A 57,172-nucleotide genomic window follows, 5' to 3' on the forward strand; every position below is an offset into this window, starting at 1 on the left:
CTCACACCCGGGGGGGGGCCGCGTGCGGGCCCCGCCACCTCACCCCCCCCCGTCCGGCATCACCCAACTGCCGGTACCGCATCCCGCTGGACCCCCAGCTAGCGGAAGCGCGGCGGGCAAGGCGACGGGCGCATCGGCCCTCCGTCCGGCCCACCCCCTGAATACCCCCCCCAACACAGAGGAAAGACACCATGACCTCATCGACGAGTTCAACTCAGAAGGCCTCCTGGGGCCGTCTGGGTGCCATCGTCGCCTCGCTTGCCCTGGCGGGCACGGCAGTGTTTGCCGCGTCAGCCAGCGCCGCCACCGACGTGCAGACGGTCGCGCTGCCCACCAAGGCACAGGCAACCGCAGACGGCGACAGCAACATCAACGGCTTCCGCAGCGTGGGCTACTTTGCCCAGTGGGGAATCTACGGCCGTAACTACCGCTTCAGTGACGTGCAGAACTCCGGCGCTGCCGCGAACCTGACGCACATCAACTACGCGTTCGGCAACATCAACAACCAGAGCCTCACGTGCTTCATGGCGAACAAGGCCCAGGGCTCTGGCCCCAACGGGTCGGATGGCGCTGGCGACGCGTACGCCGACTACGGCAAGTCCTTCTCTGCGGCTGAGTCCGTCTCGGGCGCCGCCGACAAGTGGGACCAGCCCCTCGCCGGTAACTTCAACCAGATCCTCCAGCTCAAGGAAAAGAACCCTGACCTGAAGGTCATGATCTCCCTCGGTGGTTGGACCTGGTCCAAGAACTTCTCCAAGGCCGCGGCGACCGACGCCTCGCGCGAGAAGTTCGTGTCCTCGTGCATCGACCTCTACATCAAGGGCAACCTCCCTGTGATGGAGGGACGCGGTGGTCCCGGTTCCGCCGCTGGCGTCTTTGACGGCATCGACATCGACTGGGAGTGGCCCGGATCGCACGCTGGTCTCGAGGGCAACTACGTCGACGAGGCTAACGACGCGAAGAACTTCCGCCTTCTGCTCGCGGAGTTCCGTGAGCAGCTCGATGCCTACGGCAAGCAGACCGGCGAGGACTACCTGCTGTCCGCCTTCCTCCCCGCGAGCCCCGCGGTGATCGAAGCCGGTGGCTGGAACGACCCGGCGATCTTCGAGTCGCTCGACTATGGCAACATCCAGGGCTACGACCTTCACGGTGCGTGGGACCCTAGCCTCACGGGTCACCAGGCCAACCTGTACGACGACCCCAACGACACGCGTCCTGCAGGCCAGCAGTTCTCGATCGACAAGGCCGTTAAGGCGTACCTGAACGCAGGCATTCCCGCCGAGCAGCTCGGCATGGGCCTCGCCCAGTACGGCCGCGGCTGGACTGGCGTCAGCTCCGCCGACGCATGGGGCAAGGCCTCGCAGGGTGCCACCGGCACCTGGGAGCGCGGCATTGAGGACTACACCAAGCTCAAGAACGTCGGAACGTCGTACTTCGACGCCGACATCGTCGCCTCGTGGCGTTACGACGGCAACAACTGGTGGTCGCTCGACGACGCGAAGTCGGTCTCCGCGAAGGCTGACTACATTCGCGCCAAGGGCCTCGGTGGAGGCATGTTCTGGGAGCTCGACGGCGACAAGGCCGGCGAACTGCCCGCAACGCTGATCTCGAAGCTCGGCACCGGTGCACGTGGCCCCGTGGGTGACGGCACCGTCCCGACCCCGGACCCGACTCCGACCGAGACGACCGAGCCCACGCCGGACCCGACTCCGACCGAGACGACCGAGCCGACCCCGGACCCGACTCCGACCGAGACGACCGAGCCCACGCCGGACCCGACTCCGACCGAAACCACGGACCCCGAGCCCGGCACCTGCACTGGCCAGGCCTGGACCGCTGCCCAGCACTACCCGGGTGGATCCGTGGTGACCTACGAGGGTCAGACCTGGAAGGCCAAGTGGTACGCGAACCCCGGTGACGCACCTGGTGCCACCGCCTGGGGTGCGTGGGAGCTCGTGGGTGACTGCTCGGGCGAGCCCGAGCCGGAGCCCGAGCCCACTGTCGAGCCCGGTCAGTGCTCCGCCGCGTGGAGCGCCACGACCGTGTACTGGGGCGGCGAGACCGTCTCGTACAACGGACACGCCTGGCTGTCCAAGTGGTACACCCAGGGTGTGAAGCCCGGCACGTCCTCTTGGGACGGCTGGGAGGACCTGGGCGCGTGCTAAGTCGCGCACTTGCGCGGACGCTCCCCGTTGCCCTCGCCACGAGCTTGCTCGTGGCGGGGTGCACGGGGAGCTTCCCCGCTCCCCAGAACCCCACCAACTCGGCCGAGCCCACGGTCGCACCCATGGCAGTGGGGCCGCTCGACGTTGTCCCCGAGACGTATTGGGCAGCTCCCACCAGTGACGGCGACATCACGACTGTCGCGGTGGGAGGATGCCCCGAAGGTCAGGCATGCCCTGGCTTCGTCGTTCTCAGCGGCGACGCGCTGCCTACGGACACTGGCGCTGCAGTGCTCGACGATGGCATCGCGTGCCCCGGTGGGGACGGGCTGACCCCTGCAGCAGCAACCCCCGTAGAAACGACCGATGCGACCATCGCCCGCGAACGCGCGAGCCTGACGATTTTCGAGGTGTCGTGCGTCGACGCCGAGGGAGCCGAGCAACTGGTCGTCGAACAACGTCAGTGGGTGAGCGACAGCGCCGAAGGAGCCGTAGTGGTCGTCGACCGCTGGGCACTTGACGGCCTCGACCGTGCCCTCGCAGAAGCGTCCTGGAACTCTCCGACGTAGTCCAGGCCCTTGTCGCCGCGCGAGGAACTTCCCCCGGTTTCTCGCGCGGCGGCCCTTGCGTTGGCGCCCCTCCTAGGCTTGGGGCATGCCTGCCACTCCTCGCGCTGTTTCCGACGCCGCCGAAGTGCGCGCCCTCCACGAGGCGCTGCTGGCCCCCCACTTTCCGCCGGCCGAACTCGTGACGCCCGATTCACTCGCCGCTGCCGTGACACACGGCCGCGCCCAAGTCCTCGTCATCGAGGAGGACGGCCCCGTTGCGATGGCCGTGGGGGAGTTCGCAGGCACCGTGGCGTTGCTGGCGTACCTTGTGGTCGATTCCCGGGCGCGTGCGGGCGGGTACGGTTCGCGCCTCCTGGACGCCGCGGTGCACCAGTGGCTGTCGCCTGAGGCGCAAGCGACGTGCCTGCTCGCTGAGATCGAGAGCCCGACCACGGCCGTGCACCATCCCGCCCATGGAGACCCGGCACGCCGCGCGGCTTTCTACGCCAAACAGGGCGCGCGCATGCTCGATGTTCCGTACTTCCAGCCCGCCCTCAACGGCGACGGTCAGCGGGTCAGCGACATGTTGTTGCTGCTGATCGCCTCACATGCGCCGGCTGGCGCCGACGACCGGCTGCATGCGGGCGGCGCGCTCGTCGCGTGGATGGAGGCCTACCTGCTGGGCACCGAAGGGGCCGTGAATGCCGACGATGCGCAAGCACAGGCGTTGCTCACGGCTCTCGCCGATCCCGACGGCATCCCCCTCCTCCCGGTGCCGATTGCGCAGTAGCCTCACGCGCATCGGCCGTATCCCATCGCCCCCCGCCCCTCGCCCCTCACCCCGGTTGATACCCGTCTCGACGTGTGTCGCGACCTCGGTGCGCGCTTGATACCCATGAGCGCGATGTTGCCTGACCGGCATCGCGGCGGGACTTCAGTGGTGATTGTCGGGTGCTCGCACGGCCGAGATGTCAAGACGGGTATCAGGCACGCAGCAACCTCGTAGATCCTGTCGAGATGGGTATCAACCGCGGGAGAGCGATCGCGGAGGGGAAGCGCGAGGAGGCCGTCGGGAGGTGAGCACTACCGTGCGACCGCTAGAATGTCCCGGCGGTGCGCATCGGCGCCGTGACCCCCTCACCGAAAAGAGTCCCTGACATGACTGTGCGCTCTGACCTGCGCAACGTCGCGATCGTCGCACACGTCGACCACGGCAAGACCACCCTCGTCGACGCAATGCTCGTGCAGGGCGGGGCGTACGGCGACCACGCCCACATCGAAGACCGTGCCATGGACTCCGGCGACCTCGAGCGCGAGAAGGGCATCACCATCCTCGCCAAGAACACCGCGATCCGTTACACGGGTGCCGCGGCGACCGAGGGCGGCGTCACGATCAACGTGATCGACACCCCCGGCCACGCTGACTTCGGTGGCGAGGTGGAGCGCGGGCTGTCGATGGTGGACGGCGTGGTGCTGCTCGTGGACGCGTCCGAGGGCCCGCTCCCGCAGACCCGCTTTGTGCTGCGTAAGGCGCTCGCTGCGAAGCTGCCCGTGATCATCGTGGTCAACAAGGTTGACCGTCCCGACGCTCGTATCGACGAGGTCGTCGAGGAGACCCACGACTTGCTGTTGGGCCTCGCGGCCGACCTGCACGACGAGGTCCCCGACCTCGACGTCGACGCGCTGCTCGAGGTGCCGGTGGTGTACGCGTCCGCGAAGGCGGGCCGCGCCTCGCTGAACCAGCCTGGCGACGGCGACCTACCCGACAGCGAGAACCTTGAGCCGCTGTTCCAGACCATCATGGAGCGCATTCCCGGCCCGAGCTACGACGAGGACGCCCCGCTGCAGGCGCACGTCACCAACCTCGACGCGAGCCCCTTCCTGGGCCGCCTGGCGCTGCTGCGCGTGTTCAACGGCACGCTGCGCAAGGGCCAGCAGGTCGCGTGGGCGCGCGCCGACGGCAGCATCCAGACCGTCAAGGTCACCGAGCTGTTGGAGACCAAGGGTCTTGAGCGCGTGCCGGCCGAGCAGGCCAACCCTGGCGACATCGTCGCGGTGGCTGGTATCGAAGACATCACCATCGGCGAGACCCTCACCGATCTCAATGACCCGCGTCCGTTGCCGCGCATCACGGTGGACGACCCCGCGATCTCGATGACCATCGGTATCAACACCTCGCCGCTGGCCGGCAGGGTGAAGGGTGCCAAGGTCACCGCGCGCCAGGTCAAGGACCGCCTTGAGCGGGAGCTCGTCGGTAACGTGTCGCTGCGCGTGCTGCCGACCGACCGCCCCGACGCGTGGGAGGTTCAGGGCCGTGGAGAGCTCGCGCTCGCGATCCTCGTCGAGCAGATGCGCCGCGAGGGCTACGAGCTCACTGTCGGCAAGCCCCAGGTCGTCACCCGCAAGGTCGACGGCAAGGTGCACGAGCCCATGGAGCACATGACGGTGGACGTTCCCGAGGAGCACCTGGGCGCCGTCACCCAGCTCATGGCCGCCCGCAAGGGCCGCATGGAGTCCATGTCGAACCACGGCACCGGATGGGTGCGCATGGAGTTCGTCGTGCCTGCTCGTGGCCTCATCGGCTTCCGTTCGACCTTCCTCACGGAGACCCGTGGCACCGGTATCGCCTCGTCGATCGCGCACGGTTACGCGCCGTGGGCTGGTCTCATCGAGTACCGCACCAATGGATCGCTGTGCGCGGACCGTGCCGGTGCTGTCACCTCGAACGCCCTGCTCACGCTGCAGGATCGCGGCACGTTCTTTGTCAAGCCCACGCAGGAGGTCTACGAGGGCATGGTCGTGGGCGAGAACGCCCGCGGCGAAGACATGGATGTCAACATCACCAAGGAGAAGAAGCTCAACAACATCCGGTCCTCGACCGGTGAGGAGCTTGAGCGTCTGACCCCTCCGCGCATCCTCACCCTGGAGGAGTCGCTCGAGTTCGCCCGCGAGGACGAGTGCGTGGAGGTCACCCCCAATGACATCCGCATTCGCAAGGTGATCCTGGACCAGACCGAGCGCGCCCGCGCCGTCTCGCGCGCCAAGAAGCTCGATTCCTGAGCCGACGCTGCTCGCCCCCGCCAGTCGAGGGGCGAGCAGCGTCCGCCCTGGTGCATGACCCGAGGCACGGCCCGGGTGTCTGACCCCCACCTGCACTAGCGCCTATTCTTGGACGCATGAAGGATGCTCTGGCCTACGCCGTACTCGCATGCGGCGGGGTCATCACCGCATCTGTGGGTGCCGTCGCGCACCGCGGATACCCGCCATTCGGGGTCCTCGCGTGCGTCGTGATGGTGGCGCTGGCAGCGGTATTTGCGCGTGCCTGGTTGGGCTACGGCGGACTCGGCGTCTTCGCAGGTACTTGGATGGTGGCCACGTTTGTGTGGTCCCTCGAGGGCCCTGGAGGCTCCGTGCTCATCGCGCAGGACGCACTCGGAGTGGCGTGGCTCGCGGGTGCGAGCATCGTGATCGTGGCGGCATCGGTGGTGCCGTCCAAGTGGCTGGTGGGGGAACATGGCACGGGGTAGGGACGCTGGACGACGCGCGGGCGACGAGGAACTGGCAAAGCGGCGCAATTCGCCTGCTCACCGCTCGCTTCGCAAGCGCGCACAACGAGCCGATGCGGCCCGCGCGGCTTCCGCACAGGGCAGCGCCGATGCGCTGGTTGAGCCCGACGAGGGTGCCTCGCCTGAGGTAGGCACCGGCTCAGCGCCCGATGTCGTCGAGGAGCGCGTACCGACCACGGAATTGCAAACGCCGATGTGGCTTTCCGAGCCTTCGGCCGATGCGCCGCTCGAGGACAGTGGCGACGATGCTGTCGCCGAACCCGACGACGACGGTCTGCCCGAATGGGCTCGCGACGGGGCGCCTGCGTATGTGCCGGTGTTCGACCCTGCCCCGCGCCCCTCAGAGGATGAGGACGACGTCAACGACGAGGACGAACACCTCGACCACGACGACGAGGGTGACCCGCGCGACGACAGTGGCGATCACACGGTCGCCCGTGCGAGCGTGCTCGGTGCGGCGGCGACCGGTACCGATGCTGTGGCGACGTGGGACCCGACTGATGGCACGGCCGATGCGGCCGATGGCGCTGGAGTCACCGCCGCTGGCGCGGCGGCCACGCCGGGCGAGGACGCGGCGACCGAGCCCGCACCCGCATCGGCCGCCGACCAGCCCACCGAAGTGATGCCCGCAGTCGTGGAACCGGTCGCGCCGGTCACGGTTACGCCAGCGTCGTCCGCTGCGGCGCCCACGAGCGAGGAGCAAGAAGTGCCCAAGCGTCGCGGCCGTACCTGGGCCGTTCTCACCCTCACGGTCGTCGCGGTCGGGGTGGCTTACGTCGGCGCGCAGGCGCTCTTGTCGGGTTCCGTTCCGCGTGAGACGGAGTCCTTGGGAGTGCAGGTCGGCGGCATGAGTGCTGCGGAGGCCGAAGGCGCCTTGAGCAGCCACGTCGACGACATCGCTGCGCAAGAGTTGACCCTGGAGGCAGGCGGGCAGTCGTATGTGACCACGGCGCAGGCCGCGGGCCTGGGGATTGATGTCGAAGGCACCGTCGCGCAGGTGACGGGCTTCACTCTCGAGCCGCAGCGGCTGTGGATGCACGTTGTCGGTGGCGGTGAGGTGGAGGCGCTGACCACTGTTGACCAGGCCGCGCTGGAGGCTGCACTGGCTGAGGCCAGCACCGCCATGGACGGCGACGCTGTCGATGCCACCGTTGCTCTCGATGAGGGCGCTATCGAGGTGGTACCCGGCCGGCCATCCGTGGAGATTGATCAGGAAGCCTCGGCCGATGTGGTCGCTCAGTCGTGGCCGGGGACCCTGACCGTGGCGCTCGTCGCCCAGGTCGAGGAGCCCTCCGTCACGGACGAGGACGCTCAGGTGTTCGCGGACGAGCTGGAGACACAGGTGCTCGCGGGACCGGTGACCCTCACTGGTGACGACGTCGAGACGCAGGTCGCGCCGGAGACGGTCGCCGCATACTCGTCGGTGATCTCGGGCCCCACCGGACTCGAGCTCGAGATCGACGGCGAGGGCCTCGCCGCGCAGCTCGTCACGGATGACCCGGCGCTCGCCACTGAAGGCGAAAACGCGTCGGTCACGTTCGACGACAACCACGAGATCGTGATCAACCGCGGACAGCCCGGCATCACCATCGACGGAGAGGTGCTCGCCGACGTCGTAGTGCAAGCGGCCTCGAGCCCGGACCGCACCGGTGAACTGCCCTATACGGCGGCCGACCCGGAGGTCAGCGCGGAGGACCTTGGACTCGACGACTTCAAGGAGATCGTCTCCGAGTTCGACACTCCGTTGACGGCTGAGCCCATCCGCACCCAGAACCTGCGGACGGCAGCGGCAGACGTGACCGGCACCATCATCCAACCCGGCGAGCAGTTCAACCTTCACGAGGTGCTGTCGCCCATCACGGCAGAGGAGGGGTACGGCGACGCTCACGTCATTGTCGACGGCGTGCTCACCAGCGGCCTGGGCGGGGGCCTGTCCCAGATGGCCACCACGACGTACAACGTCGGTTACTTTGCCGGCTACGAGCTGATTCAGCACCGCCCGCACTCCGTGTGGTTCACGCGTTACCCCGCTGGCCGGGAGTCGACGTTGTGGGGAACCACCATCAACGTCGTGTTCGAGAACAACACTCCGTATGCAGCGATCTTCAACAGCTACGTGTCGGGCGGGCGACTGCACGTCGAACTGTGGTCCACGCCGCACTTCACTGTCGAGACCAGCGCGAGCCCCAAGACGAACATCAAGGAGCCCGGCGTCAAGGAGGTCAGCGCGGCCAACTGCGAGGCGAAGAGTGCTGGCCAGAACGGCTTCACCATCACGAACACCCGCACCGTCTTCCTCGATGGCGAGCAGGTGGACAAGAACGTCGACACGTGGACCTACAAGGCCGATGACGCGATCAAGTGCGTCTCCGACGAGGACGACAGCGCGGACGAGTAGTCTTCACTTCCACGTCATCACGTGTGACGAGTGCCCGGAATGCGCCGCTATGATGGTGCGGTTCGCACGCCCTGAATCGGAGGAGATGAAGTGACGTACGTCATCGCCCTGCCTTGTGTCGATGTCAAGGACAAGGCCTGCGTCGACGAGTGTCCCGTCGACTGCATCTACGAGGGCGAGCGTTCGCTTTACATCCACCCCGACGAGTGTGTCGACTGTGGCGCGTGTGAGCCGGTGTGCCCGGTGGAGGCCATCTACTACGAGGACGACGTCCCCGACAAGTGGGCCGACTACTACAACGCGAACGTCGAGTTCTTCTCGGAGATCGGTTCGCCCGGTGGCGCCGCCAAGATGGGTCTGATCGAGCACGACCACGACCTCATCAAGTCGCTGCCGCCGAACCCCAACGGCTGATCCACGCGCATGGGACTGCACCCGCGCGCGCTACCTGACTTTCCCTGGGACTCGCTCGTGCCCTACCGCGAGCGCGCCGCCGCGCACCCCGGGGGAGTGGTCGACCTCTCCGTCGGTACGCCGGTGGATCCCACGCCCGCGCTCGTTCAGGACGCGCTGCGTTCGGCAGCCGATGCGCCCGGCTACCCCACGACGCATGGCACCCTCGCGCTGCGTGAGGCCGTGGTGGGGTGGTTCGAGCGCACTCGCTCCGTCACAGGGCTCAGCGCCGATGCGGTGCTCCCCACCGTAGGTTCCAAGGAGCTGGTGGCCTTCCTGCCCGCCCTGCTGGGGCTCGGAACCGGCGACGCCGTCGTGCACCCGGCCGCGGCGTACCCCACCTACGCGGTGGGCGCGACGCTGGCAGGCGCATCGGCCGTGGCAGCCGACGACGTGGCGGACTGGGAAGGGCGCGACGATGTGCGCCTGGTGTGGGTGAACTCGCCCTCGAACCCCACCGGCGCCGTCTTGAGCCGCGAACAGCTGCGCAGGGTCGTGGAGGCTGCCAGGCGCATCGGCGCTGTGGTGGCGTCAGACGAGTGCTACGCGGCGCTGCCGTGGAGCGAGCCGTTTGTCAGCGAGGGCGTGCCATCCATCCTTGACGCAGAGGTCTGCGGAGGGTCGCACGAGGGCCTGCTTGCGGTGTACTCGCTGTCCAAACAGAGTTCTCTTGCTGGCTACCGGGCGGCCTTCGTGGCTGGCGACAGCGCGCTGATCGCGCAGTTGCTCGAGGTGCGCAAGCACGCAGGGATGATCGTGCCTGCTCCGGTGCAGGCAGCCATGGCCGTCGCGCTTGGCGACGACGCGCACGTGGACGCTCAGCGGGAGCTCTATCGTGCGCGCCGGGAGGCGCTGCTGCCCGCGATCGAGGGCGCCGGATTCGTCGTTTCTGATTCGCAGGCCGGCCTGTACCTATGGGCCTCGCGTGACGAGGACTGCTGGGACACCCTAGAGTGGCTCGCGGACCGCGGCATCGTTGCCGCACCAGGATCGTTCTATGGCATCGCAGGGCAGCGCCATGTGCGGATCGCGCTCACGGCCACCGACGAGCGCATCCGTGAGGCGTGTCGAAGGATTTCCAACGACAGGTAAACTCGCTGCCAAGCGAACGCACAACGGCGCCGCGGCGCAGGGGAGAGGTTCCAAGGTATGACACGAGTGGTCGACGCCCGGCTCACGGTAGACGGCACCACGCGAGAGCTCCCGCTGGAACGGGCAACTGTCGGTAACGACGGAGTGTCAGTGTCGACGCTCCTGAGCGACACCGGACTCGTGACAGTGGACCCGGGCTTCATGAACACCGCATCGTGCGAGAGCGCGATCACCTACATCGACGGCGACGCGGGCATCCTGCGCTACCGCGGCTACCCCATCGAGCAGCTCGCGGAGAAGTCGACGTTCCTTGAGGTCGCTTACCTCCTCATCCACGGCGAACTGCCCACCGAGGACCTGCTGACCGCGCTGAACAACCGCGTCGCGCGCCACATGCACGTGCACAGCGGCATCAAGACCTTCCTCGAGGCGTTCCCGCGCGACGCGCACCCCATGGCGGTGCTGTCCGGCGCGACCAGCGCGCTGTCGACCTTCTACCCCGAGTCCGTGGGCCGCGGTGACTACGAGATCGAGCTGGCCACCGTGCAGTTGCTCGCGAAGACCGCGACAGTCATCGCCTACCTGCAGCGTCGCGTGACTGGCGGCGAGCTCATCGAGCCTCGCAAAGGCGGCTCGTACGTGGACGAGTTCATGCGTATCGGCTTCTCAGGCGCCGACGGTGAACTCGACATCGACCCGACCATTCGTCGCGCGCTCGACCTGCTGCTGATTCTGCACGCCGACCACGAGCAGAACTGCTCGACCTCGACCGTGCGGATCGTGGGCTCGTCGCAGGCCAACATCTACGCTTCGGTGGCTGCCGGAATCGGCGCGCTGTCCGGCCCGCTGCACGGCGGCGCCAACGAGGCCGCGCTGTCGATGTTCGACCAGATCAAGGAATCCGGCGACACCGTCGAGCAGTTCGTGGCCAAGGTGAAGGACCGCGCCGAGGGTGCTCGCCTGATGGGCTTCGGGCACCGCGTGTACAAGTCCTACGACCCGCGTGGAGCGGTGGTCAAGGACGTGGCCAACACGATTCTGTCCGAACTGGGTGGCAACGACGAGACCTTCCAGATGGCGCAGCGGCTCGAGGAGATCGCGCTGTCGGACGAGTACTTCATCGAGCGCAAGCTCTACCCCAACGTGGACTTCTACACGGGCCTGCTGTACTCGGCGATGGGCTTCCCGCGCCAGATGTTCACGCCGCTGTTCGCGCTGGGCCGCATGCCGGGCTGGATCGCGCACTACCGCGAGATGATGAACGACCCGCGCACCAAGATCGGGCGTCCTCGCCAGGTCTACACGGGCCAGGTCGAGCGCGAGTACCACCCGCTGGCCGAGCGCGAGTAGCAGGCTGGGGGCGGGACTGCCCGTTCCGCCCCACGCTCACCCCTCTCGGAGGCAACTCATGTCCACGGGTGTGGCTCCTTCGGCTCAACGAGGCAACTCATGTACACAGGAGTGGCTCCTTCGGCTCAACAAGGCAACTCATGCTCGTGGGTCCGCGGTGACCGCACGCGGGACTTCGCCGAGCCCTCGCAGCGGCGTGCCTCGCGGCGAGCGAGCATCACGTGCCTCGTTGGCGGTTCAGGCGCGCATTCGTAGACATCACTTGCCTCGATTGCGGTTTAGGCGCGCATTCGTAGACATCACTTGCCTCGTTGGAGGGGAGGGGCAGGACTAGTCCGCCGTGCGCAGGGTGATGAGCGTCGCGTCCGTCGGTCCAGCACTCGGCGATGGGACATCGCCCGTGCGCGCCCACTGCTCGTCGCCACGCGAGGCCACGACCACCCCCTCAGCTGCAGCAACGGCCACAGCCCACTCACGGATGGCAGCCTCACGGGTCGTGTCGCCTGCGGTGTGAGCCGCGAGCAAGGTCGTCGTGTCGGCGCCCACGTCGGCGACGGACAGAGCGAAGGCGCCCTCGCCGAAGTCGGCATCGACCCGCGCGATGAAGTCGCGGGCGTTGGCAAGTGAGGCGTCGGCGAGGTCGCAGGTCACCGTTCCGCCGTGACCGGTGAGGGCGGAGGCCCACAGCCGTCCCTCTTCCTCGTGATCGGCGTATGCCAGCGGAAAGCCCGAGCGCTGCACGGCCTGCGCTGCGTCGGTGACCTCCATGTCCTGCCAGCCGTCCACCTTCACCAGACCCTCGTAGAACTTGTCGGTCGAGTAGTAGGGGTCCATGATCTGCTCGAAGGTGCCCCACCCCTGCGAGGGGCGTTGCTGGAACAGGCCCACCGAGTCTCTGTCCCCGTAGTCGATGTTGCGCAGCGACGACTCCTGGATCGCCGTCGCGACCCCGATGGTTCCCGCGCGCGCAGGCAGGCCCCATCGCATGGACCCCGCGACGATCAGCGCGATGTTGCCTGCCTGTTCAGCAGTCTTCGTGTCGCTGCGGTCGCCGAGCGTGACGGTGCATTGTGAACTGGCGACGGGTGCGGGGGCGTAGCGCTCCCACAGACCCGGACCCCAGACGACGGCCGCGCCGCCCACGGCGACGATGATCGCAAGAGCCGCGATCCCGCCGGAGGGACGGCGACGCCGGGCCACGTCAGTTCGCGTGCAAGGCGGAGTTAAGCTCGACGCCCTTGCCCTGGCGGGCGACGGCCTCGATGGCGCCGGACACCGAGTTGCGGCGGAACAGGATGCCGTCGCGGCCCGCGAGTTCCTTGGCCTTGACCGTGACGGGCTTGCCTTCGTCGTCGCTCTGACCCACGAGCAGCACCTTGGAACCCGCGGTCACGTAGAGGCCCGCCTCGACGATGCAGTCGTCGCCCAGGGGGATGCCCAGGCCGGAGTTGGCGCCCAGCAGCGAGCGCTCACCGATCGAGATTACTTCCTTGCCGCCGCCCGACAGTGTGCCCATGATCGAGGCGCCACCGCCCACGTCGGAGCCGTCGCCCACGATCACGCCGGCAGAGATGCGGCCCTCCACCATCGAGTGGCCCAGGGTGCCGGCGTTGAAGTTCACGAAGCCCTCGTGCATGACTGTGGTGCCCTCGGCGAGGTGCGCTCCCAGGCGCACGCGGTCGGCGTCGGCGATGCGCACGCCGGAGGGGACCACGTAGTCCACCAGGCGCGGGAAGCGGTCGATCCCGTACACGGTGAGCTGCTGTCCCGCGGCCCGGAACCGCAGGCGCACGTCCTCGAATCCGTCGATCGCACAGGGGCCAGCGGAGGTCCATACGACGTTGGTGAGTGCCCCAAACACACCCTCGAGGTTGAGCCCGTGGGGGCGCACCAGACGGTGCGAGAGCAGGTGCAGGCGCAGGTACGCGTCCTCGACGGAGCCGGGCGCGGCGTCAAGGTCGATTTCGGTGAGCACCGCACGCACGGTGACCCCGCGCAGGTCGTCTTCGCGCTCGCCGTCACGCAGCGATGCAGGCACGTCGCCCTCAGGCGCCTCGCCCAGCGTGGGTGCCGGGTACCAGGTGTCGAGCACCGTCCCCGTGCGGTCGATGGTGGCAAGTCCGTATCCGTAGGCAGAGCGCGTCATGGCACCAGGGTAGTCGGGCCTTCGGACATGGCCGATGCTGGTGTTGGCTACCGCGACCTCGCTAGGCTCGGGCCGTGGCCGAGGACGACGACTGGGAGCCTGCGAGCATTCCGCCCCGTGGAACTCGGTGGACGCGCGACGAGGACGGAGCGTGGGTGCCTGACACGAGCGCTCCTGGCGAGGCGCCGCAGGAGCCAGCGAGCGACAGCAACCGTGACCCGGACGACTGGCCCACGTACCACTCGCCGTACGAGCAGGCGCGCAGGCGAGGCGCTTCGCTTGTGACGGCCGGCGTCATCCTGGGCTCCGTGCTGCTCGCGGTCGTGTGGTGGGGGACGCTGGGGGCGGCGGCCAGCTTCGTCTATATCTCGCCGTACCCCATGCTGGACTTCATCGTGTTGTCGAGCGTCACGGTCGCGTGGTGCGCCTTTGTGTGGCGCTGGCTCAACCGGCCGCGCTAGGCGCGCCATGGGCGCGGGACAAAAGCGAGCGAACTCGCATCGATAGGGTGACAACATGACGCTTGCCGACTCGTATGACCTGGACCTCACTGCCCCCGTCGAGCAACTGGCGGCGCAACTGATCGACATCCCATCGGTCTCTGGAGGTGAGCAGGCCATCGCCAACGCGGTCGAGGCGGCGCTGCGTGGCCAGGCCCCGCACCTGAGCATCACTCGTGACGGGGACGCGCTGATTGCACGCACCGAGACTGGCGCCACCGAGCGGGTCGTGATTGCTGGGCACCTCGACACGGTGCCCGTCAAGCACAATGTTCCCGGCCGGTGGGACGATGACGGAGCCACTCTGTGGGGCCGCGGCACCGTCGACATGAAGGCCGGTGTCGCCGTCATGCTGTCTCTCGCGGCGGCGCTCGTGGCCCCCGCACGTGACATCACGTGGGTGTTCTACGACCACGAGGAAGTCGAGGCCACCAAGAACGGGCTGGGACGGCTCGCGCGCAGACACGCCGCGCTCCTTGAGGCCGACTTCGCGGTGCTGTGCGAGCCCACGTCCGCGGCGATCGAGGGCGGGTGCAACGGCACCCTGCGCGCAGAGGTGACTGTGCACGGTACGGCCGCGCACAGCGCGCGCGCGTGGAAGGGCCTCAACGCGATCCACGGCCTGGCGCCGCTGTTGGCCGCGCTCGCGGACTACCAGCCCGCCACCGTGAACGTCGACGGGCTCGACTATCGCGAGGGACTCAACGCAGTGGGTGTTCGCGGAGGCATCGCGGGCAACGTCATCCCCGACGCGGCGACGCTCACCATCAACTACCGCTTCGCCCCCGACAAGACGGTCGCGCAGGCCAAGGCTCACGTCGAGGATGTGGTCGCGCATGCCGGGCTGGGCGAGCACGAGCTCGCCTGGACCGATCAGGCCGCCGGCTGCCGGCCCGGGCTCGACGCACCACTGGCAGTGAGTTTTGCCGATGCGGTAGCGGCCGCCGGGGGAGGCTCGCCCCGTGCGAAGGTGGGCTGGACCGACGTCGCCCGCTTTGGCGAGCTCGGCATCCCCGCCGTCAACTACGGCCCGGGAGACCCTGAGCTAGCGCACGCGGACGACGAGCGCTGCGCCGTGAGCGAGATCCAGGCCTGCCGTGCGGGCCTCGAGTCGTGGCTGACCGCCTGACCGCCTGACGAGCCGGGTGCGACCCGACTTCCACCATCCGAGGAGAAGACATGGCCGACTACCGCAAGGGTCCAGTGCTGCTGCGCGGACCAAACGTCCCTCAGACCTCGACGTCGGGCAGACTGCTCGGTGGGCAGGATGAGCCGGATTGGCTGCACGAGGACCCGTGGCGCGTGCTACGCATCCAGAGCGAGTTCGTCGAGGGATTCGGCGCGCTCGCCGAACTCGGACCGGCGATCTCGGTCTTCGGCTCGGCCCGGTCCAAGCCTGGCGCGTACGACTACGAGCAGGGCGAAGTCGCGGGACGCAGGCTCGTGGAGGAGGGCTTCGCCGTCATCACTGGCGGCGGCCCCGGCGTGATGGAGGCGGCCAACAAGGGTGCGTCTGAGGCCGGCGGCGTGTCCGTGGGGCTCGGGATTGAGTTGCCGTTCGAGCAGGGCGTGAACGAGTTCGTGAACCTCGGCATCAACTTTCGCTACTTCTTCGCGCGCAAGACGATGTTCGTGAAGTACGCCCAGGGCTTCATCGTGCTCCCGGGTGGATTCGGCACCTTTGATGAACTCTTCGAGTCCTTGACGCTGGTCCAGACGCGCACGATTACCCGCTTTCCCGTGGTGCTCGTGGGCCACGCCTACTGGGATGGGCTGGTGGCGTGGCTTCGCGATGTGGTGGCCGTGGACGGCAAGATCGCGGAAACCGACCTCGACCTGTTCCACGTCACGGATGACATCGAAGAGGCGGTGCGCATCGTCGCCGAGTATGCGCGCGGCGAGGGAACCGGTCCCATCGAGCCGCCGCAGGGCCCCACTCAGGAGGCGATGTAGCCGCACGAACGCGCGAGGGGATTGGGCTGTACCGGCCGGTCAGCGTAGAATAGTCCTGGCGCCGCGCTATCCGCGGCAGGCCCGCTAACTTCGGAGGAGAACAGCATATGGCTGCGATGAAGCCCCGCACCGGTGACGGCCCCATGGAGGTCGTGAAGGAGGGCCGTGGTTATGTGATGCGCGTGCCGCTCGAAGGTGGTGGCCGTCTGGTCGTTGAGATCAACGCCGATGAGGTCGCGGAGCTCCGCGACGCCCTCGCTGGAGCGCTTCAGTAGTACCCCCCCGTGGCCCGGAGCGGCATATGCCATCTCCGGGCCCGCGTGATGGGCGTCAGCTCGTCTTGATGGCGACCAGTAGTCCGTCGCCGCTGGGGAGCAACATGGGGGACAGCGACTCCGATTCGCGCACGGCCTTCAAGGTGGTGCGCACCGCCGTGGTGGACTCGTCGCGCTGAGCGGGATCCGGTACCCGGCCGTGCCACAGGGCGTTGTCGATGGTCACGATGCCGCCCACGCGCAGCAGCCGCACGGCCTGCTCGAGGTACTCCGGGTACTCGGATTTGCGGGCGTCGATCAGGACCAGGTCGTAGCCGCCGTCGGTGAGCCGGGGCAGCACGTCGAGCGCACGTCCCGTGATCATGCGCGCGCGCTCGGGAGCGAAGCCAGCCGCAGCCAACGTGCGTCGAGCAGCCTTGTGGTGCTCGGGCTCGACATCGATCGTGGTCACCACGCCCGCATGGCCCATGCCACGCAGCAGGTACGTGGTGGACACGCCAGCACCCGTGCCGATTTCGACGGCGGAGCGCACCCCGGCCATGCGGGTGACGAGCTCCAGCACCCGCGCAGCGCCTGGTAGAACCGGGACGCATCCCAATTGGTCGGCGACATCCCTAGCCGCGAGGATCACCTCATCCTCTGGCACGAAGTCCTCGCAGTACGCCCAATTTGCGGCATCAGTACTCATGTCGCCTCCTTCTTACCGGAATGGTATCCGTCACACAGGACATTGGACCGATGCGATCGCGGCGCACACGTGGGAACATTGACGCGTAGGAAACCGTTGAGAACCCGTGGAGGAGGCACAGCACATGACGCAACCCGTCGATAGCAACGCGATTGAGCCTGCCGCTTTCACGTCCGACAACGCATCCCCCGAGTTGACGTGGGAGCGGATCGTCGAGGAGCACTCGGGCCGGGTCTACCGGCTCGCCTATCACCTCACCGGCAACCAGCACGACGCCGAGGACCTCACGCAGGACGTCTTCATCCGCGTGTTCAACTCGCTGTCGCAGTACAAGCCCGGAACGTTCGAGGGCTGGCTGCACCGCATCACGACCAACCTGTTCCTGGACCGCATGCGCCGCAAGAAGCGCATTCGTTTCGACTTCATGGCCGATGATGACGCCGCCGTCGCCACCTCCGACAGCTTTGACCGCCACGAGCGGTCGGGCCAGCCGGAAGACGCGTTCGACATGTCCCACCTGGGCGATGACATCATCGCCGCACTCGCCGACCTCCAGCCCGAGTACCGGGCCGCGGTCGTGTTGAGCGACATCGAGGGACTGTCGTACGAGGAGATCGCCGCCACGCTCGGCATCAAGATGGGCACTGTCCGCTCCCGACTTTCTCGCGCCCGCGCGAAGCTCCGTGAGTCTCTGGCTCACCGCGCGCCGGTGCGAGGTGGGGTGTGACAGAACACCACCTCGGTGACAGCATCCACGACCTGCTCGACAACCGTCTGAGCGCGGCTCGCGCAGCCCAGGCCATGGAGCACATGGCCTCGTGCGCGCAGTGCAAGAGTCGTTGGGACGAGCTGCGTGCCACGCGGGAGGCGCTCAAGACGTCGGAAGCGGGCATCGATCTACGGTTCGCTCAGCAGTTGCTCGACCGCGAGCGCATGGCACAGATTGCGCGCGACGAGACTCCCGAGCGCGCACGTGCGGCACGTCCCCGGGGACGCAGTCCACTGGTGACTGTGGTGGCGGTCATCGCGATTCTCGGCATCGTCGTCTCGGCCGGCTACATCGTGGGCGAGCCCGACGAGGTGGGGCTCGAGTTCGCTGAAACGGGCACGGTGGTCGGCGCCTCGGCCGAGGTGATGCAGGTCGGTGCTCAGAGCATGCGATCAGGTGACGCGCTGCGCAGCTGGGTTCACCCCAACTGGGAAGCCACCGGACTCACCCCGGTCGAAGCGACGGTCGTGCGCGCGCGGACGGGTGACAACGTCCTGGTAGCGTCGCTGTTAGCGGGCCTCGAGCAGTTGGTCGTCACGCAACAACATGGCCAGCTTTCGCCGCTGGTCGCTGAGTATTACCCGAGCGTGGACCTTGGTCACGCGCCCGGGTACCTCATCAGCGACTGGCCCCGTCAGTTGGTATGGCAAACAGGAGATGTGGTGATCTCCTTGTCGTGCACCTGCGCGGCAGCAACCTTGGAGTCGGTGGCCGTGGCCTTCCCCGCCGACGACGAGCCGACCTTTGTGGGACGCGTGGCCGATGGACTCGGCGAGATCGCGGACCTGATGACCCCCGATCCCTAAAGGAGCGTCCTTTGTCTGACCAGTCGTTTGCCCCTCCGGGCTCCGCCTCGAACCCGCAGCCGCCGCAGCAGTCGCAGCAGCCGCAGTACGAGCCGCAGCAGCCGCAGCAGCCCGTCAACGAGGGCTCCCACCCCGATCTCAACGCCACGCAGCCGCTTCCCCACGGCGCGGCCTTCATTGCGGGCTCGGACGGCGTGATCCGCACGGGTGAGCCAGCGCACGACGCGACTGGCTACGAGCCTCCCGCCGAGCCCCCTCAAGCTGAACGCCCCGTGGGCAAGGTGCGCAAGTCGACCGTGGCGCTGATCCTTCTTGCCTCGCTCATCGTGGGCACAGGCGCGGGTCTTGGCGGTGCCTGGATCTACGACGAGTTCCTCGACGGTGCGCCCTCCGTCAACGTCGCGACCGGCGACCCCGTCCCGCGGGAAGAGGGTTCCATCGCCGCGGTGGCCGCTTCCGTCATGCCCTCGGTCGTGTCGATTGAGGCTTCGGTGAACGGCGTTCCCGCCTCCACAGGTTCGGGCTTCGTCATGCGCGAGGACGGCTACATCCTCACGAACAACCACGTGGTCGAGGGTGCGGATGGCTTGACCGTGACCATGTCCGACGGCTCGGAGTTCGATGCCGAGCTCGTCGGTGCCACGACCGCCTACGACATCGCCGTCCTGCACATCGACGCGGACGGCCTGGCCCCGGTGACCTTCGCCGACTCCGACGACGTGGTGGTAGGCGACGCGACCATCGCCGTGGGCTCCCCGCTGGGCCTCGAAGGCACCGTGACCACCGGCATCGTGTCCGCGACCCACCGGCCTGTGACCGCCGGCGACCTCCAGTCGCAGGCCTACATCGACGCCATCCAGACGGACGCCGCGATCAACCCCGGCAACTCCGGCGGACCGCTGCTGAACGCCAAGGGCGAAGTGATCGGCATCAACTCCGCGATCGCCACCCTGTCGAACTCGACGTCGACTACCGGTTCGATCGGCCTTGGCTTCGCGATTAACTCGAACCAGGCCAAGCGCACGGCGGAGCAACTCATCGAGACCGGCACTGCGACGTACCCCGTGATCGGCGTGCAGCTCGCGAACGGCTACGTCGGCGAAGGCGTGCAGGTCCTCGACGACTCCCGCGGCGTGGTCGAGGGCGGCCCCGGTGACGACGCAGGAATCCTGCCTGGCGACATCATCACTGGTATCGACGGTCGTCCCATCACCCAGTCGGATGAGCTCATTGTCGCGATCCGCGCCAAGGCAGTCGGCGACCAGGTGGTCCTGTCCGTCGAACGCGATGGCCAGGAACTGGAACTGACCGTCGTGCTAGACGACAGCTCCGAGGTCGTGTACAACACCACCGAGCCGCAACCGGAAGAATAAGCACCATGTTGGGCATCAACGGCTGGGAATTCCTGGTCATCGTTCTCGTGGCGATCCTCGTGGTCGGTCCCGAGCGCATGCCCGCATACGCCAAGCAGTTCCGCGACTGGGTGGTCGCCGCACGCGACCTCGTGACCCAGAACAAGGACAAGATCAAGGCGGAGATGGGTGACGAGGTCGACTGGAAGCAGTACGACCCGCGTCAGTACGATCCGCGTCGGATTGTCCGCGAGGCTCTGGCCGAGCCTTCGACGCCGGTGGCGGCCGCTCCTGCGGCCGCCACCAGGCACGCGGCACCGCAGGCCGTCACCCCGGGAGCCGCCCCGTACGATCCCGACGCGACCTGAGCGAAGGCCTTGCGCGCATCGGCCGGTTGCCGAAACATGCCGCACGCTCTCGTCCGTGAACTGCGAACCAGGTCAGGTGTGACACGCCGCCGTTGAACCGCCGTGGTGGCGCCACCGCCGGAGTGTCGTGGCGCGAGTGGTGCGCTGTTCGAGCGGGAGCCTTCGCGGGATGGCCGATGCGCGGGTTGGGTCGCGCTGGCGAGTACGGAATGATGGGGGTATGAAACCCCGCGTGTTTTCGGCTATGCAGCCCACCTCAGACTCCCTGCAGCTTGGCAATTACTTGGGCGCGCTGGTGCAGTGGGTCAAGCTGCAGGACACGCACGAGGCCATCTACAGCGTGGTCGACCTCCACGCGCTCACTGTCACGCCAGAGCCCGAGACGCTGCGTCGTCGCACGCGCGTGACGGCAGCGCAGTACCTCGCCGCCGGGGTGGACCCCGAGCGGTCGCTCGTGTTTGTGCAGTCCCACGTGCCCGAGCACGCGGAGCTCGCATGGTTGCTGAGCACCTATACGGGCATGGGCGAGGCCGGCCGCATGACCCAATTCAAGGACAAGTCCGCGAAGGTGGGAGAGGCAGGCACCAACGTGGGTCTGTTCACGTACCCAATCCTGATGGCCGCCGACATCCTGCTGTACGACACGGACCTGGTGCCCGTGGGCGAGGATCAGCGCCAACACCTTGAGCTGTCGCGCGACCTCGCTGAGCGCCTCAACACCCGCTTGGGCGAGGGCTCCGTCGTCGTGCCGGACGCGCACATCGTCAAGGCGGTGGCGAAGATCTACGACCTTCAGGAACCCACCAAGAAGATGTCGAAGACGGCGACCAGCCCCAAAGGCACCATCGAGATTCTTCAGGACCCCAAGCAGGTGGCCAAGAACATCAAGTCCGCTGCGACCGACTCCGACTCGGTGATCGCCTTCGACCGCGAGGCCAAGCCCGGCATCTCGAACCTGTTGACGATCTACTCGGCGCTCGACGGCCGTTCGGTGGAGCAACTGGTCGCGGACTACGAGGGCAAGATGTACGGCCACCTCAAGGTGGACCTCGCGGATGTCGTCGTCGAGTACCTCACGCCCATCCGCGACAACGCGATGGAATGGATCGAGTCCCCCGAGCGGTTGGACTCGGTACTGGAAGAGGGTGCAGCCAAGGCGCGCGGTATTGCCGGGCAGACCCTCGCACGACTGTACGACCGAGTCGGCTTGGTGCCGGCGGCTGGGAGACGATGAGCAACGCGCCGTCCACGTGGAACCGGGCACAGAACGCTGCCCGGCGTCAGGCGGCGCGCGGTAAGCACTACTCAAAGTGGCTGTTGACCACCCCCATTGGTCGCGCGGGCCAGCGCTTCATCGACTACAACGGCAACGTGCTCGCGGGCGGCATCGCGTACTACTCGTTGGCGTCGATCGCGTCTGCGGTAGTCCTCGCGGTGTCGGTGGCGTCGTATGTCGTGGTCGGCAATGACGACTATCGCGACGCGGTCATCGAGTTCGTCGCGGACGCGGTTCCTGGCATCTTTTCTGTCGACGGCCAGACCGGGTTGGTGGACCCAGACGCGATCCAGCCCACGTCCTTCACGGGCGTCCTGGGCCTGATCTCGCTCGGTGTCTTGCTGTTCACCGCGACCCGCTACATGCGTGGGCTGCGCGGCGGCGTGAAGAGCATGCTTGGCGATGCAGCGGGGACCAAGATTCCTGGCACGCTCGGCGACTTCATTGCTCTCTTCGCGCTCGCGCTGATCGCCGTGCTGGCGGTGGCACTCCAGTTCATCGGCGGCGTGCTCGCGAGCTGGGCCGCGGGACTGCTCGGAGCTGGCGGTGTGAGCGAGGTGCTCGTGAGGCTCGCGGCGATCACCGCAGGCGTGCTCGCGAACGCGATGTTCGCCGCGGTCGTCTTCGTCGTGCTGGGGCAAGCCAAGGTACGCCTCAAGGTACTGCTGATCACCATCTTCGTCACCGCGATCGCGTTTGCCGTGCTCCAGCAGGCGTCGGGCTACTTCGTGTCGTCGGCCTCATCCAATGCCGTGCTCGCCCCCTTTGCCGCGGTGCTGGCGTTGCTGATCTTCGTGGACTTCACGGCTCGGATCCTGCTGGTCGCTTCTGCCTGGCTGGGGGCATCGGGCGGCGGTCTGGGAGGGGTCGAACACGAGGCACTCGACACCCCGCCACGGCGTGACCACGCCTCGGTCACCACTCGTCGCGCGACGGGCCGTCGGCGCGGCGAGCACCCCGCGCGCTGAGTCCACCCGCGTGTGCGGCACCCGGGGTGAGTTTCGCCATGGCGGGCTTTCGGAGCGGGACCTTGGGCGCTAGAGTCCACGCTGAGACCGCCACATCGACGACCGGGGGAGAGACACACCCATGAGCACCGAAGATCCGTTCAAGAGCACCCCTGACACTCCTGGGTATGTCCCTGCACCCCAGCAGCCGGTCGCGCCACCGCTGCCGCCCGAGCCTGCGTACCAGGTCAACACCTACGGCAGCTCCGACACACAGGGGTACCCTTCCCCCGCGTCGCACGACTATCCGGCGCCCACGGGTTTTTCCCAGCAGCCCGCGTATGCGCAGCCGGCGTACCCGCCGCCACCCCAGGCTGGATACGGTTACGGCTACCCACCGGTAGCGACCACTGACGGCGTCTCGATCGCCGCGCTCGTCACGAGTCTGGTCGGGTTCGGTCCGGTCGCCGTCGTCCTGGGCATCATCGGCATCAACCGCACCTCTGGCGGCCAGCGCAAGGGCCGCGGGATGGCGATCGCAGGCCTCATCATCGGTGTCGTGGGCACCATCGTCGTGGGGCTGTTGATCTGGGCCGGTGCGCGGGTGATCAACGAGCTCGACGACCTGGAGTCCGGGGTATACGAGAACGGGGACTCCTACGGCGACAACGCCTACCTGGATGGCCTGTGGGACCAGTGCGAGGCAGGCAGCGACGTCGCGTGTGACGACCTCTATTTCGAATCGCCAAGTGGATCGGGCTACGAGGCTTTTGGCGAGAGCTGCGGTGGCCGGGGCCTTCCCGTAGACCAGTTCTACTGCGACCCTGACCGCGGGCTCTTCGACTAGAAACGCGGCCCTGGGCACGTTGAAGTAACCGCACGGGGCAGGCATACGGTGATCGGGAATCCTCTCGGGGGGAGCAACCGAAGGAGCCTGACACATGTACCTCATCACTGGAGTTGACGGAAAGCTGTGCGGCTTGGTCGTGGACATGGTCCTCGACCAGGTGCCCGGGGACGAACTGATCCTCACGAGCCCCTTCCCCGAGCGCATCCCCGCGCCATCTCGAGAACGCTGGGAGGCAGCGGGCGCGCAGATTCGCCCCGCGAACTACGACGACGTCGAGCAGATGACGCAGGCCTTCCGCGGAGCCGATGCGGGGTTCATGGTCTCGTCCATGACCGTAGGTGAGGTGCGTCAACAGCAGCACCGCAATGTCATCGACGCCTTCAAGGCTGCAGGAGTGCCGCGGATTGTGTATTCGTCCGGTTACGGTGCCGGCGAGGCCAACGACGAGCAGGTGGTGATCATCGACCACCACGCCACGGAGGAGTACCTCAAGACGTCGGGGCTGACCTGGAACGTCTTCCGCTTCAACCTCTACCTCGAGAACTACCTGGCTGCCTTCGCGCAGGTGGCAATGGCGGAAGGCAAGTGGCGCACGTGCGCGGGAGACCACCCCTGCTACCCCGTGGCGAAGGCCGACTGCGCGGCGGCCGCGGCGGCGCTGCTGCTGGGCAAGGCAGAGCCCTGCACCGCCTGGGACATCACAGGAAGTGAGCGGGTCTCGATCCGCGACCTGTGCGAGATCGTCTCCGAGCGTTCCGGTGTCGCGATCGACTACACGCCGATGACCGAAGAGGACCTTTACGCCTACTACGACTCGCTGTTCATCCCGCGCAAGGCAACCGGTGACTTCTCGCGCTCTCCCTACCCGTGGTGCAGCGAGGACATCGTCACGAACGAGGCAGCCATTCGCGACGGACTGCTGGACAACTACAGCGACGACCTCACTCGCCTGACCGGACGTGGAGGACTGACCGCACGCGACATCCTCGAGGACTGCGCCGCTACCTGGCAGTAGCTCGTCTGCAGACGTGAGCACGGACGACCCGGGTGTACGTGCTCACGTCTGTGCGTGCCTCACCGTTGGTCGTGAGCCTCGTCGTAGGCCAGGCGGGCCCGCTCCACCTCGGCAAGGTGGCGGTGTGACCATTCCACCAACACATCAATGGGCTCGAGGCTGCTGAGGCCCAGGGGCGTGGCGGCATAGACCACGCGGACGGGCACCTCGTCGTAGACCGTGCGCGTGACCATGCCATCGCGCTCCACCGTCCGCAGGCTCTCCGTCAGCACCTTCTTCGAGATCCCGCCAAGGTGGCGCTGCAACTGACCAAAACGAAGGTCGCCATGGTGCTGGAGCGCGCGCATGATCGCGATCGACCAGCGGTCGCCAATCCGGTCAAGGACATCGCGTGGGATCCCGTGACTGTCATCCACGGGATCCTCTGCAGGGCCGCGACCAGCACGACCTGTCATCGCCTGAAGCCCTAGACCTCGCCGGTCGTGAGGGCCCGCTTGACCTCGGAGATCGCCTTGGTGACCTCGATGCCGCGCGGGCACGCCTCGGTGCAGTTGAAGGCAGTGCGGCACTTCCACACGCCGGCCTTGTCGTTGAGGATCTCGAGCCGGTCCCATTCGCCCTCGTCGCGCGAGTCGAAGATGAACCGGTGAGCACCGACGATGGCCTGTGGGCCAAAGTACTGGCCGTCAGTCCAAAACACCGGGCAGCTCGTGGTGCACGCTGCACACAGGATGCACTTGGTGGTGTCGTCGAACTTCTCGCGGTCTTCGGGCGACTGCAGGCGCTCGCGCTGAGGCGTGGGACCCGAGGTGATGAGGAACGGCATGATCTCGCGGTAGGAGGCGAAGAACGGCTCCATGTCCACGATCAGGTCCTTCTCGACCGGCAGGCCCTTGATGGGCTCGACGGTGATGGGACGGGCCGGGTTGAGGTCCTTGAGCAGGGTCTTGCAGGCCAGGCGATTGCGCGCATTGATGCGCATCGCGTCCGAGCCGCACACGCCGTGCGCGCACGAGCGACGGAAGGCGAGCGATCCGTCCTGCTCCCACTTGATCTTGTGAAGGGCGTCGAGCACGCGGTCCGTCGCGTGCGCCTCGATCTGGAACTCCTGCCAGTACTCGGTACCAGGAGCGCGCCCATCGAGCCCGTCAGGGTCGTGACGCAGAATCTTGATGGTCACCGTCATCGAGGGGATGGCGCCCACCTCGCCGGCGGTCTGAGCCGTCGCAGTCATGTCCATCCCTCCTAGTACTTGCGTTCCATGGGCTGGTACTTGGTCACCACGACGGGCTTCCAGTCCAGGCGTATGCCGTCGGCCGTCGAGTAGGCCATGGTGTGCTTCATGAACTTCTCATCATCGCGCGTGGGGAAGTCCTCGCGGTAGTGGCCGCCGCGGCTTTCCTCGCGGCGGGCGGCGCCCGCGATGACGACCTCGGCCAGTTCGAGCAGGAAGGCCAGTTCGACGGCCTCGAGCAGGTCCGTGTTGAACCGCGTGCCACGGTCGTGGATGGCGACGGACTCGAACCGCGCCCGCAGCTCCTTGACCACTCCAGCGGCCTCATCAAGCGAGTCCCCGGTGCGGAACACCTGGACGTTGCGGTCCATGGTTTCCTGGAGCTCCTTGCGGATCTGGGCGACGCGTTCGGTCTTGTCGCTCCCGACCGTCTCCCGCAGCGAGGCGACGATGGATTCCACCCGAGCCGACGCATCGGCCGCAAGGGTGGGAGCGGTCTCGACGGTGGCCGCGTACTCGGCGGCAGCAATGCCGGCGCGACGCCCAAAGACGTTGATGTCGAGCAGCGAGTTGGTGCCCAGGCGGTTGGCGCCGTGGACGGACACACACGCACACTCGCCCGCGGCGTACAGGCCCTTGACCACGTCGGTGTTGTTGCGCAGCACTTCGCCCTGCACCGTAGTGGGGATGCCGCCCATCGCGTAGTGCGCGGTGGGGTACACGGGGACGGGCTCCGTGTACGGCTCGACGCCCAGGTACGTGCGGGCGAACTCCGTGATGTCGGGCAGCTTCTCGTCAATGTGCTTGGGCTCAAGGTGTGTGAGGTCAAGCAGGACGTAGTCCTGGTGAGGGCCGCAGCCGCGACCCTCGCGCACCTCGTTGGCCATCGCACGCGCCACCATGTCTCGCGGCGCGAGGTCCTTGATGGTGGGGGCGTAACGCTCCATGAAGCGCTCGCCGTCGGAGTTGCGCAGGATGCCACCCTCGCCGCGGGCCGCCTCGGACAGCAGGATGCCAAGGCCCGCCAGGCCTGTCGGGTGGAACTGGAAGAACTCCATGTCCTCGAGCGGCAGGCCGGCGCGCAGCGCGATCGCCATGCCGTCACCCGTCAGCGTGTGCGCGTTGGACGTGGTCTTGAAGACCTTGCCCGCACCACCAGTGGCGAAAATGACCGACTTGGCCCGGAAGGTGTGGATCTCTCCGGTCGACAGCTGATAGGCCACCACGCCGGTCACCGAGACCTCGTCACCGTCTGCCGCCGCCTGGGGGTCGCCGTCGAGCAGCAGGTCGAGCACGTAGAACTCGTTGAAGAACTCCACCTCTTGCTTGATGCACTGTTGGTAGAGGGTCTGCAGAATCATGTGACCGGTGCGGTCAGCGGCGTAGCAGGCGCGACGCACGGCGGCCTCGCCGTGGTTGCGGGTGTGACCGCCAAAGCGGCGCTGGTCGACCGTGCCCGCGGTGGTGCGGTTGAACGGCAAGCCCATCTTCTCGAGGTCCAGGACCGCGTCGATCGCCTCGTTGCACAGGATCTCGGCCGCGTCCTGGTCTACCAGGTAGTCGCCACCCTTGACGGTGTCGAAGGTGTGCCATTCGGCGTTGTCGTCCTCGACGTTGGCCAGGGCCGCGGCCATGCCGCCCTGCGCCGCACCCGTGTGGGAGCGCGTGGGGTAGAGCTTGGTCAGCACCGCGGTACGCGCACGCTGGGAGCTCTCGAGCGCGGCACGCATGCCTGCGCCACCGGCTCCTACGATGACGACGTCGTACTCGTGCTCGGTCATGGGACCACACCTTCACAGAAACTCGGGACGCCGTGCAGCAACTCGCCTGCGGCGTCGACGGGACAGGGATCAAACGTGAAGATCACGAGCGATCCCAACACGATGATGATGATCATCGACAAACGCAAAGCCCAGTGAAGCACGGACTTGAGGAACGGCCGGGTCGCGTAGTCGTTGACGATCATGCGCATGCCGTTGGTGCCGTGTGCCATCGCGAGCACCAGCATGGTCAAGTCCCACACGCGCCACAGCGGATGAGCCCACTTGCCCGCGACAAAGGCGAAGTCGATCTGGCTCACGCCGTCGCCCGTCAGCAGGTTGATGAACAGGTGGGTGAAGATCAGCACGATCAGGATCACGCCGGAGACGCGCTGGAAGATCCACGACCACCGCTCCGCGCGACCGAGGGTGCGCAGGTTGGCGGGGCGTTTGCGAGGCGCGGGCAGCTGGGATGCGGGCAGGTCAGCGGCGGTCATCAGTGGCCGCCCCCAAACACGAAGCCCAGATGGCGGGGCAGGAACCCGGCCATCATGATCGCGAAGATGCCCCACACGACCCACACGAGCAGGCGCTGGTGACGCAAAGCCCAGGTCCAACGGTCGACCGCGATGATCCGCAGGCCGTTGACGGCGTGCAAGATGATGGCCGCCACCAGACCGGCTTCGATGAGCCCGTAGATCGGGGTCTTGTAGGAGCCGATGACCTCGTTGTAAGCCTCGGGGGAGATGCGCACGAGCGACGTGTCGAGCACGTGCACTACCAGGAAGAAGAAGATTGCCACGCCGGTCGCGCGATGCACGACCCACATCCACATGCCTTCACGGCCTCGGTACAGGGTAGGTGCGGGGGACACGGATTCTCCTTTGAGTTGCCTACCAGCGGCGTGACCATCCTAATGTGGTCACCGTGACCTCAGAATCCATCCTCGCCGCACGCATCGATGACTTCTATCCCGTGATTCCGGCCGGGGGAGTGGGCTCGCGGCTGTGGCCCATGTCGCGTCCCGAGCGACCCAAGTTCCTGATCGACTTGTTGGGCACGGGATCGACGCTCATCCAGGACACCGTCGCCCGCCTAGAACCGCTCGGGGCCGAGGTGATGATCGTCACCGGCGCGCGCCACGCCGATGCGGTCGCTGAGCAGGTGCCGCAGGTGCCGGCTGGCAACGTGGTCGCCGAGCCCTCGCCGCGCGATTCGATGGCTGCCATCGCGCTCGCGGCCGCGATCATCGAGGCCCGCCACGGGGAACAGATCATGGGCTCGTTTGCGGCTGACCACGTCATTCCCGACGGGGAGGCCTTCCGGGCGGTGGTGGTGACCGCCATCCAGGCGGCCCGCACCGGCAAGGTTGTCACGATCGGCATTGAGCCCACCGAACCGTCGAGCGCCTTCGGATACATCCAGGCGGGCGAGCCGCTCGCGGATGCACCCGGCGCTTTCGCTGTGGAGGCGTTCACGGAGAAGCCCGACCCTGACACCGCCGCCGCGATGCTCGCCCAGGGTGGCTATGCGTGGAACGCGGGCATGTTCGTGGTCTCGACGAGTGTGCTCCTGGGGCACCTCGCTCGCCTCCAGCCCATGCTCGAAGCGGGCGTGCGGGCCATCGCCGCAGCGTGGGATGACCCCGGAAGGGACGATGCGCTGGCGGAGTATTGGCCCACCCTCACCAAGATCGCGATCGACCACGCGATCGCCGAGCCCGTCGCCGCCGCAGGCGGCGTCGCGATGGTGCCGGGCCCCTTCTCGTGGCACGACGTGGGCGACTTTGACTCTCTTGCCACCCTGCTGACGCCTGACGCAGATGGGGTGACGCGCATCGGCCGTGTGCCTGCTGTCAGTGCCGTCGATTCCCCTGGTCTGACCGTGATCGGCGGCTCTAAGCCGCTTGCGGTGGTGGGGATCGCCGACGCGGTCGTCGTCGAGACGGACGAGGCGATTCTCATCACCAGTCGTACCGCCGCGCAGCGTGTCAAGGACGTGGATCTGTAACGCATCTCACATTCCCGCACAAATGATGCTGTTTCGTTGCGAAGCCGCAACCTACGTGCGAAAACCCGTAACAAACCGTGCGTAGCATTGTGGGAACGCACACGCCTGGCGTATCCATCAGGCTCGACCCTTGTGAGGTGTCAACACCAATGAAGACCACGATTCGCCTTGGCGCTGTTGCGGCCGCTTCGGCGCTGCTGCTCGCAGCTTGCGCGTCCGCTCCTGAGGAAGATCCCGCAGCGACCGACGGCACCAACACCGCCACCGAGACCGAGACCCCTGCGGAGTCCGTCGACTTCAAGGCCTGCATGGTGTCCGACTCGGGCGGCTTCGACGACAAGTCGTTCAACCAGTCCGCCTACGAGGGCCTGAAGCGTGCGGAGTCGGAGCTCGGTATCGAGATCGCGACCGCCGAGTCGACCTCCAACTCTGACTTTGGCCCCAACCTCGAAGTGCAGGTCGACGCCGGCTGTGACCTCATCATCACGGTGGGCTTCCTGCTGAGCACCGCGACCGTCGAGTCGGCCCTGGCCAACCCCGACGTGCACTACGCGATCATCGACGACCTTGCTGACAACAACTACGACGGCGAGATCGACGCTCCGAACATCAAGCCCATCACCTTTGAGACGGACGAGGCGGCGTTCCTCGCCGGCTACGCGGCCGCATCGGCCACGGGCTCTGGCACCGTTGGCACGTTCGGTGGCATGGACATCCCGTCCGTGACCATCTTCATGGACGGCTACCAGGCCGGTGTCGACTACTACAACGAGCAGAACGGCGGCGACGTCTCGGTGCTCGGTATGACCTCGTTCTCCGAGTCCTTCGAGGACCAGACCGCAGGCAAGAACCTCACCCAGGGTCAGCTTGACCAGGGTGCGGACATCATCATGCCCGTGGCCGGACCCGTGGGCCTTGGTGCCGCTGCTGCGATCCAGGCCGCTGGCGACTCGTGGCTGATCGGTGTGGACTCCGACTGGACCCTGACCGCTCCTGACTACGCCGACATCGTCTTCACGTCGGTGCTCAAGAACATCGCCAACTCGGTGTTCGACACCATCAAGACCACCATCACCGACGGCTTCTCGACCGACCCCTACGTGGGCACGCTCGAGAACGAGGGTGTGGGTGTGGCCGACTTCGCCGAGGGCACCGTCTCCGACGACGTCCTCGCGGAGCTCGACACGATCAAGGCGGGCATCATCGCCGGTGACATCGAGGCCTCGGCCGCCGAGTAGTCACTCGTCATCTAGCAGTACCAAGCATTGCCGGGGGCTTGTCCCCCACCAGGGGAGGGGGCGTGCCGCGTGGACGCGGTGCGCCCCCTCTGCTTGACTTGAGAGACGGCCGCGCCAATGACGGCGCTGGAAGGGACGATGTCGTGAAACTGGAGCTGCAGGGGATCACCAAGAAGTTCGGAGACTTCACGGCGAACGACTCGATTGACCTCCTCGTTGAGGAGGGGACAGTCCACGCGCTGCTGGGAGAGAACGGCGCGGGCAAGTCGACGCTCATGAATGTGCTGTTCGGCCTGTATGACGCCGACGGCGGCCAAATTCTGCTCGACGATGAGCCCGTGGTGTTTGCCGGGCCCGGCGACGCCATGGCGGCCGGCATCGGCATGGTCCACCAGCACTTCATGCTGGTCCCGGTCTTCACCGTGGCGGAGTCGGTGATGCTCGGTCACGAAGAGGTGACCGGCCCGGCCAAAATGCTCGACCTGGGCGCCGCTCGTGCCAAGGTCATGGAGATCTCTGACCGCTTTGGCTTCCACATCGATCCCGATGCAGTGATCGAGGACCTGTCGGTGGGTGCGCAGCAGCGTGTCGAGATCATCAAGGCGCTGTCGCGCGACGCCAAGGTTCTCATCCTCGATGAGCCCACCGCCGTGCTCACGCCGCAAGAGACGGACGAACTGCTGACCATCATTGGTCAGTTGCGTGATGCCGGTACCGCAGTGGTGCTCATCACTCACAAGCTTCGCGAGGTCAAGGCCATCGCGGACAAGATCACCGTGATTCGCCGCGGCAAGGTCGTGGGCACCGCCGAACCTACGGACTCGCAAGAACAGCTCGCCTCGCTCATGGTGGGACGCGACGTGTCGATGACCGTGTCCAAGGACGACGCCACCCCCGGCGAGCCGATGCTGCGGGTCGAAGGCCTGTCCGTCGTGGATCCCGCGACCTCGATCAAGCACCTGGACAGGGTGTCGTTCGAGCTACGCGCAGGCGAGATCCTCGCGGTGGCCGGCGTCCAGGGCAACGGCCAGACGGAACTGGCCGAGGCCATCCTCGGGATCGTGCCCGCCTCCGAGGGACGTGTGCTCCTGGACGATGCGGTGGTCACCGGGCGCTCGATCCGTCAGGTTCTCGACGCTGGCGTGGGCTTTGTTCCTGAGGACCGCACCGAGGACGGCGTGGTCGCGGACTTCACGATCACGAACAACCTGATCCTGGACCTGTACGACAAGGCGCCGTACTCGCGTGCGGGTGCGATCGACACCGGCTTCGTGGCACGCAACGCCGCCGAGCAGGTCGAGAGGTTCGACGTGCGCACCACGTCGACCGAGGCCCTGGCGGGTTCTTTGTCGGGTGGCAACCAGCAGAAGGTCGTCCTCGCTCGAGAACTCGCGCGCGACCTCAAGCTGCTGATCGCGTCCCAGCCCACCCGCGGCCTCGATGTGGGATCGATCGAGTTTGTCCACAAACGGATCATCGAAGAGCGCGACAAGGGAGCCGCGGTGCTGATCATCAGTTCCGAACTCGATGAGGTGTATGCGCTGGCAGACCGGATCGCCGTGATGTACCACGGCAAGATCGTGGACATCGTGCCCCCTGACACGGACCGCGACACGCTCGGCCTCATGATGGCCGGCGCGCACGAGGAGGAGGCGGCATGAGCGCCACGACCGAGGCTCCCGTCGAGCCCAAGCCCCAGCCGGAAAGCCCTAGCCGCGCGCGGGGTGTGCTGAGGGAGATCTGCGAGAGTTCGGCCCTGGTGGTCTTCATGGCGATCATCGCTTCGATGGTGATCGGCGCGATCCTCGTCGTCATTGCCGACGAGGATGTCCAGGAGACCGCCGCGTACTTCTTCTCGCGTCCCGCCGACACCCTGACGGCCATGTGGGACGCCATCTCAAGTGCCTACCAGGCGATGTTCCGCGGCGCGATCTTCAACACCAGCGCTGACTCGCTCGCCGCTGGTATCAAGCCGTTCACGCAGACGCTGACCATGGCGACGCCGCTCATCTTCGCGGGACTCGGGCTGGGCATCGGTTTCCGTGCGGGCCTGTTCAACATCGGTGCGCAAGGACAGATCATCATCGGTGCCGCACTTGGCGGCTGGGTGGGCTTCGCGTGGGATCTGCCCGCCGGCCTGCACCTGCTCATGGCCGTTCTCGGTTGCGCCCTCGGCGGTGCGCTGTGGGGCTTCATTCCTGGCATCCTCAAGGCCAAGACCGGTGCCCATGAGGTGATCGTCACGATCATGCTCAACTACATCGGCCTGAACCTGCTGAGCTACATGCTGTCTCTTGAGGCATTCCAGCGGGTGGGTCAGGACAACCCCAACTCGCCACCTGTGGCGGAGAGCGCGCAGTACCCCCTGATATTTGGAAGCCAGTACTCGCTCCACTGGGGCTTTGTGCTCGCTATCGCGTGCGCGGCTGGCGTGTGGTGGCTCATGGAGCGCTCGACCCTGGGCTTCGAGTTCCGTGCAGTCGGTTCTAACCCACGGGCCGCGCGCACCGCGGGCATGAACGTCGCGAAGGGCACCGTGCTGGTCATGATGATCGCCGGTGCACTCGCAGGCCTCGCCGGATCCGCCCAGGTGCTCGGCACGGAAAAGGAGCTGACGCTCGATGTGGCCGGGTCGATCGGCTTCGATGCGATTACGGTGGCGTTGCTCGGCCGTTCACGGCCGCTCGGTACGGTCTTCGCCGCGATCCTCTTTGGTGGGCTCAAGGCCTCGGGCCCCTCACTGCAGGTGCTCGCCGACCTCCCTGTTGACATCGTCTTTGTGCTTCAGGCCACGATCGTGCTCTTCATCGCGGCACCCCCGTTGGTGAGATCCATGTTCCGCTTGCCGGTCCCCGCCCACGAGAAGGAGGTGGCGGCGTGAGCGCCCCGACGATGGAACCCGTGACGCCCAGTGACTCCGCGCCCGACGAGGTCCTGCGTACCAAGTCGTGGAAGGGTCCGATCGGGCTCGCCGTGGTCGCCGCGATCTCGCTCGTGGTGTTCGGGCTGGGCACACCCACCGGAGCGGAGACGACGTTCTCCGTCGCCACGAGCACGGACTTTGTCCAGTTGCCGACACTGACCATCGCCTCGAAGCTCGCCGCGATCGTCCTGTCGGTGATCGCGCTCGCGCTGGCCGGCTACGCCGCTTACCTGGCAAACATCTACCGCAAGCCCGGCATCTGGTTGCCGATCGTGTACGGCATGGCCGTCATGGGCGCCCTGCTCACCTGGGCAGGCGCGGGCCGCGACAACACCACCATCCAGCTCACCGGTCTGCTGACCTCAGCGCTGTTCCTCGCCGTTCCGCTGATTTTCGGCGCCCTCGCGGGCACGCTGTGCGAGCGCTCCGGCATCGTCAACATCGCGATCGAGGGGCAGCTGCTCGCGGGCGCGTTCTTTGCGGCGCTCATGGCCTCGATGCTGGGCAACGCCTACGTGGGCCTGATCGCCGCACCGTTCGCTGGCGCGTTGGTCGGTTGGGTCCTCGCCAAGTTCGCCACCAAGTACTGGGTCAACCAGATCGTGGTGGGCGTGGTGCTCAACATGCTCGTCGTGGGCCTCACGGGGTTCTTCTTCTCGACGGTCATGACGGACAACCCGCAGTTCAACAAGGCCCTGGGGTTGTCTGATCTGCCCATCCCGCTGCTGTCGAAGATCCCTGTGATCGGGCCGGTGCTGTTCGACCAGAACTTGTTGGTCTACATCATGTACGCGGTCGTGATCACGTTCCAGATCATGCTGTTCAAGTCCCGCTGGGGCCTGCGTGTGCGGGCGGTGGGCGAGCACCCCAAGGCCGCCGACACCGTGGGCATCAAGGTCAACCGCACCCGCGTGCGCAACACCGTGCTCGGTGGCGCGATTGCCGGTCTGGGTGGTGCCTTCTTCACGGTCGCCTCCGGACTTGCGTTCGGCAAGGAGATGACGGCCGGTAAGGGCTATATCGCCTTGGCCGCGATGATCCTGGGCAAGTGGAGCCCCAAGGGAGCGCTGGCTGCGGCGTTGCTGTTCGGCTTTGCTGACGCGCTTCGCGTGCAACTGGGCATCATCGGCTCTGACATCCCCTCGCAGTTCCTGGCGATGTTCCCGTACCTCGCGACGATCTTTGCGGTGGCGGGCCTCGTGGGCCAGTCCCGTGCGCCCGCCGCTGAGGGTATCCCTTACAAGAAGTAGGAGTGTGCATGGCTGACATCGACTGGGAGGCCCTGCGCGCATCGGCCCGCGAGGTCTCCACCAAGGCCTACGTGCCGTACTCGAAGTTCCCCGTGGGGGCCGCAGCACTCACCGACACCGGTGAGGTGGTGGTGGGCGCCAACGTCGAGAACGCGAGCTACGGACTCACGCTGTGTGCGGAGTGCGCGCTCGTGTCCAAGCTGCACGTTGACCACGGGGGCGCGCGGCTGGTGGCATTCACGTGCGTGGACGCCAACGGCGACCTGCTGGCCCCCTGTGGGCGTTGCCGGCAGTTGCTGTTTGAGCACGGCGGGCGTGCGCTGCTCGTTGACAGCGCTGCCGGAGTCATGACGATGGACGAGTTCCTGCCCGGTGCCTTTGGGCCGGAGGATTTGGAGAAGGTGCAGTGACCGAGCGACACGACGCAGTAGACGTCATCCGGGCCAAGCGCGACGGGGCAGCCCTGTCCGACGACCAGATCGATTGGGTGGTGGACGCCTACACTCGCGGCGTGGTCGCCGACGAGCAGATGGCCTCGCTCGCGATGGCCATCTTCCAGCGCGGCATGTCTCGCGAGGAGATCGCCCGCTGGACCGCAGCGATGATCGGCACGGGCGAACGCCTGGACTTCTCCGGGCTCGGCAAGCCCACCGCGGACAAGCACTCGACCGGCGGCGTGGGTGACAAGATCACGCTTCCCCTCGCCCCGCTCGTGGCCGCGTACGGAGTCGCGGTCCCGCAGTTGTCCGGCAGGGGCCTGGGCCACACCGGAGGCACGCTCGACAAGCTCGAGTCCATCCCCGGCTGGCGCGCAGCGCTGTCGAACGAGCAGATGCACGCACAGTTGAAGGACATGGGCGCGGTCATCTGTGCAGCAGGTTCGGGCCTCGCTCCCGCCGACAAGAAGCTCTACGCTTTGCGCGACGTGACCGGAACGGTCGAGGCCATCCCGCTCATTGCATCGTCCATCATGTCCAAGAAGATTGCCGAGGGCACCGACTGCTTGGTGCTCGACGTCAAGGTGGGCTCCGGCGCCTTCATGAAGGACCTCGAGCAGGCGCGCGAACTCGCGCGCACCATGGTCGACTTGGGGACCGATGCGGGGGTGCGCACCTCCGCGCTGCTCACCGATATGTCGACGCCGCTGGGCTTGACGATTGGCAACGGACTTGAGGTCACCGAGTCGGTGGAGGTGCTCGCCGGCGGTGGGCCCACCGATGTGGTCGAACTCACCGTGGCGCTCGCACGCGAAATGCTTGCCGGTGCAGGCGTCACTGGGGTGGACCCTGCTGAGGCGCTCGCCGACGGCCGCGCCATGGACGCGTGGCGACGGATGATCTCCGCCCAGGGCGGCGACCCCGATGCGGTCATGCCCGAGGCTCCGCACATCGAGGAGGTCCGTGCCGAGTCCGACGGAGTCATCACGAGGCTCGACGCGTTGGGCGTGGGCGTGGCCGCCTGGCGACTGGGCGCGGGACGTGCGCGCAAGGAAGACCCCGTGCAGGTGTCCGCCGGAGTGACGCTTCACCGCACGCTTGGCGAGCGGGTCTCCAAGGGCGACGTCATCATGACGCTGCACACCGAGACCAAGGAGCGCATGCCGCGCGGGCTCGCCGCTCTTACGGAGGCCTGCAACGGGGCGGGAGCGGTGGAGATCGGCGACAGTGCCCCTGCGCGGCAGATCGTTCTCGACACCGTGGGCACCGCTACCTGATCATGGTGCGATGACCGGCTGGACGCTGACCTCTCTTGCCGCCTCTGCGGGCCGTCTCGTGGGCCTGCGGGGCCGGTGGGCCACTCCCTACTCGGCGGCGCATGCCGCTGGCCGCGCCCAGCGTGGCGGCACCGGTGGTGACACCGTCTTCGCTCGCGCGTATGCGCGGCGCCTCGCGGGCGCATCGGCTGCTGATGCGAAAGCCCTCGCAGCGGCCGTCGCGGAGGTGGGACAGGACTCGCAGGTGATCGTGCGCGCTGCCGCCTCGGGAGCGCCCGTGGCTGCGGTCGCGGCCCTCGCGGCGGGGTGGGGAAAGCTCCCCGCCACCGCGAAGTCGGCCATCCGCAATCCCGCTGGCACCGGAATGGGAGCCCTGCGCTACGGCGGCGTGCGGGCGCGTCAGGTGGACCAAGTCACGTGTGGCGCGGCCTCGATGGCCGTCATGCTGATGATGGGCGACCCGCTGGTGGCAGCGTGGGTGGTGACGGGGCGGAACTTCGGAGACTACCTGCCTCGTGAGGTGCTCGACGTGGTGCTGTCCGAGCATGGCGTACGCACCATCGAGGAACGGTGGGCCGGTCTTCAGCGCTCGTTGCACCGCGCGACGACCAGGGGAGCGCTGGGACCCGCGCCGTGGCCCAAGGCCTTCGGCACGCCGCCGTGGAGGGTGGACAACGAGACGCGCTTCGCGGGCGTCGCATTCCGTGGGGCCATGCTCGATGACCTCCACAAGGAATCGGTGGCGGCGGCGGTCGCGCATGCCTCGGCCGCGCTTCGGGACGGCATCCCCGTGCCGCTGTACACGGGCGGCGACTCCAGCGGCGGACTCGCCAATGTGGTGCCCCGTCACGTGGTGTTGCTCGTGGGGCGTACCTCGCATGGGTTCGCGGTCTACGAGCCCGGCACGGGCCGGGTGCTCCCGCTGGCCGAGTCGCGCCTGTATGGGCCCGGCCCGCAGGAGCCCGCCTACGGTGCGTGGAGCAGGGCGTCGTGGATGATCCTGCCCAAGCGGCGCCGAGAGAACTGAGTGCCGCGCCCTCGCCCCCGGGTTGGGCGCGTGAGGCCCCGCGCGACTAGCCTGGGCCCATGACCCTCACGCATGACGAGATCGTTGCCCTGCCCAAGGTCGTGCTTCACGACCACCTCGACGGAGGCCTTCGCCCCGCCACCCTGATCGAACTGGCCGCCGAGATCGGCCACGAGCTGCCGTCGACCGATCCGGACGAGCTCGCGAGCATCTTCGCGCAGAATGCCAATTCGGGTGACCTCGTCAAGTACCTCGAGGCCTTCGCGCACACCACCGCAGTGATGCAAAGCGAGGACAACCTGCGCCGCGTGGCCCGCGAGGCCGTGGTGGACCTCGCCGCCGACGGCGTGATCTACGCGGAACTGCGCTACGCGCCCGAGCAGCACGTCGCCGGTGGGCTTGACCTCCAGCAGGTGGTCGAGGCCGTGCAGGCCGGCATCGAAGAGGGCGTTGCCGAGGCCGCAGAGGCGGGCTACGGCATCCGCGTGGGCGCCCTGCTCGACGCCATGCGCCACTTGGACCGCTCCGACGAGATTGCGGCGCTCGCGCTGGTCAACCGAGGCACCTGCTGCGTCGGCTTCGACATCGCGGGTCCCGAGAACGGCTTCCCGGCCTCGAACCACTCCGTGGCCTTCGCCGCGCTGCGCGCCGCGCACATGCCGGTCACCATCCACGCGGGCGAGGCCGACGGCGTCGACTCCGTGAGCGACGCCCTGTTCCAGGGTGCGCGCCGCATCGGCCACGGCGTGCGGATCCACGAGGACATCGAGGGTCTTGACACCGATGAGCCGGTGCTCGGCATCGTCGCCCGCCACGTGCTCGACCAGCAGATCCCGCTCGAGGTGTGCCCCACCTCGAACGTGCAGACCGCCGCCGCGCCGTCGATCGAGGGTCACCCGATGCACGCGCTGCGTGACCTGGGCTTCGCGATCACGGTGAACACCGACAACCGCCTGGTCTCCGGCGTCTCGATGTCCGGCGAGTTCGCCGTGCTGGTCGAGGCCGGCTGGACCAAGGAAGACCTGCTCGAGGCGACCATGGCGGCCGCCTGGGGTGCCTTCCTGCCCTACGAGGAGCGCGGCGACCTGGCCGAGCTGATCCTCGAGGGCTACGGCATCGAGCTGTAAACCGCGCGCTCGTGGGCGCCTGCGTGGTGCAGGCGCCCACGAGCCACGTGTGGCTAGTGCGCGAGTTTGAGGCCCACGACGCAGCCGACGATGCCCAGGATCAAGAACACCTTGATCATCGAGAACGCCTCGGCGCCCGTGGCCATCGCGTACACGACCGTCAGCGCCGCGCCGATGCCCACCCACACCGCGTAGGCAGTGCCGACGGGCAAGCTGCGCAGCGCATAGGCCAGTCCGCCCATCGAGGCGGCCAACGCCACAAAGAAGACGACCGACGGCCACAACCGAGTGAAGCCCTCGGCCTTGCTCAGGGCGGTGGCCCAGACGGCCTCGAGGACTCCTGACGCAATGAGAATGACCCACGACATGACGCTCTCCCGTGAGACGTCTTGTCGCGTTCGCCGGGTACGTCACCTCGTCCGGGGGTCGGGAGTGACCCTCCCTCAAGGTTCGCACGCCTCAGCGTGAGCGGCAAACTTGCCCTCCACCGTAGGCTTGAGGGCAACAAGGACGATCCTCAGGAGGCACCACCATGACCCTGTCCCGCGAGCAGCTTGCCCAGTACGTGGACCACACGCTCCTCAAGCCCGAGTCGACGCCCGCAGACGTCGAAGAGTTGATTGCCGAAGGCGCCGACCTGGGCGTGTTCTCGGTGTGCGTGTCGCCGTCGATGCTGCCTCTCACCACCCCCGAGGGTCTGGCCGTCGCCACCGTGTGCGGCTTCCCCTCTGGCAAGCACCACTCGTCCATCAAGGCCGCTGAGGCTGCGCTGTCCATCGCCCAGGGTGCCGACGAGATCGACATGGTGATCGACATCGCCGCCGCCAACGAGGGTCGTTTCGACGATGTCCAGGCGGACGTTGCCGCGGTGCGCGCCGCGGTGCCCGAGGGCAAGATCCTCAAGGTCATCATCGAGTCCGCCGCCCTCACTGACGAGGCGATCGTGGGCGCTTGCCGGGCCTCCGAGGCCGCGGGGGCCGACTTTGTGAAGACCTCGACGGGCTTCCACCCGGCGGGCGGGGCTTCGGTCGAAGCCGTCCGTCTCATGGCGCAGACCGTGGGCGGTCGACTGGGCGTGAAGGCCTCGGGCGGCATCCGCACGGCAGATGCGGCGCTCGCCATGATCGAGGCTGGCGCCACTCGCTTGGGCCTGTCGGGCACTCGTGCGGTGCTCGACGGCACGGAATCGACCGACAACTACTAGTCGACTGCCCACTACTAGGAGAACGACCACTACTCACCGCCGCCGGCGCCTCCCCCCACCCCCACCCCTCACGAGTCAAATGGATCCCTTTGACTCGTGAGGGGTCGGGGGAGGCGCCGGTCGCGAGCGTCGAAGGAGTCCCCCATGACCGGCCACGCCGCAGATTCGCACGACCTGATTAGGGTCGCAGGCGCCCGCGAGAACAACCTCAAAGACGTGTGCGTCGACTTGCCCAAGCGGCGCCTGACGGTCTTCACCGGAGTCTCGGGCTCGGGCAAATCCTCGCTCGTCTTCGAGACCATCGCGGCCGAGTCGCGGCGCATGATCAACGAGACCTACTCGTCGTTCCTGCAGGGCTTCATGCCGTCGCAGTCGCGCCCGGACGTCGACGTGCTTGAGGGGCTCACGACCGCGATCATCGTGGACCAGGAGCCCATGGGCGCCAACGTGCGCTCCACCGTCGGCACGGCCACGGATGTCTTCACCATGCTGCGCATCCTGTACTCCCGGCTGGGCGACCCGTACGTGGGGCCGCCGCAAACCTTCAGCTTCAACGTTGCGTCGTCGACGGGGTCGGGCTCCGCCACGGTCACGCGCAAGGACGGCACCGTCGCGCGGGAACACCGCGAGTACTCGATGACCGGCGGCATGTGCGTGCGCTGCGAGGGCACGGGTCGTATCTCGGAGCTAGACCTCAGCCAGATCATCGATGAGTCAAAGTCGCTCGCCGATGGTGCGATCACCATCCCCGGCTACACGGCCGACGGCTGGGCGGTGCGCGCCTACTCCGAGTCGGGCTTCTTCGACCCCGCCAAGCCGGTAGGCCAGTACTCCAAGCGTGAGCGCGATGATCTGCTCTACAAGGAGCCCACCAAGGTCAAGGTCTCGGGCATCAACATGACCTACGAGGGCCTGATCCCCAAGATCACCAAGTCGATCCTGTCCAAGGACCCCGACGCCATGCAGCCTCACATCAGGGGCTTCGTCGACCGCGCCGTGACCTTCGCCGTGTGCCCCGACTGCGAGGGAACGCGGCTGAGCGAACTGGCGCGCTCGTCACGCATCGCTGGCAAGGGCATTCACGAGCTCGCCGCGATGCAGATCAGCGACCTTGCCGACTGGATGCGCGACCTCGACGCGCCGACGGTCGCGCCGCTGCTGATCTCCTTGCGCGACACCCTCGACAGCTTTGTCGAGATCGGACTCGGGTATCTCTCGCTCGACCGTGCCGCGGGCACCTTGTCCGGCGGCGAGGCGCAGCGCACCAAGATGATCCGCCACCTGGGCTCTGCGCTCACCGACATCACGTACGTGTTCGACGAGCCCACGGTGGGGCTGCATCCGCACGACATCGCCCGCATGAACCGCCTGCTCGAACGCCTGAGGGACAAGGGCAACACGGTGCTCGTGGTCGAGCACAAGCCCGAGGCCATCGCCATCGCCGACCACGTGGTTGACCTGGGCCCGGGTGCTGGCAGGGCGGGCGGCGAGATCTGCTTCGAGGGCACTGTCGAGGGCTTGCGGGCCTCCGACACCCTCACCGGTCGCCACCTGGGCTATCGGGCGACGCTCAAGCCAGAGGTGAGGGGCCCATCGGGCGTCATCGAGATCCGTGGCGCGAACGCGAACAATCTTCAGGACGTCGACGTCGACGTCCCGCTGGGAGTCCTCACCGTGGTGACGGGCGTCGCTGGCTCTGGCAAGAGTTCGCTCATCCACGGGGCCCTCCCGGCCGATGCGGGGGTCGTCACGGTGGATCAGTCACCTATTCGTGGTTCCCGTCGCTCCAACCCCGCGACGTACACGGGCGCGCTCGAGCCGATTCGCAAGGCGTTCGCGAAGGCCAATGGCGTCAAGCCCGCCCTGTTTAGCGCCAACTCGGAAGGCGGCTGCCCCGCGTGCAAGGGAGCGGGCCTGATCTTCACCGAACTGGGCGTCATGGAGACCGTCGAGTCCAGGTGCGAAGCCTGTGAGGGGCGCCGCTTTAAGGACGAGGTTCTCGAGTACACCCTGGCCGGGGCCTCGATCGCCGATGTGCTCGAGATGCCCGTCGCGGCCGCCCACGAGTTCTTCACCGAGGGCGAGGCGAAGAACCCCGCCGCCGCCGCGATGCTCGGACACATGGTCGCGGTGGGGCTGGGTTACTTGGTGCTGGGTCAGCCGCTCACGACCCTGTCCGGCGGCGAACGCCAGCGCCTGAAGCTTGCGACGCACATGGGGGACAAGGGCGGCGTCTTTGTGCTCGACGAGCCCACCACCGGACTGCACCTCGCGGATGTTGCACAGTTGCTCGCGTTGCTGGACTCGCTCGTCGAGTCGGGCAAGACCGTCATCGTGATCGAACACCATCAGGCTGTCATGGCCCATGCCGACTGGATCATCGACCTCGGTCCCGGCGCCGGTCACGACGGCGGGCGAGTGGTGTTCGAGGGAACGCCTGCGGCCTTGGTGGCGGACGCCTCGACGCTGACGGGGCACCACCTCGCGGCCTACGTCGGTACCTGAGAGCCTGCCAGGACGCAACGCACCCCCCATCACCGACCACCACGTCCTCCTGGGACGCTCAGACGGGCATGGGGGGTGCGTGCTGGTGGGGTTAGGCCACCAGCGCCGTGACGTCGGCCTCCAGCGCATCCATGGCAGCGCTCGCGGCCTCACGCGCGGCGGTCACATCTTCGCCCTCGACCGGCGCCACTACCTCGAGGTAGGCCTTGATCTTGGGCTCGGTGCCGGAGGGGCGAATGATCACCCGAGCGCCGGATTCGGTCGCGAGGTGTAGTCCGTTGGTGGGCGGCAGGCCGCGGAATCCCGCGTTCATGTCGTCCGTCGACGCCACGGCCGAGCCGCCGAGCGACGCGGGCGGGGCGGCCAGCAGCCGTTCCATGAGAGCCGGGATCTGCGTGATGTCGGTAAAGCGCGCCGAGACCTGACGGGTCAGGAACACGCCGTAGGCGCGCGCGAGGTCGTCGATCGCGTCCGCGAGAGTGCGGCCCTCGGCCTTGAGCTCGGCTACGAGGTCTGCCATGAGCACGGCGGCGCTCACACCGTCTTTGTCGCGCACCAGGTCGGGTGCGACGCAGTATCCGAGCGCCTCCTCGTACCCGAACACGAGGTGCGGCTCTCGCGCGATCCACTTGAAGCCCGTGAGCGTGTTCGCATGCGTGAGGCCGTGGCGCTGCGCGATGCGAGACAGTTGCTGGGACGAGACGATCGAGTTGGCGAGCACCTGGGGTCCCGCGATGCGCAGCATGCCGCGCCGGGACGCGATGCGCTCGCCAAGGATCGAGCCCACCACGTCGCCGTGAAGCATGGCCCACTGCCCGTCGATCACCGTGGCCACCGCGCAGCGGTCAGCGTCGGGGTCGTTGGCGATCACCAGATCGGCACCGACCTGCTGCGCCAGCGCGAGCGACAGGTCGATCGCGCCCGCCTCCTCGGGATTGGGGAAGGCGACGGTGGGGAAATCGGGGTCGGGCTGGGCTTGTTCGGCGACGGTGTGGACGTCGGTGAACCCCGCCGCGGTGAGGGCCCGCTCGACCGTCTCGCCGCCCACGCCATGCAGGGGAGTAAGGACGATGCGCACGTCGGCTCGTGCGGTCGCGTTCGCCGCGGTCGCGGGGCCGGCCACCGCGGAGGCGGCGGCGACGTAGTCGGCCGCGACGTCGTCGCCCAGGATCGTCCATCCGGCGGCCGCGCGCGGGATCGAGGCAACGGTCTCGATGGCGGCGATGCGCCGCGCGATCTCAGCGTCGTAGGGCGGCACAATCTGTGCTCCCTGGCCCTCGCCTGTGACAACCCGTCCGCCCAGGTAGACCTTGTAGCCATTGTCTTGCGGCGGGTTGTGGGAGGCGGTGACCATGACGCCCGCATCAGCGTTCAGCGCGCGCGTCGCGTACGCGAGCACGGGGGTGGGCAGGGTGCGCGGCAGCAGCAGCGCCTCGTGGCCCGCCGCGGTCATCACGGCGGCGGTGTCGATCGCGAACTGATGCGAGCCGTGGCGGGCGTCGTAACCAATCGCCACGCGGGCGCCGGGCTGCTCACCCAGCTCGGCCAGCGCATCGGTCAGATACTGCGCGAGACCGGCGGCCGCACGCATGACGACGGCCCGGTTCATGCGGTTGGGGCCTGCGCCGATGGCGCCGCGCAGTCCCGCGGTACCGAACTCGAGGGTGCCGCGAAAGCGATCGGCGAGCTCGGCGCCTGCTTCGACGTCGCCAGCCTGGTGGGCAGCGACGAGCTGCTGCAACTCGATGCGAGTCGCGCCGTCGGGGTCGTCGTCGATCCAGGCCTGTGCCGCCTCCACCAGGCCGGTCATCGCATGGCCTCGACGATGTCGGCCAGCAGGCGCGAAATGCGCGGGCCGGAGGTGGCTCCCACGTCGAGCACCTCGGAGTGATCGAGGGTGTCGCCGCCGATGCCGGCTGCGAGGTTGGTGACCAGCGACAATCCCAGGATCTCGAAGCCCGCCTGGCGGGCCGCGAGCACCTCGAGCGCGGTCGACATCCCCACGAGGTTCGCTCCGAGGATCGCGGCCATGCGGACCTCGGCGGGAGTCTCATACTGCGGGCCAGTGAACTGGGCGTACACGCCGTCGGGCAGGCTGGGGTCGATCCCCAGGGCGAGTTCGCGAAGGCGCGGCGAGTAGGCCTGCGTCATGTCAACAAAGCTCGCGCCCTCGAGCGGGGTCGCGGCGGTCAGGTTGATGTGGTCGGCGAGCAACACGACCGAGCCGGGGCCCACCTCGGGGCGCGTGGACCCGCAGCCGTTGGTGATGACGAGCTGGGTCGCCCCCGCGGCGGCGGCCATGCGCACGCCGTGGGCCACCTTGCCCGCGTCGCGCACCTGGTAGAAGTGCTGTCGGGATCCCAGGACCAGCACGTGGCGGCCGTCCGCAGTGCGCAACGCCCGCATCTTCGAGGAGTGTCCGGCGACGGCATGGGCGTCGAATCCGGGAAGCTCGGCGGCCTCGATCGAGCCGACCTCTTCGCCGATCAGTTCGGCGGCGCCACCCCAGCCTGAACCGAGGATGAGGGCGATGTCGAAGGAGTCAACGCCGGTAGCGGCGCGCAGGGCATCGGCGGCCTGAGCCGCGAGAGTGGTGGAGTCGTTCATCCCCTGACACTATCCCCGAACGCCGCGCTTCACTGGGTCGGAGGGCCTCCGTCGTGCGCATCCCGTTGTCCACGATGCGGGACAATGGTCCTATGTCGACGCGCGTAGTGATCATCGGTGGCGGACCGGGTGGATACGAGGCGGCATTGGTCGCAGCGGGGGACGGCGCTTCAGTCACGCTGATCGAGCGTCAGGGCCTGGGAGGCAACGCCGTCCTGACCGATGTGGTGCCCTCGAAGACCATCATCGCCACCGCGGAGTGGCGCTCGATCGCCAGCCGCGCTCCTCAGCTGGGCATCCGCGACGCGGATGGCTCTGACTCCGCCGAGTTCGACGAACACCTGGTCGACATGGCCGCGGTCAACGCCCGAGTGGGTCGCCTGGTGCGCAAGCAATCAGGCGACATTGCGGCCCGCCTGGAGGCGGCCGGGGTGCGCGTGATCGACGCGCAGGCGCGGCTCGTGTCGCCCACGACGGTGGAGGCCGCCGGGGAAACTCTCGAAGCCGATGCGATCCTCATCGCCACGGGCGCGCGCCCGCGAGTGCTGCCCGACGCTGCCCCCGACGGCGTGCGGATTCTCACCTGGACGCAGCTGTATTCCCTCGCGGACGTGCCCGAGCACCTCATCGTGGTGGGTTCCGGCGTGACGGGCGCGGAGTTCGCGGGCGCCTACCGCCTGCTGGGCGCGGAGGTCACGCTCGTCTCGAGCGGTGAGCGCGTGCTGTCGAAGGAGGACCCGGAGGCGGCCCAGGTAGTGCAGGACGTCTTCGCCTCTGGCGGCATGACAGTGCTGGGCGGCGCGCGCGCACAGTCCGTGGTCAACACCGGCGCCGGGGTACAGGTGAGGCTCGCCGATGGCCGCGTGGTGGAGGGCTCACATTGCCTCATGGCGGTGGGCTCGGTGCCCAACACTCAGGAACTGGGGCTTGAAGCGGCAGGCGTCGCGGTCGACGAACGCGGCTACATTCTCGTGGACCGAGTCTCGCGTACGTCGGCAAGGGGCGTCTACGCGGCTGGCGACTGCACCGGAGTGTTGCCGCTGGCCTCCGTCGCCGCGACCCAGGGGCGCATCGCCATGGCCCACGCGCTCGGCGACGCCGTCCAGCCCCTCGACCTGGGGCTGGTTGCCTCCAACGTGTTCACGACCCCAGAAATCGCCTCCGTGGGGGCCACCGAGGCGCAGCTCGTCGAGCGGGGCATCTTCTACGAGGTCTCTCGCCTGGACCTTGCCCGCAACCCGCGCGCCAAGATGCTCGGCATTGACACTGGCTTCGTCAAGATCTTTGGCCACACCGTCACCGGCCAGATCCTGGGCGCCGTCATCGTGGGCTCGCGTGCCTCCGAGCACATCTACCCGCTGTCGCTGGCCGTCTCGCAGCATCTGACGGTCGACCAGGTGGCCTCGGCCTTCACGGTGTACCCGTCGCTGTCCGGCACCACGTCCGAGGTGGCGCGCCGCCTGCACGGCATGCGCGACCCTCGCGGCCGCTAGCCGCTAGCCGCTAGCCGCTAACCGGCCGATGCGCTCGCAGTGGGCGTGGGTGTGGGACTGGGCGAGGCGGTCGCCCCCGCGTCGGGCTGGGCTTCGTTGACGTCGTCGCCGGGATCGACGGGCGCCGTGGCGCCGGTCACCGCCCGTGCGAGCACGGGAAGATGATCGGAGTAGCCCACGCCCAGGATTTCGACGCTGGTGAACTCCACGCCCCTGCCCAACAGGAAGTCGAGCGTGGCGACCTCGCCGCCTCCCGCATCGGTCCCCAAGAAGGTGGGGCCCGTGACGTCGAGCGCTGCCTGAGCGCCGATCAGGCCGGCATCGGCGATGGATCCTAGGGTGGCAACCTCGGGCTCGCTCGCGGCGGACAGGCCGATCACGAGCGGCTGAGGGACGTCAAGCCAGGCCACGAGAGCCTCGACCTGTTCCTCGCCGGTGCGCTCTGCGTCCCCCGAGGGATCGACGTGCGCGGTCGCGTAGGTGGCGCCCATGAAGTCGACCGCGACGGCGCTGCGGGCCTGACCATCCGAGCCGTCGGGGAGTGACAGTGTCCGCGGGTTGCCGTGCGCGCGCGAGGTGAGGATGGCGTTGCCCACCTGAGGCTCGTGGGCCCCGGCGTACACATACGGCAGGCGAAGTTCGCCCGCGAGGAACTCGACCATGTCCGTGCCGCCCGCCAGGAGACGGCCGCGATTGACCTCCTGAAGCATGATGACGTCCGCGCCAGCCGAACTCATGGTCGACACCATCGCCTCGAGCGGGACTTCAGGGCCGCCCGTGAGGCGCGGCATGACGCCGCCGTTGACGTTCCACGTCATCGCCGTGGGCGCGATGAGGAAGTCCTTCGACAGCGCCCTCTCGCTTTCGAAGCTTGCGTGAGTCCACCAACCCAGGCCGCCAGCGATCACGAGTCCCACGCCCGCGCGCAGTAGCACGCCGGAGGCGATCCAGCCGGACGGGACCGTCGGCGCGAACCACGCATTGGTGTCGGCGTCCTCGACCGGCTCGGATTGATCCGCGATGGCAGCGAGCTGCGCCTCTCGCCACCACGCCCGCCACAGCGAGGCCGAGAGAATGGCCGCCCCCGCAATCACAAGTGCGAGTGTGCTGGGGCCGGGGGTGGCGAGGTCGTAGTCCATTTGCGTAAGCAGTAGCGGCACCACAATGGCCAGACCGAACACGGTGGCGGCACCTAGCCGGCGCATCGGCGAGCTGAGGGCCGGCCGCATGACCTTGGTGGTCGCGAGCGCGGTGGTCGCCACCGCGACGGGGAGGGCGTAGCCCGCGAGGTCGCCTTCCCGCAGCAGGACCACGGCCAGCGCAGCTAGACCGGCGGCGGCGAGAACGCTCAGCACGATCGGTGAGGTGCGGTGGGACTGGGCGGCGAGCAAAGCGGCGGTCAGGAGTGACAGCATGGTCAGCACCGCGCCCGTCGACATGCGCACGTCCACCAGCGCGTTGACCCAGGCGACGTTCGCGAACACGCTCACGAGCAGCGACCAGAACAGGCCGTACGACCACCAGCCCCGCGACGAGCGCACGGGCTCGAGGTGGATGCAACGCCAGCCGTTGAAGATGGCCAAGGCGGCCACCACTGCGAGCGCGGCCCAGCCCCACAGGTCGCCTCGCCACACGGCGTCCCAGGTGCGCAAAACGGTCTGCTCGGCGACCGCGGCGGCGCCACCGAGCGCAGTGCCGGCGACGAGCGCCGATGGACCCCCGTTGCCCAGCGCCATGCGCGCGGCGAGCACCACCGTGGTGAGCGCGAGTGCGAGCAAATACAGCCCCGCATTGATCAGCCACGCCCCGTCGAGCAATGGCAAACCGAGCCTCAGCACCCCGACCGCACCGACCATGAACAGCATCACGACGCCGGGGCCGAACGCACGCCCCGCGAGCGCGCACAGCCACGCCAGCACGCCTCCCACGGCGAACGCCGCCAGTGCGGTGGCGAGGGCGACCAGCAAGGAGGTGTCGAGCAAGCTCGCGATCAGCGGACCGGCGGTGCGGATGGAGTCCAGCAACAGCCAGGACGCGACGGCAACGAGGCCAAGCACGCGACGTTGAGCGGTGTCCATGACAGACACGCTACCTGGGCTCAGGTGGGGACTGATTGCCGCGGCGGCTCAGGTGTGCGGAGCGTGGTCGAGGTGCTGTGGTCGCGGAGGATCTCATTCGGTGGAGCGACGACATTGGGTGGGCGGCGAGCTGTGCTTCACTAAGGGCGCCGCTTTGCTCCACGGTGCTTCAAGTCAAGGTGCCCGCGAAAGGTTGTCGGCGCCTCAGTGTGGAGTACCCGCAGAAGGCGGGTTCGTTGGCGGGGCGGATCTTGATGCCTCGGCTGGCATCGGGCCGGGGTGTCAGCGCGGCGGCGTGGAAGTCGAGGGCGCGTCACTGCCGTGGCTGGCCAGCCGGTCCCGGTGGATGTGGATGCGAGGCGAGGTCGGCGGGTTGAGATCGTCAACGCGGGCTCTTGCGCAAGCTCACGGGTGTCTGACAACCTTGCCCCAGGGAAGCCTCGTTCCCCGGTCGGGTTCCCTGCTCGGTGGCACCACATGAAAGCCAATACGAGGTAAGGAGCACGACCGTGGGACTCAAGGTCCGAACCTGGGCGACCGGATCAGCAGTCGCCACCCCCCCCCCAACTACTCGCCACATCTCTGAGCGCGACCGCCTTGCCAGTGGATGTGGTCGAGGAAGTGGCCGACACGATCGCGCAGGCTGCACCAACGTACGAGCGTACTGTGGTTCCTGACGCGGTCACTAGCGATGCGGTCACGTTCGACGCAGGAGCCATCCACCTCGCCTCCGGTGAGGCCGCGACTGTGGATGTTGAGGTCCCGGTTGACGCTGGTGGGTCGGTCACAATCAAGGCTGGTGACGGCTCCAAACTCGAGGTGTCGCTGCCGGATGAGGTCACCGTTGCAGACGCTCAGGTCGCTGATGACGGCACCGTGGTCTACACCGACACCGGTGCCGATGCACACGCAGCAGTCCAAACCCTTGACGATGGTTCGGTACGACTCCAGACCATCCTCGAATCCGACGATGCGTCCAAGACATTCACCTGTGGCCTAGGGGACGTCATCCCTGTCCTCCTTGATGACGGTTCCGTCGAACTGACCCAAGAAGTCGCTGACGGAATCCTCACCGTCGTGGGCACCGTCGATGCTCCTTGGGCGATCGATGCCAACGGCGAACGCGTGAACACCTGGTATACCGTGGGCGGAAACGAACTAGTCCAGCATGTCAACCCCACCGCTGATGCCGTCTACCCCATCACCGCGGACCCCAAGATCACCCGTGCGTGGTGGAATACGACAATCTACGTCAACCGCAACGAGACTGCGCTGCTAGCGGGTGGATACAACCTGGCCGCCGCAGGGCTTCTCGTGATTCCTGAAGGCGTTTCGAAGGTCCTGGCTGCAGTTGTGGCTGGGGGAGCGGCTTACATTTCGACTGTTCACGGGATGGGCAAGTGCCTCAAGGCCGTGTCGTATGGCCATCTCACTACTCCCGTGCTGCAACCCTATTGGGGCGCTGAAGCTGGATACGATTGCCGATGATTGCTCTGTCTATCGTCATTGGTCTGGTCGTGATGGCCCTGACCCGGCTCACCGGGTTCGGGCGTCACGCCTGGGCGACCAAGGAACGCGCATTCGGATTTGTGACGATGCTGCTCCTCCTGCCCGCTTGCTGGGTAGAGGCGTATCAGGCTGACCCTTCCGAGGGCGCTTCTTGGCTCGTTGTGGGATGGAGCGCGGGCCTCGCCGTAGGCATTGTATGGTCCATCATCGACCCGGTTGAGGCTGGAAGTCGACGTCCCCCCACGACTCACGCCGGGACACCCCGGCCGCTTGACTAGCCAAGTATCTGCACGGGAAACGGGGCAAGTCCGAGTGCGCGTGCGATCGGCGCGTCAGTGTCGTCGGAACTCAGAGCACTGTCGGTGAAGGGTCAGCGATCTCGCAGATGACGGTCCCGGAGGTCACTGAGGCCCCCACCGCGTGCCCGAGACCGGTCACGGTGCCCGCCTTGTGGGCCACCAAGGGCTGTTCCATCTTCATGGCCTCGAGCACCACGATGAGGTCGCCCTCGGCCACGGTCGCCCCGTCCTCGACGGCGATCTTCACGATGGTGCCCTGCATGGGCGAGGTCAGTGACGTGCCAGAGGGGCCGCGCGCGCCATTGCCGTTGGAGCGGCGCGCGGTGCGCCTCGCGGGGCCGCCACGGCGTGCGCTTGCTCGTCCTGCTTGTGCGAGCGACGCGGGCAGGACGACCTCAAGGCGCTTACCACCCACCTCGACGACCACGCGTTCGGTGGCCTCCGCCTCGGGAGCCTCATCCGCATCGGCCGTATTACCGCCGAGTGCGGCGACGGTGTCGGAGAACTCCGACTCGATCCAGGTCGTGTAGACGCCGAAGGTGCCGTCTGCTGCCGTGAACTGGGGGGCGTCGAGTACGGCGCGGTGGAACGGCAGGACGGTCGGAATGCCCTCGACCTCCATCTCGACTAGAGCGCGGCGCGAGCGTTGGAGCGCCTGCTCGCGAGTCGCGCCCGTGACGATGACCTTGGCGATCATCGAGTCGTAGTTGCCCGTCACGGTGTCGCCCTCGCGCACGCCCGCATCGATGCGCACGCCCGGGCCCGTGGGGAAGTGCAGGGTGCGGATGGTGCCAGGGGCGGGCATGAAGTTCAGCGCCGGGTTCTCACCGTTGATGCGGAACTCAAAGGAGTGGCCGCGGGTGACGGGCTCGAGCACGCTGATGGGCTCGCCGGCCGCGATGCGGAACTGCTCGCGCACCAGGTCCACTCCGGTGACCTCCTCGGTCACGGGGTGCTCGACCTGCAGACGGGTGTTGACCTCGAGGAAGCTGATGGTGCCATCGACGCCCACCAGGTACTCGCACGTGCCAGCACCCTCGTAGCCGGCCTCCTTGAGGATGGCCTCGCTGGCCTCGACCAGGCGGCGGTTCTGCTCGTCGGTCAGGAACGGCGCGGGGGCCTCTTCCACGAGCTTCTGGTGGCGGCGCTGGAGCGAGCAGTCGCGGGTGGAGACCACCACGACATTGCCGTGACGGTCCGCGAGGCACTGGGTCTCCACGTGGCGCGGACGGTCCAGGAAGCGCTCGACAAAGCACTCGCCACGGCCGAACGCCGTGACGGCCTCGCGGGTCGCGGAGTCGAACAACTCGGGGATCTCCTCGCGCGTGCGGGCAACCTTGAGGCCGCGGCCTCCACCACCGAACGCTGCCTTGATGGCGACCGGCAGACCGTGCTCGTCAGCGAACGCCAGCACCTCGTCGGCATTCGCGACGGGGTCCTTGGTGCCGGGCACCAGCGGCGCACCTGCGCGCTGGGCGATGTGGCGCGCGCTGACCTTGTCGCCAAGCGCGTCGATCGCCGCAGGAGAAGGGCCAATCCACGTGAGGCCCGCATCGATGACGGCCTGGGCGAACGAGGAGTTCTCGGCGAGAAATCCGTAGCCGGGGTGGACCGCCTCGGCGCCCGCGCGCTGGGCGATCTCGATGATCTTGGCGATGTCGAGATAGGTCTGGGCGGCGGTGACGCCGTCGAGCGAATAGGCCTCGTCCGCAAGGTGCACGTGAGGCGCGTCGCGGTCCGGCTCGGAGTACACGGCGATGGAGCGCAAGCCCTCGTCGGCGCAGGCACGGATCACACGGACGGCGATCTCGCCGCGATTGGCGATCAGCACAGAGGAGAAGGCGGGCACGACCGCTACGGTAGCGCGGGTCACGCTCCTAGGTCCTCAGTCCCGTAACGTGCCGCCCAACTTTGGTCGGCGTCCTCACGGTTGCCGCCGGCCTTTGTGGGTTTCCCACAACGCCAGGGGGTGATTACTGGGCTACGGCGGCGTAGGTTGTGGTCAGTCCACAATCTGCGCCGTTCGAGGGCCCCGGGGCACTCACGCCCGCAGGTCGTGGAAGGCGACTCCCAGTTGTGTCACCAGGTCGCGGAGCAACGGCAGGCTCACGCCCACCACCCCGTGATAGTCGCCCTCGATGCCGGTGACGTACGCCCCGCCCAGTCCGTCGACGGTGAAGGCACCGGCGACCTGGAGCGGCTCGCCCGTAGCGATGTACGCGTCGATCTCGTCGTCGGAGAGGTCCGCGAAGTGGACGGTCGTGGACGACGTGGCCCCGAGCGAGCCGTGCGAGCCGTCCTCGCGGTCGTCGACAAGCCAGTGGCCAGTGTGGAGCACGCCCGTGCGCCCCCGCATGGCTTGCCAGCGCTCACGGGCGATCTGCGCGGTGGCCGGCTTGCCGTAGATCTCGCCCTCGAGTTCGAGCATCGAGTCGCAGCCCAGCACGATGGCGCCGGTGTCGTACTCGGCCGCAATGTGCTCGGCCTTGGCCCGCGCCAAGGCGAGCACCGCATCGGCCGGATCCGGTGTGCCCCAGCCCTGCTCGCGATGGGTGGCGGTCAGCGCCGCGAGCACAGCGTCCTCGTCGACGCCGCTGACGAGCACCTCAGGCTCGATGCCCACCGACCGCAGGGTCGACAGGCGAGCGGGGGACTGCGAGGCGAGCAGGAGCGGCACGGTCATGGCGCAGAGCCTACTTCCCCCGGAGGCGTGTTCCTCCGGGGGGAAGGAGGGCCTAGTGCACCAGCTCCTCGTGCGCGGGGCTCGGCTCAGCCGACAGCGACTTGTCGCCGCGCGGCAGCGTGACCACCATGAGCACCGCCGTGGCGCCAGCGATGATCGCGGAGATCAGGTCCTACAGCTCAAGGTCATCCTTGAGACGATCGCCGAGTCGCTCGAGGAGCGGGGAGAGCCCTAGCCCCACCCCTCCCGTCAAATGGATCCATTTGCTGGTGTGAGGCGACCATCTCACCGAGAAAATGGATCCATTTGACCGGAGGGGGCGCCCCACTTCCCAGGAAAATGGATCCATTTGACTGGTTAGGGGGTGAGGTTGGCGTCCAAGGCCTGGCACTGCTGCGCCACCGCTCCCGGCAGGAGCTGGGTGAGGACCTCGGTGAACTGTTCGCGCAGGTGCTCGGGCACCCGGTCGATGAGCGCCTCGCGCTTGAGCGTGTCGTAGGCGACTTGTGCGCGCGCGACCGTAGCCGCGCCGTCCTCGGTCAGCACTGCCCAGTTGGCGCGCCGGTCGTGGTCGCACACGCGGCGTGCCACCAGACCGTCGGCCTCAAGCTTGCTCACGGTGTGGGACAGGCGCGACAGCGACGAGTCTGCCGCGCGGGCCACGTCGGCGAGTTGAAGCGTGCCATCGGGTTGCGCGGCGAGCGTCGAGAGGATCGTGAACTGGAAGTGGTTGAGGCCAGTCATGGAGCGCAAGTGCTCGTCGAGAGCGGCAGGAACGGTGGTGAGCACGGCCGAAAAGCGGCGCCACAGGAGCTCGTCCTGGGCGCTCAGCGTGGTCGGGGACTCGACACTCATGCCCACCACGATACCGTGCTTGACCTTTCAACAAAAGGCCCCTACAGTCCTTCGAGTTGAATCATCAACCATTGAACCGTCAACAGAGGAGACGCCTTGACCATCGCCTACTGGATTGCCGCTGGCATCCTTGCTCTCGCCTTTCTCGCCGCTGGTGCGTCGAAGCTCATCCAACCGGAAGCGAAATTGCGCGAGTCCGGCGTGCTGCCCGAGCGCCGCACGCTCGCACAAGAGCGGGGCATTGGCGCCGTCGAAGTGGTCGGAGCGCTGGGCCTGATCCTGCCCCCGCTCACCGGCATCGCCGTGGTCCTTGCGCCCGTCGCGGCCGTGGGCCTCACCATCACGATGGTGCTCGCCGTGGTGGACCACGCGCGCCACTCCGAGCCCTTCCAGCCCGCCGTGGCGCTCACGGTGTTCTCGCTCGCTGTCGCGGTGGTGGGCTTCCTGGCCTGGATGTGAGTCAGCGGCCTCTCTCGCTGGCCAGCGGGCACGCGGCGCACGCGAGAGAGGCCTGTGGCACACACGTGCCACAGCCGGTGTCCGCGGCGGCGATGAGCCCCAGCCGCGTGGCCTCCTGCGCGACCGCGAGAGCGAAGTCCGCGTGGACTCCCACCGCGCGGGCGGCCGCGCCTGGCGACGCACCGCCACGCAGCTGCGCGAGAACGGGGGCGAAGGCGCCGCTCACAGCAGTGAGCCCACTTGGAAGACCGCCACGGCCAGCAGATAGGTCAGCGCGAGCTGCGCCCCTGCCGAGCCCAAGGTCCAGCGCCACCCGAACAGGCGGCGCTGCTCGCCCATGGTCGCGAGGCACGGGAAGTACCCGAGCACAAAGATCATGAAGGCGAGGCCCGCGGCCGTCGGATGGCCACCAGAGGTCTCGCTGACCGTGTGGCGCACCTGTGCGGCGAGCGAGGACGCGTCCCCGTCGCCCGGGTCTTCAAGCGAGTAGGCCTGGGCGAGCGAGCCCACGGTCACTTCCTTGGCGGCCACACCCGCCACGAGGGACGATGCGATGCGCCAGTCTCCCAGGCCCATCGGCTCGAGCGCGGGAGCCACCGCATTCGCGGCAGCGCCGTACAACGAGTCCTCGATGGGGACGTCGGCGAGGGCGTGGCCGCCCGTCACGGGGATCGCTTGGAGGCACCACAGCCCCACCACGGCGACGACGATGACCGAGCCCGCCCTGCGGATGAAGGACAGCACTCGGGTCCACACTCCCAGCAGGAGCGTGCGCAGGTGAGGCCATTGGTAGTCCGGGAGGGCAATGACGAGGGGCTCCGGCTGTGCGTCGCGAATCGCGAAACGGCGCGCGAGCAGACCGAAACCCACCGCCGCCAGGACCGACACCACGTACATGCCGAACACGACCGTTCCCGCATTGCCGGGGAAGAACGTCTGGGCCAGCAACAGGTACACCGTGAGGCGGGCCGTGCAGGACGTCAGCGGGACCATGAGCCCCGTGAGCAGGCGTTGGCGCGCATGGGGCAGGACGGCGGTGGCGGACAGTGCGGGGAGGTTGCAGCCAAAGCCCACCACGAGAGGCAGCATGGCGCGGCCGTCGAGGCCGATGCTCCTCATCACTCGGTCCGCGACGACCGCGACGCGCGCCAGGTAGCCGCTCGCCTCAAGCACGGTGACGGCGGAGAAGATGATCGCCATCAGTGGCACGAACGACACGACGGCACCGACGCCCGCGATCAGGCCGGAGATCGCGAAGGACTCGAGCCACGCAGGGGCATGCAGCCAACCCAGCACCGCTGTCACGGCCGCCGTCACGGGCCCGTCGATGATCGCTGCCGCGCCATCCATCACGGGAGCGGCGACCACCGTCGTGAGTTGGAAGACGCCCCACACCACGGCGAGGAAGAGTGGCACCCCGAGCCATGGATTCAGGAGTACCCGGTCGAGCCGGTCGGAGAATGCCGCCTTCGCAGGTGCGGGCGGCAGCGCCGCCGCGGCAATCTCCTCGACCCAACCAAAGAGCAATTCAGCGTGTTCGAGGCTGTCGTCGATCGACGAGGTCGTCAGGGTGTCCTGCGCGGCGCCGGGCACGGACGTCACGTGGGGTCGCGTGTCGAGCGCTGTGGTGACCGCTGATGCGAGCGCAGCCGTCCCCGCCCCCGTGCGTCCGTTGACCTCGACGACGGGTACGCCGAGTCGCGTGCGCAGTGCGGCAAGATCGGGCGCGAGTCCACGGGCGGCGCCGACGTCCATCATCGTGACCGCGACGACCACCGGTGCACCTGTCTGAGCGACCTGGGCGAGCAGATACAACGAGCGGCTGAGCGCCGTGGCGTCGAGCACGACCACCACGAGGTCGTTGGAGCGGTCGCGTACGGCGGCGGCCGCGACGTCCTCATCGGGCGAGCGGCTGATCAGGCTGTAGGTGCCAGGCAGGTCCACGAGCGTCGCGCCGGCACTGGTGCCGGGGAGGGCCCAGCGACCCTGCGACATGGTCACCGTGGTGCCGGGCGCATTGACCACCTTCTGGTGCGAGCGCGTGAGCGTGTTGAACAGCGTGGACTTGCCCACGTTGGGGTTGCCTGCCAGCACGATCGTGGCGGCGCGCACTGCGGTGTCGCTCACGCGCCCACCACCTCGATCTCGAGGCATGTCGCCCTGTCCATGGCGATGCGCGCGGCGCCGATGGCGATCACCCTGGCGCCTGCGGGTGCCTTCCCCGCGACCCTGATGGCCGCGCCGGGCCGCACTCCCATCTCGCGCAAGCGCAGCGCGAGCGCGGATTCCGTGCTGACGGATTGGATGCGCGCCTCAGCGCCGACTGCCACGCTCGCAAGATTCACGGCTCGACGCTATGCGTGCGCCACCCGTTGCGAAAAAGACCAAAGTCCTGGGTCGGGTCAGCGGGGCCAGGCGCCGTCGCGGGCGATTTCGAGCGCGGCCTTCCACGTGGCAGGCACCTCGCGCACGTAGCCCGTCAAGGTGTGAGGCTTCATCAGTACCTCGGGATACGCCCCTTGCACATCGAGTCCGACCGACCGGCACAGCCACATGGCACGTGGCAGGTGGAACTCTTGGGAGCACACGATCACGCTGGTCAGCCGCAGTTCATCCCGGGCGTTCAGGGCCGATGCGCGGGTGTCGTGGCCGTGGGGATCGCGCACCAGGTCCTCGGCAGGGA

The 57,172-nt window shown here is 67.6% G+C and carries 55 protein-coding genes and 1 riboswitch (1 of these 56 cut by a window edge); of the genes, 36 read left to right on the top strand and 19 right to left on the bottom strand.

Annotated features, from left to right (window positions below):
- Positions 1-191 precede the first annotated feature (191 nt).
- The 9 genes from ACK5NO_RS09030 (at position 192) to ACK5NO_RS09070 (ending at position 11,569) form a co-directional block, all read left to right on the top strand.
- Positions 192-2,165, top strand: a complete 1,974-nt coding sequence (locus tag ACK5NO_RS09030) for a glycosyl hydrolase family 18 protein (RefSeq protein ID WP_416812341.1) — start codon at positions 192-194, stop codon at positions 2,163-2,165.
- Positions 2,159-2,731 carry a hypothetical protein gene (locus ACK5NO_RS09035; protein WP_416812342.1) on the top strand — a complete coding sequence of 191 codons (573 nt, stop codon included), beginning with the start codon at positions 2,159-2,161 and terminating at the stop codon, positions 2,729-2,731. Before ACK5NO_RS09030 ends, ACK5NO_RS09035 begins: the two co-directional genes overlap by 7 nt.
- An 85-nt stretch (positions 2,732-2,816) precedes the next feature.
- On the top strand, positions 2,817-3,500 hold the full coding sequence (locus ACK5NO_RS09040) for a GNAT family N-acetyltransferase (RefSeq protein ID WP_416812343.1): 684 nt from the start codon (positions 2,817-2,819) through the stop codon (positions 3,498-3,500).
- A 368-nt stretch (positions 3,501-3,868) separates the two neighbouring features.
- Complete coding sequence (gene typA, locus ACK5NO_RS09045) at positions 3,869-5,770, top strand: translational GTPase TypA (RefSeq protein WP_416812344.1); 1,902 nt, start codon at positions 3,869-3,871, stop codon at positions 5,768-5,770.
- 116 nt (positions 5,771-5,886) lie between these two features.
- A complete protein-coding gene (locus tag ACK5NO_RS09050) occupies positions 5,887-6,237 on the top strand; it encodes a hypothetical protein (RefSeq protein WP_416812345.1) in 351 nt (116 codons plus the stop codon).
- Positions 6,224-8,674 (top strand): VanW family protein, encoded by a 2,451-nt coding sequence (locus ACK5NO_RS09055; protein WP_416812346.1) that lies wholly within the window; start codon positions 6,224-6,226, stop codon positions 8,672-8,674. The genes ACK5NO_RS09050 and ACK5NO_RS09055 overlap by 14 nt, the downstream gene beginning before the upstream one ends.
- A 90-nt stretch (positions 8,675-8,764) precedes the next feature.
- On the top strand, positions 8,765-9,088 hold the full coding sequence (fdxA, locus tag ACK5NO_RS09060; RefSeq protein WP_416812347.1) for a ferredoxin: 324 nt from the start codon (positions 8,765-8,767) through the stop codon (positions 9,086-9,088).
- A 9-nt stretch (positions 9,089-9,097) separates the two neighbouring features.
- Positions 9,098-10,219 carry a succinyldiaminopimelate transaminase gene (gene dapC, locus ACK5NO_RS09065; RefSeq protein ID WP_416812348.1) on the top strand — a complete coding sequence of 374 codons (1,122 nt, stop codon included), beginning with the start codon at positions 9,098-9,100 and terminating at the stop codon, positions 10,217-10,219.
- A 57-nt stretch (positions 10,220-10,276) separates the two neighbouring features.
- The gene (locus ACK5NO_RS09070) at positions 10,277-11,569 is read left to right on the top strand and encodes a citrate synthase (protein ID WP_416812349.1); all 1,293 of its coding nucleotides are present in this window, start codon (positions 10,277-10,279) and stop codon (positions 11,567-11,569) included.
- A 330-nt stretch (positions 11,570-11,899) separates the two neighbouring features.
- Here ACK5NO_RS09070 and ACK5NO_RS09075 read toward each other — a convergent pair whose 3' ends face one another.
- Both ACK5NO_RS09075 and dapD read right to left on the bottom strand, forming a co-directional pair.
- A complete protein-coding gene (locus tag ACK5NO_RS09075; protein WP_416812350.1) occupies positions 11,900-12,769 on the bottom strand; it encodes a hypothetical protein in 870 nt (289 codons plus the stop codon).
- A gap of 1 nt (position 12,770) precedes the next feature.
- The gene (dapD, locus tag ACK5NO_RS09080) at positions 12,771-13,715 is read right to left on the bottom strand and encodes a 2,3,4,5-tetrahydropyridine-2,6-dicarboxylate N-succinyltransferase (protein ID WP_416812351.1); all 945 of its coding nucleotides are present in this window, start codon (positions 13,713-13,715) and stop codon (positions 12,771-12,773) included.
- A 74-nt stretch (positions 13,716-13,789) separates the two neighbouring features.
- On the opposite strand from dapD, the gene ACK5NO_RS09085 reads away from it, so the two are divergent.
- From ACK5NO_RS09085 to ACK5NO_RS09100, 4 genes are all read left to right on the top strand, one after another.
- On the top strand, positions 13,790-14,176 hold the full coding sequence (locus ACK5NO_RS09085; RefSeq protein WP_416812352.1) for a hypothetical protein: 387 nt from the start codon (positions 13,790-13,792) through the stop codon (positions 14,174-14,176).
- Between the two features lie 55 nt (positions 14,177-14,231).
- Positions 14,232-15,344 (top strand): succinyl-diaminopimelate desuccinylase, encoded by a 1,113-nt coding sequence (gene dapE, locus ACK5NO_RS09090; RefSeq protein ID WP_416812353.1) that lies wholly within the window; start codon positions 14,232-14,234, stop codon positions 15,342-15,344.
- 50 nt (positions 15,345-15,394) lie between these two features.
- The gene (locus ACK5NO_RS09095; RefSeq protein WP_416812354.1) at positions 15,395-16,168 is read left to right on the top strand and encodes a TIGR00730 family Rossman fold protein; all 774 of its coding nucleotides are present in this window, start codon (positions 15,395-15,397) and stop codon (positions 16,166-16,168) included.
- A 107-nt stretch (positions 16,169-16,275) separates the two neighbouring features.
- Positions 16,276-16,443, top strand: coding sequence for a DUF3117 domain-containing protein (locus tag ACK5NO_RS09100; protein ID WP_083966629.1), 168 nt, complete (start codon positions 16,276-16,278; stop codon positions 16,441-16,443).
- Between the two features lie 55 nt (positions 16,444-16,498).
- Here the strand turns inward: ACK5NO_RS09100 and ACK5NO_RS09105 are convergent, their stop codons facing one another.
- Positions 16,499-17,131: an O-methyltransferase gene (locus tag ACK5NO_RS09105; RefSeq protein ID WP_416812355.1), complete on the bottom strand. Its 633-nt coding sequence runs from the start codon at positions 17,129-17,131 to the stop codon at positions 16,499-16,501.
- Positions 17,132-17,255: 124 nt separating this feature from the next.
- Between ACK5NO_RS09105 and sigE the strand changes: the two genes are divergently transcribed.
- From sigE to ACK5NO_RS09145, 8 genes are all read left to right on the top strand, one after another.
- Positions 17,256-17,858: an RNA polymerase sigma factor SigE gene (gene sigE / locus ACK5NO_RS09110; RefSeq protein ID WP_416812356.1), complete on the top strand. Its 603-nt coding sequence runs from the start codon at positions 17,256-17,258 to the stop codon at positions 17,856-17,858.
- Positions 17,855-18,706, top strand: coding sequence for an anti-sigma factor family protein (locus ACK5NO_RS09115; protein WP_416812357.1), 852 nt, complete (start codon positions 17,855-17,857; stop codon positions 18,704-18,706). Before sigE ends, ACK5NO_RS09115 begins: the two co-directional genes overlap by 4 nt.
- Positions 18,707-18,717: 11 nt before the next feature.
- Positions 18,718-20,079 (top strand): S1C family serine protease, encoded by a 1,362-nt coding sequence (locus tag ACK5NO_RS09120; RefSeq protein WP_416812358.1) that lies wholly within the window; start codon positions 18,718-18,720, stop codon positions 20,077-20,079.
- 5 nt (positions 20,080-20,084) lie between these two features.
- Complete coding sequence (locus tag ACK5NO_RS09125) at positions 20,085-20,426, top strand: hypothetical protein (RefSeq protein ID WP_416812359.1); 342 nt, start codon at positions 20,085-20,087, stop codon at positions 20,424-20,426.
- A gap of 220 nt (positions 20,427-20,646) precedes the next feature.
- Entirely contained in the window at positions 20,647-21,660 is a 1,014-nt protein-coding gene (gene trpS / locus ACK5NO_RS09130; RefSeq protein ID WP_416812360.1) for a tryptophan--tRNA ligase, read from the top strand.
- Positions 21,657-22,670 (top strand): YihY/virulence factor BrkB family protein, encoded by a 1,014-nt coding sequence (locus ACK5NO_RS09135; RefSeq protein ID WP_416812361.1) that lies wholly within the window; start codon positions 21,657-21,659, stop codon positions 22,668-22,670. Before trpS ends, ACK5NO_RS09135 begins: the two co-directional genes overlap by 4 nt.
- Before the next feature lie 121 nt (positions 22,671-22,791).
- Positions 22,792-23,496: a DUF4190 domain-containing protein gene (locus ACK5NO_RS09140; protein ID WP_416812362.1), complete on the top strand. Its 705-nt coding sequence runs from the start codon at positions 22,792-22,794 to the stop codon at positions 23,494-23,496.
- Between the two features lie 94 nt (positions 23,497-23,590).
- The gene (locus tag ACK5NO_RS09145; protein ID WP_416812363.1) at positions 23,591-24,514 is read left to right on the top strand and encodes an NmrA family NAD(P)-binding protein; all 924 of its coding nucleotides are present in this window, start codon (positions 23,591-23,593) and stop codon (positions 24,512-24,514) included.
- Between the two features lie 59 nt (positions 24,515-24,573).
- Here the strand turns inward: ACK5NO_RS09145 and ACK5NO_RS09150 are convergent, their stop codons facing one another.
- The 5 genes from ACK5NO_RS09150 to sdhC are packed head-to-tail and all read right to left on the bottom strand — an operon-like array spanning position 24,574 to position 28,382.
- Positions 24,574-24,930, bottom strand: coding sequence for a winged helix-turn-helix transcriptional regulator (locus ACK5NO_RS09150; RefSeq protein ID WP_416812364.1), 357 nt, complete (start codon positions 24,928-24,930; stop codon positions 24,574-24,576).
- Positions 24,931-24,980: 50 nt separating this feature from the next.
- Positions 24,981-25,748 (bottom strand): succinate dehydrogenase iron-sulfur subunit, encoded by a 768-nt coding sequence (locus ACK5NO_RS09155; RefSeq protein WP_416812365.1) that lies wholly within the window; start codon positions 25,746-25,748, stop codon positions 24,981-24,983.
- Positions 25,749-25,759: 11 nt separating this feature from the next.
- Positions 25,760-27,529: a succinate dehydrogenase flavoprotein subunit gene (sdhA, locus tag ACK5NO_RS09160; protein WP_416812366.1), complete on the bottom strand. Its 1,770-nt coding sequence runs from the start codon at positions 27,527-27,529 to the stop codon at positions 25,760-25,762.
- Positions 27,526-28,005, bottom strand: a complete 480-nt coding sequence (locus ACK5NO_RS09165) for a succinate dehydrogenase hydrophobic membrane anchor subunit (protein ID WP_416812367.1) — start codon at positions 28,003-28,005, stop codon at positions 27,526-27,528. The genes sdhA and ACK5NO_RS09165 overlap by 4 nt, the downstream gene beginning before the upstream one ends.
- Positions 28,005-28,382 carry a succinate dehydrogenase, cytochrome b556 subunit gene (sdhC, locus tag ACK5NO_RS09170; RefSeq protein ID WP_416812368.1) on the bottom strand — a complete coding sequence of 126 codons (378 nt, stop codon included), beginning with the start codon at positions 28,380-28,382 and terminating at the stop codon, positions 28,005-28,007. Before sdhC ends, ACK5NO_RS09165 begins: the two co-directional genes overlap by 1 nt.
- 53 nt (positions 28,383-28,435) lie before the next feature.
- Between sdhC and ACK5NO_RS09175 the strand changes: the two genes are divergently transcribed.
- From ACK5NO_RS09175 to ACK5NO_RS09215, 9 genes are all read left to right on the top strand, one after another.
- Positions 28,436-29,518 (top strand): mannose-1-phosphate guanylyltransferase, encoded by a 1,083-nt coding sequence (locus ACK5NO_RS09175; protein WP_416812369.1) that lies wholly within the window; start codon positions 28,436-28,438, stop codon positions 29,516-29,518.
- A 149-nt stretch (positions 29,519-29,667) separates the two neighbouring features.
- Entirely contained in the window at positions 29,668-30,756 is a 1,089-nt protein-coding gene (locus ACK5NO_RS09180; protein WP_416812370.1) for a BMP family lipoprotein, read from the top strand.
- A gap of 143 nt (positions 30,757-30,899) precedes the next feature.
- Complete coding sequence (locus ACK5NO_RS09185) at positions 30,900-32,417, top strand: ABC transporter ATP-binding protein (protein ID WP_416812371.1); 1,518 nt, start codon at positions 30,900-30,902, stop codon at positions 32,415-32,417.
- Positions 32,414-33,637, top strand: coding sequence for an ABC transporter permease (locus ACK5NO_RS09190; RefSeq protein WP_416812372.1), 1,224 nt, complete (start codon positions 32,414-32,416; stop codon positions 33,635-33,637). The genes ACK5NO_RS09185 and ACK5NO_RS09190 overlap by 4 nt, the downstream gene beginning before the upstream one ends.
- Entirely contained in the window at positions 33,634-34,929 is a 1,296-nt protein-coding gene (locus ACK5NO_RS09195) for an ABC transporter permease (protein ID WP_416812373.1), read from the top strand. The genes ACK5NO_RS09190 and ACK5NO_RS09195 overlap by 4 nt, the downstream gene beginning before the upstream one ends.
- 8 nt (positions 34,930-34,937) lie before the next feature.
- Positions 34,938-35,339 (top strand): cytidine deaminase, encoded by a 402-nt coding sequence (locus ACK5NO_RS09200; RefSeq protein ID WP_416812374.1) that lies wholly within the window; start codon positions 34,938-34,940, stop codon positions 35,337-35,339.
- A complete protein-coding gene (locus tag ACK5NO_RS09205; RefSeq protein ID WP_416812375.1) occupies positions 35,336-36,643 on the top strand; it encodes a thymidine phosphorylase in 1,308 nt (435 codons plus the stop codon). The genes ACK5NO_RS09200 and ACK5NO_RS09205 overlap by 4 nt, the downstream gene beginning before the upstream one ends.
- 10 nt (positions 36,644-36,653) lie before the next feature.
- Positions 36,654-37,670, top strand: a complete 1,017-nt coding sequence (locus tag ACK5NO_RS09210) for a hypothetical protein (RefSeq protein ID WP_416812376.1) — start codon at positions 36,654-36,656, stop codon at positions 37,668-37,670.
- A gap of 59 nt (positions 37,671-37,729) precedes the next feature.
- On the top strand, positions 37,730-38,797 hold the full coding sequence (locus ACK5NO_RS09215) for an adenosine deaminase (protein ID WP_416812377.1): 1,068 nt from the start codon (positions 37,730-37,732) through the stop codon (positions 38,795-38,797).
- A gap of 53 nt (positions 38,798-38,850) precedes the next feature.
- On the opposite strand, the gene ACK5NO_RS09220 is transcribed toward ACK5NO_RS09215, so the two are convergent.
- Complete coding sequence (locus ACK5NO_RS09220; protein WP_416812378.1) at positions 38,851-39,165, bottom strand: DMT family transporter; 315 nt, start codon at positions 39,163-39,165, stop codon at positions 38,851-38,853.
- Positions 39,166-39,175: 10 nt separating this feature from the next.
- Positions 39,176-39,239, bottom strand: a riboswitch (guanidine-III (ykkC-III) riboswitch).
- 90 nt (positions 39,240-39,329) lie between these two features.
- On the opposite strand from ACK5NO_RS09220, the gene deoC reads away from it, so the two are divergent.
- Both deoC and ACK5NO_RS09230 read left to right on the top strand, forming a co-directional pair.
- The gene (gene deoC / locus ACK5NO_RS09225; RefSeq protein ID WP_416812379.1) at positions 39,330-40,001 is read left to right on the top strand and encodes a deoxyribose-phosphate aldolase; all 672 of its coding nucleotides are present in this window, start codon (positions 39,330-39,332) and stop codon (positions 39,999-40,001) included.
- Between the two features lie 144 nt (positions 40,002-40,145).
- Positions 40,146-42,506, top strand: a complete 2,361-nt coding sequence (locus ACK5NO_RS09230; protein ID WP_416812380.1) for an ATP-binding cassette domain-containing protein — start codon at positions 40,146-40,148, stop codon at positions 42,504-42,506.
- Positions 42,507-42,597: 91 nt separating this feature from the next.
- On the opposite strand, the gene ACK5NO_RS09235 is transcribed toward ACK5NO_RS09230, so the two are convergent.
- Together ACK5NO_RS09235 and ACK5NO_RS09240 are read right to left on the bottom strand one after the other, a co-directional pair.
- Positions 42,598-44,316 carry a phospho-sugar mutase gene (locus ACK5NO_RS09235; protein WP_416812381.1) on the bottom strand — a complete coding sequence of 573 codons (1,719 nt, stop codon included), beginning with the start codon at positions 44,314-44,316 and terminating at the stop codon, positions 42,598-42,600.
- Entirely contained in the window at positions 44,313-45,113 is an 801-nt protein-coding gene (locus ACK5NO_RS09240) for a purine-nucleoside phosphorylase (protein ID WP_416812382.1), read from the bottom strand. The genes ACK5NO_RS09235 and ACK5NO_RS09240 overlap by 4 nt, the downstream gene beginning before the upstream one ends.
- A gap of 92 nt (positions 45,114-45,205) precedes the next feature.
- Here ACK5NO_RS09240 and ACK5NO_RS09245 point away from each other — a divergent pair, with 92 nt between their 5' ends.
- Complete coding sequence (locus ACK5NO_RS09245; RefSeq protein WP_416812383.1) at positions 45,206-46,606, top strand: NAD(P)H-quinone dehydrogenase; 1,401 nt, start codon at positions 45,206-45,208, stop codon at positions 46,604-46,606.
- A gap of 17 nt (positions 46,607-46,623) precedes the next feature.
- Here ACK5NO_RS09245 and ACK5NO_RS09250 read toward each other — a convergent pair whose 3' ends face one another.
- The gene (locus ACK5NO_RS09250; protein ID WP_416812384.1) at positions 46,624-48,684 is read right to left on the bottom strand and encodes an endonuclease/exonuclease/phosphatase family protein; all 2,061 of its coding nucleotides are present in this window, start codon (positions 48,682-48,684) and stop codon (positions 46,624-46,626) included.
- Between the two features lie 621 nt (positions 48,685-49,305).
- Between ACK5NO_RS09250 and ACK5NO_RS09255 the strand changes: the two genes are divergently transcribed.
- A complete protein-coding gene (locus tag ACK5NO_RS09255; protein ID WP_416812385.1) occupies positions 49,306-50,172 on the top strand; it encodes a hypothetical protein in 867 nt (288 codons plus the stop codon).
- 369 nt (positions 50,173-50,541) lie between these two features.
- Here ACK5NO_RS09255 and ACK5NO_RS09260 read toward each other — a convergent pair whose 3' ends face one another.
- A complete protein-coding gene (locus ACK5NO_RS09260; RefSeq protein WP_416812386.1) occupies positions 50,542-52,341 on the bottom strand; it encodes a biotin carboxylase N-terminal domain-containing protein in 1,800 nt (599 codons plus the stop codon).
- Positions 52,342-52,533: 192 nt separating this feature from the next.
- Positions 52,534-53,175, bottom strand: coding sequence for a Maf family protein (locus ACK5NO_RS09265; protein WP_416812387.1), 642 nt, complete (start codon positions 53,173-53,175; stop codon positions 52,534-52,536).
- A gap of 55 nt (positions 53,176-53,230) precedes the next feature.
- Between ACK5NO_RS09265 and ACK5NO_RS09270 the strand changes: the two genes are divergently transcribed.
- Positions 53,231-53,410, top strand: coding sequence for a hypothetical protein (locus tag ACK5NO_RS09270; RefSeq protein WP_416812388.1), 180 nt, complete (start codon positions 53,231-53,233; stop codon positions 53,408-53,410).
- A gap of 122 nt (positions 53,411-53,532) precedes the next feature.
- Here the strand turns inward: ACK5NO_RS09270 and ACK5NO_RS09275 are convergent, their stop codons facing one another.
- Positions 53,533-54,030 carry a MarR family winged helix-turn-helix transcriptional regulator gene (locus ACK5NO_RS09275; protein ID WP_416812389.1) on the bottom strand — a complete coding sequence of 166 codons (498 nt, stop codon included), beginning with the start codon at positions 54,028-54,030 and terminating at the stop codon, positions 53,533-53,535.
- 96 nt (positions 54,031-54,126) lie between these two features.
- Between ACK5NO_RS09275 and ACK5NO_RS09280 the strand changes: the two genes are divergently transcribed.
- Positions 54,127-54,489, top strand: a complete 363-nt coding sequence (locus tag ACK5NO_RS09280) for a DoxX family protein (protein ID WP_416812390.1) — start codon at positions 54,127-54,129, stop codon at positions 54,487-54,489.
- 1 nt (position 54,490) lies between these two features.
- Here ACK5NO_RS09280 and ACK5NO_RS09285 read toward each other — a convergent pair whose 3' ends face one another.
- The 4 genes in view from ACK5NO_RS09285 to ACK5NO_RS09300 are tightly spaced (at most 57 nt apart) and all read right to left on the bottom strand, a layout consistent with a single transcriptional unit that may run on beyond the window.
- Positions 54,491-54,715, bottom strand: coding sequence for a hypothetical protein (locus tag ACK5NO_RS09285; protein ID WP_416812391.1), 225 nt, complete (start codon positions 54,713-54,715; stop codon positions 54,491-54,493).
- The gene (gene feoB / locus ACK5NO_RS09290) at positions 54,712-56,616 is read right to left on the bottom strand and encodes a ferrous iron transporter B (protein WP_416812392.1); all 1,905 of its coding nucleotides are present in this window, start codon (positions 56,614-56,616) and stop codon (positions 54,712-54,714) included. The genes ACK5NO_RS09285 and feoB overlap by 4 nt, the downstream gene beginning before the upstream one ends.
- A complete protein-coding gene (locus ACK5NO_RS09295; protein ID WP_416812393.1) occupies positions 56,613-56,834 on the bottom strand; it encodes a FeoA family protein in 222 nt (73 codons plus the stop codon). Before ACK5NO_RS09295 ends, feoB begins: the two co-directional genes overlap by 4 nt.
- 57 nt (positions 56,835-56,891) lie before the next feature.
- Positions 56,892-57,172, bottom strand: partial view of a SanA/YdcF family protein gene (locus ACK5NO_RS09300; RefSeq protein ID WP_416812394.1) — the 3' end only. 331 nt of this gene lie beyond the right edge of the window; only the last 281 of its 612 coding nucleotides appear in the window; its start codon lies beyond the right edge, outside the window — the gene reads right to left on this strand; it ends in the stop codon at positions 56,892-56,894.

This window comes from Demequina sp. (assembly GCF_047975725.1).
Lineage (GTDB): Bacteria > Actinomycetota > Actinomycetes > Actinomycetales > Demequinaceae > Demequina.

Coding starts and splice junctions, on each gene's coding strand:
- ACK5NO_RS09125 (WP_416812359.1), top strand. CDS start 20,085: ATGTTGGGCATCAACGGCTGGGAATTCCTGGTCATCGTTCTCGTGGCG.
- sdhA (WP_416812366.1), bottom strand. CDS start 27,529: ATGACCGAGCACGAGTACGACGTCGTCATCGTAGGAGCCGGTGGCGCA.
- ACK5NO_RS09215 (WP_416812377.1), top strand. CDS start 37,730: ATGACCCTCACGCATGACGAGATCGTTGCCCTGCCCAAGGTCGTGCTT.
- ACK5NO_RS09265 (WP_416812387.1), bottom strand. CDS start 53,175: ATGACCGTGCCGCTCCTGCTCGCCTCGCAGTCCCCCGCTCGCCTGTCG.
- ACK5NO_RS09050 (WP_416812345.1), top strand. CDS start 5,887: ATGAAGGATGCTCTGGCCTACGCCGTACTCGCATGCGGCGGGGTCATC.
- ACK5NO_RS09055 (WP_416812346.1), top strand. CDS start 6,224: ATGGCACGGGGTAGGGACGCTGGACGACGCGCGGGCGACGAGGAACTG.
- dapD (WP_416812351.1), bottom strand. CDS start 13,715: ATGACGCGCTCTGCCTACGGATACGGACTTGCCACCATCGACCGCACG.
- ACK5NO_RS09220 (WP_416812378.1), bottom strand. CDS start 39,165: ATGTCGTGGGTCATTCTCATTGCGTCAGGAGTCCTCGAGGCCGTCTGG.
- ACK5NO_RS09095 (WP_416812354.1), top strand. CDS start 15,395: ATGGCCGACTACCGCAAGGGTCCAGTGCTGCTGCGCGGACCAAACGTC.
- typA (WP_416812344.1), top strand. CDS start 3,869: ATGACTGTGCGCTCTGACCTGCGCAACGTCGCGATCGTCGCACACGTC.
- ACK5NO_RS09135 (WP_416812361.1), top strand. CDS start 21,657: ATGAGCAACGCGCCGTCCACGTGGAACCGGGCACAGAACGCTGCCCGG.
- dapC (WP_416812348.1), top strand. CDS start 9,098: ATGGGACTGCACCCGCGCGCGCTACCTGACTTTCCCTGGGACTCGCTC.
- ACK5NO_RS09165 (WP_416812367.1), bottom strand. CDS start 28,005: ATGACCGCCGCTGACCTGCCCGCATCCCAGCTGCCCGCGCCTCGCAAA.
- ACK5NO_RS09210 (WP_416812376.1), top strand. CDS start 36,654: ATGACCGGCTGGACGCTGACCTCTCTTGCCGCCTCTGCGGGCCGTCTC.
- deoC (WP_416812379.1), top strand. CDS start 39,330: ATGACCCTGTCCCGCGAGCAGCTTGCCCAGTACGTGGACCACACGCTC.
- ACK5NO_RS09275 (WP_416812389.1), bottom strand. CDS start 54,030: ATGAGTGTCGAGTCCCCGACCACGCTGAGCGCCCAGGACGAGCTCCTG.
- ACK5NO_RS09235 (WP_416812381.1), bottom strand. CDS start 44,316: ATGACCGGCCTGGTGGAGGCGGCACAGGCCTGGATCGACGACGACCCC.
- ACK5NO_RS09190 (WP_416812372.1), top strand. CDS start 32,414: ATGAGCGCCACGACCGAGGCTCCCGTCGAGCCCAAGCCCCAGCCGGAA.
- ACK5NO_RS09200 (WP_416812374.1), top strand. CDS start 34,938: ATGGCTGACATCGACTGGGAGGCCCTGCGCGCATCGGCCCGCGAGGTC.
- ACK5NO_RS09145 (WP_416812363.1), top strand. CDS start 23,591: ATGTACCTCATCACTGGAGTTGACGGAAAGCTGTGCGGCTTGGTCGTG.
- ACK5NO_RS09155 (WP_416812365.1), bottom strand. CDS start 25,748: ATGACTGCGACGGCTCAGACCGCCGGCGAGGTGGGCGCCATCCCCTCG.
- ACK5NO_RS09240 (WP_416812382.1), bottom strand. CDS start 45,113: ATGAACGACTCCACCACTCTCGCGGCTCAGGCCGCCGATGCCCTGCGC.
- ACK5NO_RS09030 (WP_416812341.1), top strand. CDS start 192: ATGACCTCATCGACGAGTTCAACTCAGAAGGCCTCCTGGGGCCGTCTG.
- ACK5NO_RS09105 (WP_416812355.1), bottom strand. CDS start 17,131: ATGAGTACTGATGCCGCAAATTGGGCGTACTGCGAGGACTTCGTGCCA.
- dapE (WP_416812353.1), top strand. CDS start 14,232: ATGACGCTTGCCGACTCGTATGACCTGGACCTCACTGCCCCCGTCGAG.
- ACK5NO_RS09070 (WP_416812349.1), top strand. CDS start 10,277: ATGACACGAGTGGTCGACGCCCGGCTCACGGTAGACGGCACCACGCGA.
- sigE (WP_416812356.1), top strand. CDS start 17,256: ATGACGCAACCCGTCGATAGCAACGCGATTGAGCCTGCCGCTTTCACG.
- ACK5NO_RS09245 (WP_416812383.1), top strand. CDS start 45,206: ATGTCGACGCGCGTAGTGATCATCGGTGGCGGACCGGGTGGATACGAG.
- ACK5NO_RS09140 (WP_416812362.1), top strand. CDS start 22,792: ATGAGCACCGAAGATCCGTTCAAGAGCACCCCTGACACTCCTGGGTAT.
- ACK5NO_RS09100 (WP_083966629.1), top strand. CDS start 16,276: ATGGCTGCGATGAAGCCCCGCACCGGTGACGGCCCCATGGAGGTCGTG.
- trpS (WP_416812360.1), top strand. CDS start 20,647: ATGAAACCCCGCGTGTTTTCGGCTATGCAGCCCACCTCAGACTCCCTG.
- ACK5NO_RS09040 (WP_416812343.1), top strand. CDS start 2,817: ATGCCTGCCACTCCTCGCGCTGTTTCCGACGCCGCCGAAGTGCGCGCC.
- ACK5NO_RS09230 (WP_416812380.1), top strand. CDS start 40,146: ATGACCGGCCACGCCGCAGATTCGCACGACCTGATTAGGGTCGCAGGC.
- ACK5NO_RS09250 (WP_416812384.1), bottom strand. CDS start 48,684: ATGGACACCGCTCAACGTCGCGTGCTTGGCCTCGTTGCCGTCGCGTCC.
- ACK5NO_RS09180 (WP_416812370.1), top strand. CDS start 29,668: ATGAAGACCACGATTCGCCTTGGCGCTGTTGCGGCCGCTTCGGCGCTG.